Annotated in this window: 67 protein-coding genes and 1 riboswitch; of the genes, 28 read left to right on the top strand and 39 right to left on the bottom strand. The window is 29.8% G+C overall.

Annotated elements, in window-relative coordinates:
- Nucleotides 1-374: 374 nt before the first annotated feature.
- The 5 genes from L992_RS13440 to L992_RS13080 form a co-directional block, all read right to left on the bottom strand.
- Entirely contained in the window at nucleotides 375-605 is a 231-nt protein-coding gene (locus L992_RS13440) for a hypothetical protein (RefSeq protein WP_156110636.1), read from the bottom strand.
- On the bottom strand, nucleotides 568-705 hold the full coding sequence (locus L992_RS13435; protein ID WP_156110635.1) for a hypothetical protein: 138 nt from the start codon (nucleotides 703-705) through the stop codon (nucleotides 568-570). The genes L992_RS13440 and L992_RS13435 overlap by 38 nt, the downstream gene beginning before the upstream one ends.
- A 20-nt stretch (nucleotides 706-725) precedes the next feature.
- Complete coding sequence (locus L992_RS03065; protein ID WP_047394331.1) at nucleotides 726-1310, bottom strand: hypothetical protein; 585 nt, start codon at nucleotides 1308-1310, stop codon at nucleotides 726-728.
- Nucleotides 1310-1864 carry a dUTP diphosphatase gene (locus tag L992_RS03060; protein WP_047394328.1) on the bottom strand — a complete coding sequence of 185 codons (555 nt, stop codon included), beginning with the start codon at nucleotides 1862-1864 and terminating at the stop codon, nucleotides 1310-1312. Before L992_RS03060 ends, L992_RS03065 begins: the two co-directional genes overlap by 1 nt.
- A 267-nt stretch (nucleotides 1865-2131) precedes the next feature.
- A complete protein-coding gene (locus tag L992_RS13080; RefSeq protein ID WP_052193888.1) occupies nucleotides 2132-3148 on the bottom strand; it encodes a hypothetical protein in 1017 nt (338 codons plus the stop codon).
- Nucleotides 3149-3352: 204 nt separating this feature from the next.
- Here L992_RS13080 and L992_RS03045 point away from each other — a divergent pair, with 204 nt between their 5' ends.
- Nucleotides 3353-3961 (top strand): hypothetical protein, encoded by a 609-nt coding sequence (locus L992_RS03045; RefSeq protein ID WP_047394321.1) that lies wholly within the window; start codon nucleotides 3353-3355, stop codon nucleotides 3959-3961.
- A gap of 12 nt (nucleotides 3962-3973) precedes the next feature.
- Here L992_RS03045 and L992_RS03040 read toward each other — a convergent pair whose 3' ends face one another.
- A complete protein-coding gene (locus tag L992_RS03040) occupies nucleotides 3974-4252 on the bottom strand; it encodes a hypothetical protein (RefSeq protein WP_047394318.1) in 279 nt (92 codons plus the stop codon).
- Nucleotides 4253-4328: 76 nt separating this feature from the next.
- Nucleotides 4329-4769 carry a hypothetical protein gene (locus tag L992_RS03035; RefSeq protein ID WP_047394316.1) on the bottom strand — a complete coding sequence of 147 codons (441 nt, stop codon included), beginning with the start codon at nucleotides 4767-4769 and terminating at the stop codon, nucleotides 4329-4331.
- A 161-nt stretch (nucleotides 4770-4930) separates the two neighbouring features.
- Between L992_RS03035 and L992_RS03030 the strand changes: the two genes are divergently transcribed.
- Nucleotides 4931-5515, top strand: coding sequence for a hypothetical protein (locus L992_RS03030; RefSeq protein ID WP_047394314.1), 585 nt, complete (start codon nucleotides 4931-4933; stop codon nucleotides 5513-5515).
- A gap of 4 nt (nucleotides 5516-5519) precedes the next feature.
- Here L992_RS03030 and L992_RS03025 read toward each other — a convergent pair whose 3' ends face one another.
- The 6 genes from L992_RS03025 to L992_RS13075 form a co-directional block, all read right to left on the bottom strand.
- Nucleotides 5520-5816, bottom strand: a complete 297-nt coding sequence (locus L992_RS03025; RefSeq protein ID WP_047394313.1) for a hypothetical protein — start codon at nucleotides 5814-5816, stop codon at nucleotides 5520-5522.
- A 93-nt stretch (nucleotides 5817-5909) separates the two neighbouring features.
- Nucleotides 5910-6119 carry a winged helix-turn-helix transcriptional regulator gene (locus L992_RS03020; RefSeq protein WP_047394310.1) on the bottom strand — a complete coding sequence of 70 codons (210 nt, stop codon included), beginning with the start codon at nucleotides 6117-6119 and terminating at the stop codon, nucleotides 5910-5912.
- 135 nt (nucleotides 6120-6254) lie between these two features.
- Nucleotides 6255-6779 (bottom strand): hypothetical protein, encoded by a 525-nt coding sequence (locus tag L992_RS03015; RefSeq protein ID WP_047394308.1) that lies wholly within the window; start codon nucleotides 6777-6779, stop codon nucleotides 6255-6257.
- A complete protein-coding gene (locus L992_RS03010; RefSeq protein WP_047394307.1) occupies nucleotides 6763-7119 on the bottom strand; it encodes a hypothetical protein in 357 nt (118 codons plus the stop codon). Before L992_RS03010 ends, L992_RS03015 begins: the two co-directional genes overlap by 17 nt.
- Entirely contained in the window at nucleotides 7119-8321 is a 1203-nt protein-coding gene (locus L992_RS03005; protein ID WP_047394305.1) for a hypothetical protein, read from the bottom strand. The genes L992_RS03010 and L992_RS03005 overlap by 1 nt, the downstream gene beginning before the upstream one ends.
- A gap of 98 nt (nucleotides 8322-8419) precedes the next feature.
- Complete coding sequence (locus L992_RS13075) at nucleotides 8420-9154, bottom strand: LexA family transcriptional regulator (RefSeq protein WP_052193887.1); 735 nt, start codon at nucleotides 9152-9154, stop codon at nucleotides 8420-8422.
- A 211-nt stretch (nucleotides 9155-9365) separates the two neighbouring features.
- Between L992_RS13075 and L992_RS02995 the strand changes: the two genes are divergently transcribed.
- The 18 genes from L992_RS02995 (at nucleotide 9366) to L992_RS02925 (ending at nucleotide 22937) form a co-directional block, all read left to right on the top strand.
- Nucleotides 9366-9632 (top strand): hypothetical protein, encoded by a 267-nt coding sequence (locus L992_RS02995; protein WP_047394304.1) that lies wholly within the window; start codon nucleotides 9366-9368, stop codon nucleotides 9630-9632.
- On the top strand, nucleotides 9632-10018 hold the full coding sequence (locus L992_RS02990; protein ID WP_047394303.1) for a hypothetical protein: 387 nt from the start codon (nucleotides 9632-9634) through the stop codon (nucleotides 10016-10018). Before L992_RS02995 ends, L992_RS02990 begins: the two co-directional genes overlap by 1 nt.
- 108 nt (nucleotides 10019-10126) lie before the next feature.
- Nucleotides 10127-10252, top strand: a complete 126-nt coding sequence (locus L992_RS13805; RefSeq protein ID WP_255360696.1) for a hypothetical protein — start codon at nucleotides 10127-10129, stop codon at nucleotides 10250-10252.
- Entirely contained in the window at nucleotides 10243-10941 is a 699-nt protein-coding gene (locus L992_RS02985) for a ParA family protein (RefSeq protein WP_052193886.1), read from the top strand. The genes L992_RS13805 and L992_RS02985 overlap by 10 nt, the downstream gene beginning before the upstream one ends.
- A complete protein-coding gene (locus tag L992_RS13070; RefSeq protein ID WP_052193885.1) occupies nucleotides 10941-11660 on the top strand; it encodes a hypothetical protein in 720 nt (239 codons plus the stop codon). The genes L992_RS02985 and L992_RS13070 overlap by 1 nt, the downstream gene beginning before the upstream one ends.
- On the top strand, nucleotides 11644-12141 hold the full coding sequence (locus L992_RS02975; RefSeq protein WP_047394301.1) for a hypothetical protein: 498 nt from the start codon (nucleotides 11644-11646) through the stop codon (nucleotides 12139-12141). Before L992_RS13070 ends, L992_RS02975 begins: the two co-directional genes overlap by 17 nt.
- The gene (locus L992_RS02970) at nucleotides 12128-13000 is read left to right on the top strand and encodes a hypothetical protein (protein ID WP_047394299.1); all 873 of its coding nucleotides are present in this window, start codon (nucleotides 12128-12130) and stop codon (nucleotides 12998-13000) included. Before L992_RS02975 ends, L992_RS02970 begins: the two co-directional genes overlap by 14 nt.
- A complete protein-coding gene (locus L992_RS02965) occupies nucleotides 13001-14281 on the top strand; it encodes a hypothetical protein (RefSeq protein WP_047394297.1) in 1281 nt (426 codons plus the stop codon).
- A gap of 13 nt (nucleotides 14282-14294) precedes the next feature.
- On the top strand, nucleotides 14295-14465 hold the full coding sequence (locus L992_RS13430) for a hypothetical protein (RefSeq protein WP_156110634.1): 171 nt from the start codon (nucleotides 14295-14297) through the stop codon (nucleotides 14463-14465).
- A complete protein-coding gene (locus tag L992_RS13425) occupies nucleotides 14465-14608 on the top strand; it encodes a hypothetical protein (protein ID WP_156110633.1) in 144 nt (47 codons plus the stop codon). Before L992_RS13430 ends, L992_RS13425 begins: the two co-directional genes overlap by 1 nt.
- A 52-nt stretch (nucleotides 14609-14660) precedes the next feature.
- The gene (locus tag L992_RS02960) at nucleotides 14661-14852 is read left to right on the top strand and encodes a hypothetical protein (protein WP_047394295.1); all 192 of its coding nucleotides are present in this window, start codon (nucleotides 14661-14663) and stop codon (nucleotides 14850-14852) included.
- Nucleotides 14839-15885: a site-specific integrase gene (locus tag L992_RS02955; protein WP_047394292.1), complete on the top strand. Its 1047-nt coding sequence runs from the start codon at nucleotides 14839-14841 to the stop codon at nucleotides 15883-15885. Before L992_RS02960 ends, L992_RS02955 begins: the two co-directional genes overlap by 14 nt.
- A gap of 65 nt (nucleotides 15886-15950) precedes the next feature.
- A riboswitch (purine riboswitch) is annotated at nucleotides 15951-16048 on the top strand.
- A gap of 144 nt (nucleotides 16049-16192) precedes the next feature.
- Nucleotides 16193-17542, top strand: a complete 1350-nt coding sequence (locus L992_RS02950; RefSeq protein WP_047394289.1) for a uracil-xanthine permease family protein — start codon at nucleotides 16193-16195, stop codon at nucleotides 17540-17542.
- Between the two features lie 28 nt (nucleotides 17543-17570).
- The gene (locus tag L992_RS02945) at nucleotides 17571-18365 is read left to right on the top strand and encodes an FAD binding domain-containing protein (protein ID WP_047394287.1); all 795 of its coding nucleotides are present in this window, start codon (nucleotides 17571-17573) and stop codon (nucleotides 18363-18365) included.
- Nucleotides 18365-18829, top strand: coding sequence for a (2Fe-2S)-binding protein (locus tag L992_RS02940; RefSeq protein ID WP_047394285.1), 465 nt, complete (start codon nucleotides 18365-18367; stop codon nucleotides 18827-18829). The genes L992_RS02945 and L992_RS02940 overlap by 1 nt, the downstream gene beginning before the upstream one ends.
- Complete coding sequence (locus L992_RS02935; protein ID WP_047381988.1) at nucleotides 18816-21068, top strand: xanthine dehydrogenase family protein molybdopterin-binding subunit; 2253 nt, start codon at nucleotides 18816-18818, stop codon at nucleotides 21066-21068. Before L992_RS02940 ends, L992_RS02935 begins: the two co-directional genes overlap by 14 nt.
- A gap of 28 nt (nucleotides 21069-21096) precedes the next feature.
- Nucleotides 21097-22374 carry a selenium cofactor biosynthesis protein YqeC gene (yqeC, locus tag L992_RS02930; RefSeq protein WP_047394282.1) on the top strand — a complete coding sequence of 426 codons (1278 nt, stop codon included), beginning with the start codon at nucleotides 21097-21099 and terminating at the stop codon, nucleotides 22372-22374.
- Complete coding sequence (locus L992_RS02925) at nucleotides 22371-22937, top strand: xanthine phosphoribosyltransferase (protein WP_047381990.1); 567 nt, start codon at nucleotides 22371-22373, stop codon at nucleotides 22935-22937. Before yqeC ends, L992_RS02925 begins: the two co-directional genes overlap by 4 nt.
- Here the strand turns inward: L992_RS02925 and L992_RS02920 are convergent, their stop codons facing one another.
- Nucleotides 22938-23513 (bottom strand): hypothetical protein, encoded by a 576-nt coding sequence (locus L992_RS02920; RefSeq protein ID WP_052193884.1) that lies wholly within the window; start codon nucleotides 23511-23513, stop codon nucleotides 22938-22940. It lies immediately after the preceding gene.
- The gene (mnmH, locus tag L992_RS02915; RefSeq protein ID WP_047394280.1) at nucleotides 23476-24516 is read right to left on the bottom strand and encodes a tRNA 2-selenouridine(34) synthase MnmH; all 1041 of its coding nucleotides are present in this window, start codon (nucleotides 24514-24516) and stop codon (nucleotides 23476-23478) included. The genes L992_RS02920 and mnmH overlap by 38 nt, the downstream gene beginning before the upstream one ends.
- Nucleotides 24517-24650: 134 nt before the next feature.
- On the opposite strand from mnmH, the gene recQ reads away from it, so the two are divergent.
- From recQ to L992_RS02875, 8 genes are all read left to right on the top strand, one after another.
- Complete coding sequence (gene recQ, locus L992_RS02910) at nucleotides 24651-26570, top strand: DNA helicase RecQ (RefSeq protein WP_047381993.1); 1920 nt, start codon at nucleotides 24651-24653, stop codon at nucleotides 26568-26570.
- A gap of 16 nt (nucleotides 26571-26586) precedes the next feature.
- Complete coding sequence (locus L992_RS02905; protein ID WP_047394278.1) at nucleotides 26587-27753, top strand: ABC transporter permease; 1167 nt, start codon at nucleotides 26587-26589, stop codon at nucleotides 27751-27753.
- A complete protein-coding gene (locus L992_RS02900; RefSeq protein ID WP_047381997.1) occupies nucleotides 27746-28426 on the top strand; it encodes an ABC transporter ATP-binding protein in 681 nt (226 codons plus the stop codon). The genes L992_RS02905 and L992_RS02900 overlap by 8 nt, the downstream gene beginning before the upstream one ends.
- Before the next feature lie 52 nt (nucleotides 28427-28478).
- Nucleotides 28479-29039: a ribosome hibernation-promoting factor, HPF/YfiA family gene (gene hpf, locus L992_RS02895; protein WP_047381999.1), complete on the top strand. Its 561-nt coding sequence runs from the start codon at nucleotides 28479-28481 to the stop codon at nucleotides 29037-29039.
- Between the two features lie 130 nt (nucleotides 29040-29169).
- Nucleotides 29170-30288: an ABC transporter ATP-binding protein gene (locus L992_RS02890; RefSeq protein ID WP_047382001.1), complete on the top strand. Its 1119-nt coding sequence runs from the start codon at nucleotides 29170-29172 to the stop codon at nucleotides 30286-30288.
- Nucleotides 30289-31134 (top strand): ABC transporter permease, encoded by an 846-nt coding sequence (locus tag L992_RS02885; RefSeq protein WP_047382003.1) that lies wholly within the window; start codon nucleotides 30289-30291, stop codon nucleotides 31132-31134.
- Nucleotides 31127-31900 carry an ABC transporter permease gene (locus L992_RS02880; protein ID WP_047382005.1) on the top strand — a complete coding sequence of 258 codons (774 nt, stop codon included), beginning with the start codon at nucleotides 31127-31129 and terminating at the stop codon, nucleotides 31898-31900. Before L992_RS02885 ends, L992_RS02880 begins: the two co-directional genes overlap by 8 nt.
- Nucleotides 31901-31945: 45 nt before the next feature.
- The gene (locus L992_RS02875) at nucleotides 31946-32731 is read left to right on the top strand and encodes a peptidylprolyl isomerase (RefSeq protein WP_047382007.1); all 786 of its coding nucleotides are present in this window, start codon (nucleotides 31946-31948) and stop codon (nucleotides 32729-32731) included.
- Nucleotides 32732-32757: 26 nt separating this feature from the next.
- On the opposite strand, the gene L992_RS02870 is transcribed toward L992_RS02875, so the two are convergent.
- The 24 genes from L992_RS02870 to L992_RS02755 form a co-directional block, all read right to left on the bottom strand.
- Complete coding sequence (locus tag L992_RS02870) at nucleotides 32758-33975, bottom strand: U32 family peptidase (protein WP_047383516.1); 1218 nt, start codon at nucleotides 33973-33975, stop codon at nucleotides 32758-32760.
- Between the two features lie 19 nt (nucleotides 33976-33994).
- Nucleotides 33995-35335: a replicative DNA helicase gene (gene dnaB, locus L992_RS02865; RefSeq protein WP_047383518.1), complete on the bottom strand. Its 1341-nt coding sequence runs from the start codon at nucleotides 35333-35335 to the stop codon at nucleotides 33995-33997.
- 6 nt (nucleotides 35336-35341) lie between these two features.
- Nucleotides 35342-35788 carry a 50S ribosomal protein L9 gene (gene rplI / locus L992_RS02860; protein WP_047383519.1) on the bottom strand — a complete coding sequence of 149 codons (447 nt, stop codon included), beginning with the start codon at nucleotides 35786-35788 and terminating at the stop codon, nucleotides 35342-35344.
- Nucleotides 35789-35804: 16 nt separating this feature from the next.
- Nucleotides 35805-36608, bottom strand: a complete 804-nt coding sequence (locus tag L992_RS02855) for a hypothetical protein (RefSeq protein ID WP_047394275.1) — start codon at nucleotides 36606-36608, stop codon at nucleotides 35805-35807.
- Between the two features lie 56 nt (nucleotides 36609-36664).
- The gene (gene dnaX / locus L992_RS02850) at nucleotides 36665-38125 is read right to left on the bottom strand and encodes a DNA polymerase III subunit gamma/tau (RefSeq protein WP_047383524.1); all 1461 of its coding nucleotides are present in this window, start codon (nucleotides 38123-38125) and stop codon (nucleotides 36665-36667) included.
- A 22-nt stretch (nucleotides 38126-38147) separates the two neighbouring features.
- The gene (locus L992_RS02845) at nucleotides 38148-39539 is read right to left on the bottom strand and encodes a sigma-54 dependent transcriptional regulator (RefSeq protein ID WP_047383526.1); all 1392 of its coding nucleotides are present in this window, start codon (nucleotides 39537-39539) and stop codon (nucleotides 38148-38150) included.
- 29 nt (nucleotides 39540-39568) lie between these two features.
- Entirely contained in the window at nucleotides 39569-40483 is a 915-nt protein-coding gene (locus L992_RS02840) for an energy transducer TonB (protein WP_047383527.1), read from the bottom strand.
- 10 nt (nucleotides 40484-40493) lie between these two features.
- Nucleotides 40494-40934 (bottom strand): biopolymer transporter ExbD, encoded by a 441-nt coding sequence (locus L992_RS02835; RefSeq protein WP_047383529.1) that lies wholly within the window; start codon nucleotides 40932-40934, stop codon nucleotides 40494-40496.
- 12 nt (nucleotides 40935-40946) lie between these two features.
- Nucleotides 40947-41558 carry a MotA/TolQ/ExbB proton channel family protein gene (locus tag L992_RS02830; RefSeq protein ID WP_047383531.1) on the bottom strand — a complete coding sequence of 204 codons (612 nt, stop codon included), beginning with the start codon at nucleotides 41556-41558 and terminating at the stop codon, nucleotides 40947-40949.
- Between the two features lie 34 nt (nucleotides 41559-41592).
- Complete coding sequence (locus L992_RS02825; protein ID WP_047383533.1) at nucleotides 41593-41925, bottom strand: hypothetical protein; 333 nt, start codon at nucleotides 41923-41925, stop codon at nucleotides 41593-41595.
- Nucleotides 41922-44777 carry a hypothetical protein gene (locus L992_RS02820; protein WP_047394272.1) on the bottom strand — a complete coding sequence of 952 codons (2856 nt, stop codon included), beginning with the start codon at nucleotides 44775-44777 and terminating at the stop codon, nucleotides 41922-41924. The genes L992_RS02825 and L992_RS02820 overlap by 4 nt, the downstream gene beginning before the upstream one ends.
- Nucleotides 44774-45310 (bottom strand): DUF116 domain-containing protein, encoded by a 537-nt coding sequence (locus tag L992_RS02815; RefSeq protein WP_047394270.1) that lies wholly within the window; start codon nucleotides 45308-45310, stop codon nucleotides 44774-44776. The genes L992_RS02820 and L992_RS02815 overlap by 4 nt, the downstream gene beginning before the upstream one ends.
- Nucleotides 45311-45411: 101 nt before the next feature.
- Complete coding sequence (gene dnaN, locus L992_RS02810; protein WP_047383537.1) at nucleotides 45412-46533, bottom strand: DNA polymerase III subunit beta; 1122 nt, start codon at nucleotides 46531-46533, stop codon at nucleotides 45412-45414.
- 17 nt (nucleotides 46534-46550) lie between these two features.
- Entirely contained in the window at nucleotides 46551-47375 is an 825-nt protein-coding gene (locus L992_RS02805) for an RNA polymerase sigma factor RpoD/SigA (protein WP_047383539.1), read from the bottom strand.
- A 96-nt stretch (nucleotides 47376-47471) separates the two neighbouring features.
- Nucleotides 47472-48473 (bottom strand): NAD(P)H-dependent glycerol-3-phosphate dehydrogenase, encoded by a 1002-nt coding sequence (locus L992_RS02800; protein WP_047383541.1) that lies wholly within the window; start codon nucleotides 48471-48473, stop codon nucleotides 47472-47474.
- A 13-nt stretch (nucleotides 48474-48486) separates the two neighbouring features.
- The gene (gene plsY / locus L992_RS02795) at nucleotides 48487-49092 is read right to left on the bottom strand and encodes a glycerol-3-phosphate 1-O-acyltransferase PlsY (protein WP_047394267.1); all 606 of its coding nucleotides are present in this window, start codon (nucleotides 49090-49092) and stop codon (nucleotides 48487-48489) included.
- 9 nt (nucleotides 49093-49101) lie between these two features.
- Nucleotides 49102-50463 (bottom strand): 23S rRNA (uracil(1939)-C(5))-methyltransferase RlmD, encoded by a 1362-nt coding sequence (gene rlmD, locus L992_RS02790; protein WP_047394264.1) that lies wholly within the window; start codon nucleotides 50461-50463, stop codon nucleotides 49102-49104.
- 18 nt (nucleotides 50464-50481) lie between these two features.
- Nucleotides 50482-50754, bottom strand: coding sequence for a hypothetical protein (locus tag L992_RS02785; RefSeq protein WP_047383547.1), 273 nt, complete (start codon nucleotides 50752-50754; stop codon nucleotides 50482-50484).
- Between the two features lie 20 nt (nucleotides 50755-50774).
- Entirely contained in the window at nucleotides 50775-51713 is a 939-nt protein-coding gene (gene rsmH, locus L992_RS02780; protein ID WP_047383549.1) for a 16S rRNA (cytosine(1402)-N(4))-methyltransferase RsmH, read from the bottom strand.
- Between the two features lie 48 nt (nucleotides 51714-51761).
- On the bottom strand, nucleotides 51762-52016 hold the full coding sequence (locus tag L992_RS02775; protein WP_047383551.1) for a YggT family protein: 255 nt from the start codon (nucleotides 52014-52016) through the stop codon (nucleotides 51762-51764).
- A gap of 10 nt (nucleotides 52017-52026) precedes the next feature.
- A complete protein-coding gene (gene pgsA, locus L992_RS02770) occupies nucleotides 52027-52596 on the bottom strand; it encodes a CDP-diacylglycerol--glycerol-3-phosphate 3-phosphatidyltransferase (RefSeq protein WP_047394262.1) in 570 nt (189 codons plus the stop codon).
- Between the two features lie 23 nt (nucleotides 52597-52619).
- Nucleotides 52620-53960: a 30S ribosomal protein S12 methylthiotransferase RimO gene (gene rimO, locus L992_RS02765; protein ID WP_047394260.1), complete on the bottom strand. Its 1341-nt coding sequence runs from the start codon at nucleotides 53958-53960 to the stop codon at nucleotides 52620-52622.
- A 93-nt stretch (nucleotides 53961-54053) separates the two neighbouring features.
- Nucleotides 54054-56165, bottom strand: a complete 2112-nt coding sequence (pnp, locus tag L992_RS02760; RefSeq protein WP_047383556.1) for a polyribonucleotide nucleotidyltransferase — start codon at nucleotides 56163-56165, stop codon at nucleotides 54054-54056.
- 179 nt (nucleotides 56166-56344) lie between these two features.
- Nucleotides 56345-57671, bottom strand: a 1327-nt coding sequence (locus L992_RS02755; RefSeq protein WP_231549752.1) for an FtsW/RodA/SpoVE family cell cycle protein, incomplete at its 5' end; no start/stop codon positions are given.

Genomic DNA, 57671 nt, shown 5'->3' with positions numbered 1-57671 from the left:
TTGACTTTTTGGCAAAAGAATATTATAATCATTTTATCAGTTAAGATACTCAAATCAAGTAGGCCCTCCTAAATTCTGCAAAGGGGTCTACTTTTTTTTCTTATAAATAGAATATATCACTACTGCTCCCAGAATAAAAATCAAAATAGTTTTGATATTATTTAATATATTTTCCATAAGATACCTCCATTTTTTTACAAGATAGGAAGCTGGGAGTTTCCTCCCTGCGACTCTACTTCCTTAAATCTCTAATCAGTTTAAAGATTGTTAGGACTAAAACAACTATTTCTAGTATGCTTTTTAAGATACTCAAATCGAGTCACCTCCTATCTGCATACTTATAATAACATTTTTATCTATTTTTTTCTATTAATTTATCTTTTAATCATATGAACTTCTCCACATTTACAAGTTATTTTTATATCTATACCATTACTTGCAAATCTGCATTTTGTGTTGTAATGGATGTACCCATCATCCTTTTTTTCAGCTATAAACATCTTACACTTTTTACAAACATACGTATTTTTAATTTTACTATTAATTTTGAAGCACCCCTTTTTCCCACTAGCCAACTGTGAATCTAGCAATATATATCCCGCCATAATTATCTACATCCACATCTGCAACGTTGTATTCGCTATTTGTTTCCACTAACTTCTCTTCAAATTTTTTCAAATCATTATCACTTACAACTATAATCATTTTATCCCCTCGAAACCATTTTAAACTACCTCAAAAACTAACTCTCCTGTGTTCAAGTTACAAACTCTATATTTACCATTTTTTAAGAATCGTCTTCTCGTTTCTCTATCCGCTTTTGGAAGTAGATTCCAAAAATATAAATCCATTGCATTTGAATTATACGCTTTCATTAACTCGTCATATGCCATATCTAATATTGATAGTTCTTCTTCTTTTTCAAAAAAATTAGAGTATAACTTTTCATTTGTTTCAGCTATCTTTTTGTGAGAAATAGCGAGCGAATCAAACTCACGCCCAAGTCTTTCGTTTGACTCTACTAATTTTTTATAATCAGATTCAAGATTATCAAATCTCTTTTGAGTTTTTGATATTATATTTCTAAGATTATCTCTTGAGTTTCTTAGAGCTTTTATCTCTTTTTCACAATTGTCAATAGTTATTTCTCTGCTATTTAAAGACTTAAAAAACAAATCTCTTTCCTCGTACCGAACTTGTGACGACTCTTCATTTTGCTTTTCTGCACTTTTTAATCTTTTCCATAGTAAATAGTTTACGTACAGGCTCGCTCCTGCCAATAATACTAAACCGATTCTAATATTTTCCATTATTCTCCTCCCAATGTCCAATCTTTTTTATCTCTACCCATATTTATATTCCATTTTTCCCAATAAGCGTTATAAATATCTTTAGCACAATATCCTGCCGCAGCTCCAATCTCTAAATAAAAACGAGATAGTGTCACCATATCAAACTCATCTTCTAAGTTCGCTATCTGAATAGCATATTTAAACTCTGAGAGTGATTTTTTATCTAATTTTTTATCACTCGATTTTAAATCATCCATACTCAAACAGATTCTAATTTGCATATCTATCTTCCTAGAATGAAAATCATTTATAGCACCCAGTAGGAAAAATAAACAATCTACATACTCAATCAATTGCTTGTGAGGATCATGTTTTTTATCTTTCCAATATTTGAAATTTAATTCGTCTGGAAGCTCTTTCATGAATTCATTAAACTCATCATCAAGTGCCATAGATAAATCAAAAGCATCACGTTTTCTAGGTGTAAAGCCGCTTTCTCTCAATCCACTGGTTTTTTTATCCAATTCTTTTTGTAATTTCAATAACTCAAAAATGTTTTCCGGTGTTCTCATTTTCCCCTCCAATGATTATCTCACTTTTTTCTTTAAACGACTCGCAAGCTGGACGCTCGGTATAGTTCCTGTTTGTGTAAAGTCTTTTCTCATCCACATAGTGGAAACACACTTCGAAAAAGTTGCAATCCCCACAGCATCTAGAGGTATTCCTTTCTATAACTTTTTCAAAGTAATAAATCAACAACCTCAGACTAATCATTACTCCACTTAAGCTAGCAATTATTATTAAATCTTGTTTACCCATTAAACTCACTCCCGTTTTTTTTATAAATATTTTTTCAGCATGTTTTCATACATAAAATTATTTTTGATTTTCATTTTTTTTAGAAAAGTCTTTGCAATTCCCTCTGTTGCAACAACTTTTTCTATCAACACTTCCTCCAATTCTGGTGTTAATTCCACTTCTGGCAACTTCTGTTTTTCAACTTCTTGTTTCTCCAGTTCTCTTTTCTGGATAAACTCTTTTTCTTTGTCTAGTGATGATGCTATGATTATTTCATCTTGCCCTTTCTCCTCTGTAATCTTTTTTTCTTTCTTAGGCTTTACAGCTTTAGCTCTAAGGGCATTTCCTTTGCTGATGATAGTTGCTATCTCTGAAACTGTTCTACCAGTCTCAATTCCAGTTTTATACGTTTCTAGCAATATCTTTTCTACCGCAACTGAAGTTTCTGTTTTTAATAGATTCTTAATTGCTTTTTCTATAGCTGGAGTATAGTCTACTCCAATTAAATTTTTATTTAAGAACTTTTCCCATTCATCTTTCTGAGGATAACCTTTTGGATTTAGTCCAAGCATTATTTTCTTTTCAGGTTTTTTTAAATCAGAGCATGTTACATGTTTATTTTTTATATCTGTGTTTATATCTGTGTTTACATATGGTATAGGTTTTTCATTTTGCACAGATCTATTTTGCAAATTGACAAAACCATTTTTCATTTTGCAAAATGAGCAATTATCAGGTATTAGCTTATATTTCTCTAAAATTTCTTCGTTTATTATCGTATACCACGATGTTTGGTCATAAGCAGCTTTATTATGTTTTCCAATCTCTATAATTCCAATTTTTTCTAATTTTTTCAAAGTTCTATTTATCTTGCTTGGATTCATATAAGGGAAAAGTTCATTGAAAGCTCTCACTGAGTTAAATGTCCAATACTTATCCTCTATATAATGCTTGTTATTAACCATATTTTTTTTAATCCAGAAAGCGATATTTTCAATCATTATAGCTTCCTCTATCCCGTATTCTTTTGCTAAATCTATATCAAAACTATGATTCATTTTGTTCCTCCCCTAAGAGGTCAAGTGCCAGTTGACCATCTTTATTTTATTATTTATCTTATTACAACCCTCCATGCTTAGTTATAGTCAACTGGCTAAACATGAAGAGTTGAAATAAGATGCCTACCGTAGTAGGCTTGTATATAATCCTCCAAATAGTTATAATAGAGTTCCAACACAACAAAACAAATTTATGGAGGGATTATGTCATTTACTTTAAAAAATATTTTTATCATCTTACTTATAATTGGATTTTTCATTTCTCTAAAAGAACTTATTATTATTATTAACATCAAAAGAACAATAGCAAAATCTATAAATCATTTTAAAGAATTTAGAAATAAAATCGACTTAGGAATAGGTGACTTAGATGAACACTTACTATTTTTAAATCAAAATTGTAAACTTATAAATTCAACATCTTTAGGCGAATTAAAATCTGGATATTTACCATCACAGTCACTTTTAGAATATGTTCTTTTTAATTATCAATCTCTGTTAACTAGATATTTAAAGAATATCCTTAGTTATTCTTTAAACGCATTGTTTTCTAAAGCGATTCAAGTGGAAAGCGAAATAAAAATACAGAACTACGCTATCAATCTTATAAACCCTTTTTACTGGCTGAAAAAAGGAGTAAGATTTATAGTAACTAATTTTTTATCACTATTTCCATTCAAGATTCATTCTACTCTAAAAAAAACTATCGAAATTATAGTAGACACTATTATGGCTCTCACTATTCTTATTACTTTTTTAGAGAAAATTTCACCAGATCTTCTTAAAATTTTGATTAGTATGCTCAACTTATAAAAGTTGTGCATACTAAATTTCGTTTGAGACAAATACCGTAAAAAATGGATCTTCGTATTCTTTAATCACGTAAAAAGGAGTCACAATATTATTTAAAGCGTTATACTGCAAGATGGCTAACAAGCCATCATATCCATATTTTAATTTAAATAACTTAACACAAGTAAATGGATTTTTTGTATATTCTTCAAAAGCTTCATTTTTAACATTTGGTATAGCATCACTCATTCCCTTAAAAGAGTTTTCTCTATTCTTGTTCTTAAAGAGGATTTTTATTTTTTCAAGAATCACATCAATCACCTCCTTGCTCTTTAGATTTTGCAAAGAAAATTGCAGAAGCATTAGGTTATTAATTCATTAAGTGTGGCTAACTTTTTTTATAGTTAGCCTTCCATGTTTTTTCGATAGTTATTCTATCTGGTGTACAACTCAAATCATATCCAGCTTTTGTTAGTGTAGAGATGAAATCGGCTATGGCTCTTTCATCAATTGCACTTTTTAAGTTTCCTTTTAACATTTTTCCTAACAAATGATATAGTAACTCTGTTTTAGCTTCATAAGCTTCAGATATAAACTCATGCTTTTGTATATTCTCAGCTAAAACTTTTAAAATATTTCCTATCGAATCATCTTTTTTTAATCTGGCTCCAATATTCTCTTTAAAAGCGTTCATGTGTCTAATGTCCTTTGATTCTGGAAAAAGTTCATCCATTTGACTTTTGATGTATTCAAGTTTAGGTAACACTTCATTTTCAGTAAAATTAATTAAATCATAAATTTTTTCAGTTTTATCTTTCGTGTTAATCACCTCCTAATTGAAACCTACCACTATTTTCGGGGGGGAAATTAACTCTAGGGGAAGAGTTAAGTGATAAGCTTGAACTAAGAGCCTACTTTTCTGTAGGTTCTTTTTTATTTTTAATGCTATAATTTAATTGATATAACTGAGAATCTAATACTGGAGGTATTATGAGAAACTATTCAAAATTACGTTGTCCAAATTCTTTTCACCAAGAACTTAAACGTTTTGCAATAGGAACCCAACACTTTTTTTTAAAACGTGAAATAGAATTTAATATCCAACTAAAAAAAATTAATCTTAACGATTCTTTCGAAACTGTAAACAGATATTCAGAAGAATACGGAGGTAAAACAGTATATGGTATATCACTTCTAGAGTCTGATATTATTTTTGAAGCAGAATCTTTTGCTGTTTGGGAATCACCAAACAAAACTCTTCACCACATAACATCTAGATACAACGAAAATATACTATTTATTCCTAATGATAACCCTTACGAAATTCCTGTATCTGTTGGTAGCAGATTTAAGAATCTTTTTTATAAGGAAAATAAAAGCTGTATTTCAAATTTTATTTGGAATAAAATGAATTACCAATCTTTACTTAGAAAAATCAATCCTATTCTCACTAAGGATGAAAAAGAAATCGTTAATCACTATCGTGATTTATTTGGATTGGAATACAATACAAATAATGCTATTGAAGCCGATATTGATTTGAAAAATAAAATCTTAGAACAAATAAAAAAATAATTTATCACTTCTCAGTTATATCAGCCAAACTAATGCCCAAAGAGCAGATTTTTGTTTTATCTTTTAAAAAAGCATGTTTTTTAAATAACACTTCACCATCTTCTCCAATTTCTTTAACCATTATTGAATTCTTAGTTATAGTTATTTCTATATCCCCTTCTTTTGCAAATTCTAAAGACGGAAATTCAATAACTTGATTTTCTGTAGCCTCTTTATTGATAGCGGTTTTATCGTGATGTATTAAAATTTCTAAATTTCCATTTATGTTTTTGAGTTCATAAATATTATTTTTATCATTCACATCAATCACCTCCTAATTAAAACCTACCATCTGGTGATAAGTTTTAATTAAGAGCCTATTAAAAGCTCTAGTCAATTTAATTGGACAATATAATTAAAAAAATTTAATTATATCTACCCCTGCCAATTCTTCTATTTGCTGAATAAACCTTAAATTAACAATGCCGTTTTTTTTTATGTTCAGTATTCTATGTGAAACGGTCTGTTTGCTTACGCCTGTTTTTTCCGCTATTTTGGCAACTGTTAACCCTTTTTCTTGCTGTATATCTTTAATTTTTTTATACAATATTTCTTCTTTTCTCAAAACTATCACCTCACAGAATCAATATATATAATTATATCCAATAAAATTGGACAAGTCAAATTATTTTTGATAAAAATTCAAAATAAACAAACAAAAAAGAGATTGATTAACTATCAACCTCTTTTTTTGTGCTTTTTAACTATTTAAATGTATTATATTCTTTACCTCATACTCGTCTTTTTCATAATTAATAAGAACTGTTGTAAAAAATACCTGATACTCTTTTAGTTCTCCTTTTCTTACTTCCTCATTAGAAAATAGCTTATTTTCCAACGCTTCAATTATTTTATCTAGCTCATCAAATAAACTTTGGTCAAATGCCTTTAGAGGTAACATTTCATCTCTAATTTCATCTCTTTTCTGTTGATACATTCTTCTTGCAGATATTTTACTTTTTCTGTTGCTTTTATCTATAGAAAAATAAATATCTCTACTTTTTTTGAAAAACTTATCATAGATTTCCAACTTTTTTAACACAACTCTTTCAAACCAACTAGCTTTTGTTTTAAGTTTGAATAATCTAAGTTTCTCTTCCATATCCTCTTTGTTTGCTGTTCTATTTTTAACTCCATTAAAAATCAAAGTAAAACAAACAATTACCAAATTTATAATGTCCGTCCAAGATCCTATTTCTATAGCTGCCTTACTTGAGGATGTCATTTATATCCCTCTTATCTAAGATTTTTTTTATCATGTACTCGAAATCCTCAGTTACAAGTTCTTTTATTTCTAGGTCCTCTCCTGTAAATGTCAATTTTACTTTCTTTAGAATATCCTCTCTAGTTTGAAAAGGCTTTAATGATATACTAAGTAATCCCAAGAAAAAAGAGATATTTACTCCAATAATGCTATCAGAAATTAAAAGTTCTATACTGTTATCTTTGTTTAAATCAAACTCATCTAATTTTTCAATTCCTCTTGCACCTTCACCTTCAGGACGTCCAGATAAATAATCTCCGCCAGGAGTTAAAAATTTTTCTAATTCAATTTTTTTTATCATTATTCCACCCCCTTTTTTAAATATTCTCCACTTAAAGAAAATTGTATATATATAATCGTCCCTGGAAAGCTATGTTTCAAATTTTTAAGATACTTCGAAGAGGGACGAGTTTCTAAACTATTTTCTTCATTTAATGCTACTCTTTTATCTATATCATTATAACTTGAAATTTTTGAATTATCAAATAATATTTGAGTCTTACCAGATACTATTGTCATCAATTTTTCTTTATCACTTGAAAAATTTTTAAAGCCTTCTAACAATTTTATCGTCCCTGTTCCTCTCTCATTATTTATTTTTCTATCATACTTTCTACTTATTTTAGGTTGTAGTGCTGCCAATGTCCACAAATTTTCCTCTGTGAAAAGGTCATCAAAATAATGCAACTTTGACAATCTCGACAATTTTTCTTTTATATCTTTGGTTGAATCGTGTAACAAGCTTTCATATATAGTATTTCCAAAATTAAAAAATACTATACTGCCTTCTCCTTCTGTATTTTTATCTATTATATAATATCCAGTACAATAAAGCTGGCACATCTCTTCACCCAAATGCTCAAGTGAATTTGTTGCTAGTTCCCCTATCATTCCTTTAAAGTTCCGATTGCCTTTTAAATTCAGAATATACCCAACCGTCTCTAAACATTCATTTACAAATCTCACTACCTCTGTTCCAAACTTAGAGTTATCGCTTATGTACTTTGCAGTTTTGTTCTTTATAATCAACTCTCTTAAAAATTCGATGGTTGTTCCACCACCAGCTAATAGCGGTAATGTCTTTATATTTTTATCATCTATTTCTAGCTTTAATTTTTCAATATACTGCTTTGTTTTCTCTGGAAAATTTTCTAGTTTTAACAATGTTATAATCCCAACTTTATAGATTAATATATCTAAATTAGTTTTCCCTGTAAATGTAGTTTTAAACACAATATTTTTTTCTTTTGAGTTTGCTTCATCTCTGAGATGTAAAAGAAACGTATTCAAAATAGATAGAGCTGCAACATCCAATAATATACATTTCGAGAAGTTTATTGTAATTTGCTTTCTATTTGAAAATCTAAGGTCCAATACTCTTTTACAAAATTCTAAAACAACATTTGAATCTTCTAGCAGTGAAAATTGTACTGGAACAAATAATTCTATTTTATCCGTTGATAAATCAAAAGCATAAGCTAGTGAAAATTTCTTCTTATACAAAAAATTAAGGCAGTTATTATCGTATAGATGACTACAACTCTCCTTTATAGACTTTATACTTACAATTTGAGACTTTATTTTTATCCCCCCATTTTTATTTATTTTTTATCTAACAATCCGTTAATCATCATTTCTAAAATTTCCTGTTGCTTAGGATCTAGCATCTCTATTTTTTCAAGCAGCGGATTTACTCTTTTTTTCAAATCTTTTTTAACCACATTTATAACTTTACCACAACAACATATTTCATCTGATTTTATCTCTTTATCTTTAAACATGTGATTATCACTCTCTAGTACATAAACTCCATTTTTCTTTTTTAATCTTTTAACCCAAGACTCTCCAGAATGTTTATTTAAAAATACACCTACTTCCCCTAATCCGACCTCAATATCTTTTTTTATAACAACTATATCATTATTATAAAATGTAGGCTCCATGCTATCACCAGCCACCCTAATTCCGATACATTCTCCGCCAACTTCTGGAATACTTATAAAATCTATTGGTTCTGCATCAGGTATATAACCCATTCCAGCTGCAACACTAGAAAAAACAGGTATTACCATCATCTTTATGGGATCGCCTATATTCAAAACATTTATATCTGATGTATTTTTTTGTAAAAAAGCATTATCTAAATCATTTTTTTCTGCAATTGTCAATTCTAAAGCGTTAGCTATTTTATTCAATGTTTTTACTGTGGACCTAGTCTTGTCCCTTTCAATTTCTCCAATGATACCCTTACTAACTTTTGCTTTTTCTGCAAGTTGTTCCATAGAAAGTCCTTTTTTTTCTCTTAACATTTTAAGAGTTAGAGCTAAAGTCTTCATTAATCATCCTCCTTCGTTATTAATTTTATATTTTAAAAGATTTTTCATAATTTCGTCAAATTTTATTTGACATATCCAAGATTATTGGATATAATTAACTTGTAAAATGAGTTTTCAAAAAAATTTAAACACTTTGTCCAACTTTATTGGACAATTATAGCACGATTTTTAAAGTTTGAATTTTATAAATAAAAATATTTTAGGAGGAAAGATGAGAACAAGAGAACAAGAGCTTGAATTTCAAGTTAGAGATATATTCAATGAATTTTATAAAGAGAAAATGATAAATGAGGTAACTACATCTTTTATCTTAGATGAAGATGATCTGTCTGGAATGTTAAATGTTGAAATCAAAGAGAATGATAAAGGAAACTTTTTCCATGATGAATTAGAAGATAACATTTTTTATAAATTTATAAGGCGAAAAGAAAAAAATATTTTAATGTTTCTGAAATCAGAAAATGGAGGTTGTAGCTAATGAGAAAGCCAACAATGATTGATGAAGCTTTAAGCTTAACAATGGGAACTACAGGAGTTATCTTTGAAACTAAGTCCACTGTTGAAATAGACTATCAAATTGATGCCTTAGACGACGCGAGAAGAGATGAGTATATCAAAGTTTCTAGAGAAGCTCTTGAAAGATTAAAAAAGTTTGCAGAGCAGTTCCAGGATAAAACTTTCAGTAACTGGGTAAATAGATATTCAAACTTCATAAAAGCTGATTTAGAAAAGCAACTTCATTATGAAAAGCTTAGTGATGATTTAAGAGATAAACTTTATAGCAATCTATCTTATAGATCTGAGCAGTTAAAAAATGAAAATCAAAAATTTGAATTAAAATTCTTCGAATCAAAAGTTGGATAAAATGAAAAAGTTACAAAAAATAAAAAAAGAGATTCAACAAATGTTAAACCTCGACTGGTAATTGAAGTATAACATTTAATCTCTCAAAATGTCAAGGGAGGATTTAAAATGTCATTAAAATTTATTGGAGATAAAGTATTTACATCGGTAGTTATCAAAGGAGAAAGAAGAGTTTTCTCTGGATACAATATAGATGAACTTTTTGAGAAAATAGGGGTGGAATTATGCAAGTAATAGCAATTAAAAATAATAAAGGTGGAGTTGGAAAAAGCTGGATGACTCTGCAATTAGCACATGGATTACAGTATTTGAGTGGAGAAGATGTTTTGATAATAACATCTGATAACCAAAATAATATATTAGAGTACGCAGGAATGGAGAAGGTAGAAACATCAACTGGTTTAGAAAACTGGATTAAAACTGGTACTGGGGATGTCGTGAGACTTCGTGAGAAGCTATATTTCATACCTTTGAAAGCTTCACATATAAACAGTGCATCAAAAGAGAAACTAAGCCAATTTATAAACAATATGAGGTCTAAATACAAATATATATTAATAGACTCAACTCCAATGATTGGGATTGACCAAATATTTGTAGATTTAGCTGACAAAGTTGTTGTTCCTGGGTTCGCTGATAAGGTTACGATAAATAGTATTACAGCAATGTTAGAAAATATTGAGCTTTCAAAACTATCAGCTGTTGTAATAAATAAATGGACAAAAACAGCTAAGGAAAAAGAGTACTACAGAGGATTAGAGGAAGTTCTAAAAGGAAGCGATATACTTCTGACTGTTCCAATCTCTCAAAGTGCCATCATCGGAAAATTGATTGATGAAGGTAAAACAATATGGGAATGTAACTCTAAAAGAGTGGAAGCCACTCAGGAAGTATTTAAGGCTGTTCTGGAGGCGATTCTGTAATGAAAGCTTTACAAAGTTTAAAAAGCAAAATGCAAGAGGATTATAATAGCATATTTGACTTTGAAAAATATGCTATTGAAGATAATTTAAAAAAAGAGATTATTGAAAATGAAGCTATTATTTTTAGAAATTTCAGAAGTATGTCTGATTCTATGTTTAAAGTTTGTAAAGCTTTATATGAAAACTCACTAAAGCTGAAAGCTGATGGAAGCTTTATGGAGTGGTATGGAGGAATTGGGCTTAGTAAAGATAAAGTTAGTGAGCTTCTTAGAAGATATGAGCTTTATATGCACTTCGGAGACAAGAAAGAATGGGTTACATCGTTATCAGTAAGAGCTATAAAGATGCTCTCTAACAAAGAGATTGCTATAAACATAATCTATGATGCTGCTGAACTTCAGCTGACAACTACTGAGGAAATAAAAATATTTTTAGATGCTCGTATGAACGAAAATAAAACTATTGATATAGTTCCTATTGAAACTAATACTAACTTTTTACAAAAAGAAGTTAAATGTGTAAATTATAAAAACTTTGAAAAATTAGAGAAAAGTTTAAATAAAATGGACTCTAAGCAGCTCCATGCAGCTGAAAGAGAGTTGGAAGTTTTAGAAAAATATTTAAAAGAATTGAGAAAAAATATCTCTGAGAGAAATAAAGAGTTTGAAAATAAAGATAATCTGAAATTAGTTGGTGTTGCAGATGATACAGCTGAATAGAACTGAACTTGAAAAGATTATAAATGTAGCGGATAGGGTTTATTCTCATGAAAAAACTCTGTTCGTTATCACTAAAAAGAAAACATATATAGCTAGAGAGTTGCGTAAAGAGGATATTGAATACGCAATTGAGTGTTATCATGAGAAATTATCTAGGGATCTAAAGATATTATTAAATAGAAGCGATGAGTGTGACAAGTTCGTTAGAAAGCATTATAGTACATCATCAATACAACACATTTCAAACATGCTAGGAGTATCAATACACAAGGTTCAGTCTACTGTGGATAGATTACTAGCAACTGGACAAATCTGTAAGAAAAAAAGGAAAAATACAAAATGGGGTGCTTTCATAAAAGAAAACTATAAAACTATGACCAAACAAGATTTAATTAAAATTACTGGAATGACAAAAGCTGGAATAGCAAGAGCTATAAAAAGAATACAAATTGATGAGGAGGAGCAAAGTGAGTTTAGGTAAAAAATTAAAAGAGATATATGGTGAAAGAAATATAGCTGTTCTAATGAGATTTACAGAGAGTGGTGAGGGCTACATCAACGAGCAGTCGAAAAGTTTATTCTTGGATATGAAAAAAGTTGAATCTATTAAAGATAGAAATCAAAAGTTAAGGTATCAAACTCAAGTTAAAGCAAATATCAAGTTATTTCTAAAAGAGGTGTTTGATAACATAATCCCTTCTCCAAATCTAGTAGCTTTTTATACAGCAGTAGAGCTAGATATACTAATATCTAAATTTATAGGCACTGAAATAGCTTTTGAAAAAGAGGTTCAAGTAGATGATAAATTGAAGAACGATTATAAAACGATGACTTCACAGCTTAGAGAATCCGTTACAATAGAGTTACCTGAAAAGGTTGAGTTCTCTAAAGAGGTTATAGACTCTTGGAACTCCTCTACAAAGTATCTTGGAAGAATGATTATGAGAATGTTTAAATATAACGAATTTATGTACAACCAAGATAGCTTAGTAGAGCTTCTAGAAAATACAAATGAGGTTTTTTCTAAAAAACATAGTTTAGAGTTCAGTAACTCAGACTTTGCTGCTGAAAAGAATGTTTGTAAAGAGATTTATTATAGATTTTTCATTATTCAAGAATTAATTGAAGGATATAGAGAAAAACTAAAAGAGCTGCTTCCAGATGATTTTGATAAAGATCTTAAATATCTGAAAACTACAATTACTAAATTGAAAAAATCATTAGAGCTTACTAAAGTTGAAATAGAGAATAAAGTTCCTGTTCAACCTAAGAAAGAGAGCAAATATGCAAAATATGTTGGAATGAATTTAAAACATTGGAAGAATATGGAGGCTAGATAAATGTTAACAATGCACGAGTTTGATGAATATCTAGGAAGTTGTATATTATGTGATGGCTCTCTTACTAAAGAGGAATATATAGAAAATAATGCTTGCGATGATGAAGAAGCAAAAGAACTCGCAAGCGATTGGGATTTTGTTTGTGAAGAATATCAGCAGTATTTGAATAGCTATGAGAAAAAAATAGGATCTAATCTTGATTATAATTCTGAAGAAGCTGTTTGCAGATTTTGTGGACATGAGAATGAATTAGATGATAGCGATATATACTATGAAAATGATGGGACTTTTGAATGTAGGAACTGTTACAAAGAAAACGAGTATGAAATACATATGGAACATGAATATGCTGATAGTTATGAAATAAAAACTATAAGACCAAATTGTAAAAACAAAAGTGATCATCTGTGGATTAAGCAAGAAAAAGATGACTATACTTTAAGAGGTAGTCTTAGAGAAAATAAATTCCCTCATATTGATGCCGTAGAATACATTTGTATCCATTGTGGAGAAAGTAAATACATTCCAATTGATGAAAATAATAAAGAATTTTCAAACAACTCAATAAAAAAATTGAAAAGAAAATATAAAACAGGATTTAGAAAACATAAAAACAAAATGATTATTCATTATGATGTAAATGATAGCTATATCCAAATAACCAATAAAGATTTTGAGTTGATAGAAGATAGAATTGGAACTATTATGAGAAACTTTAGAAAGTCATTGAAAACAAAATATATCTACAATTCAAGACAAAAAGAGTTTATATTTGATATTCCTAACTCTGATAAAAAAATAAGAATATTGGATAAATATTACAGAACATTAATTTACTATAACGATTTAGTTACACGTCATGAACAACTATTTTTTAGAACTATAATTTTAAAACTTAAAAAATGTATGGCTAAATATGGAGTTGAATTTATTGAATGTGAAAAATCAGAAAGAACTCGTACAGCAGACCATGAATTTTTAAATAAAGAAGTCTTAGTTAGAGATTATCGAAGAGGAAAAATAATATTTAGAGGTATAGTTACCCAATTTGATGATTGGTACACTTTAAAAATAAAAGGGAAGTATCAAGATACTATCATAGAAGCTAATGAAAAAAGAGTTGAGTTATATAACCCTAATATTATTAAATGCACTTTAGATAAAGATGAAAGAATAGGTAGAGCTTTAAATAAACTAAGAGAACATTCTGAAAATTGGGAGTTTTTAAAAGCTCAAAATATAAAAGTTTATTTAGATAGAATAGGTTATAAAAGAAAGTAATTTGGAGGTATAAATGAAAGCTACGTGTATAGATAATAATGGAACTATAAAACTTAAATTAAATAAAAAATATGAAACTAACAGAGTTTATGAATGGCTGGATGATGAATGGATAGATATAATCGACGAAAGTGGAGATTATGGAAGTTATCTAGCTAGTAGATTTGAAATCAAGGAGGATTAATGAGTACCTGCATATATTGTGGCAAAAATTTAACGGAAGAAGAAATTAAATATTATCATAATACTTGTGAAAATTGTGAGATTGAAATACATGAAAAATTAATAAACGAATTGAGAATGGAGAATAGTAATAAAAATTATTGAAATCCATATAGGTTAATGATTTCGAACGCGTTCGAAATGAAGGGAGAAATAGATGAATGAACTATTGAGAGTAGATGAGGTAGTAGAGATATGTAAGGTAAAGAAATGTACTGCATATAAAATAATGAAAACTGTAAATGAAGAGATGGCGAAGGAGGGATATATGACTATTCGCGGCAGAGTGAATAGAGAGTTTCTCTTTAAAAAACTAGGAATAAAAGGAGAAAAATATGCCAGCAACTAAAGATAAAAACGGGACTTGGATATCCCGTTTTTATTATATAACCCATACAGGAGAAAGAAAACAAAGTTTTAAAAGAGGTTTTAAAACTAAAAAAGAAGCTTTAGAATATGAAAGAGAATTTTTAACAAGTCCTGATGCTAATATAACATCTACATTTGAAGAGATGTGTAAGCTATATTTAGATGATATTAGCTGTAGAGTAAAAGCCAGTACAGCAAATTTAAGAAAAGTAGTTTTAACTCAAAGAATCATTCCATATTTCAATAGCCACAAACTTAGCGAAATCACTCCAGCCGATATAAGAACTTTCCAAAATTTATTAATGAAAGAAACTGAATATAGTCAAACATATCTAAGATTGATAAATTCAACCCTTACTGCTGTATTTAACTATGCCGTAAAATTTCATGATTTGAGCTACAATCCAGTTACAAAAGCTGGAACAATTGGAAAGCTAGGTACAGAAATAAACATCTGGACAATAGATGATTTTAAAAGAGTTAGTGCAGAAGCTGAGGAAAGAATTGATATTTACACTATATTGAATCTATTATTCTATACTGGAATGAGGATAGGTGAACTTCTTGCACTGGAGTATGGAGATATAAACTTTAAGAAAAAAACTATAAAAATAAATAAAACACTTTCAAGAATAAATGGCGAGGATCTAGTAACTCCTCCAAAAACTGAAAGCAGCAATAGAGAGATTATGATAACTGATTCATTATTAGAAATATTGAAGATTTACACTAGAAAGATATACGCTTTAAAAATGGAAACTAGACTTTTTAGATTACATCAAACTAACATACGAAAACAGATAAAAAAGTTTGCTGAAAGAGTGGGAGTTAAAGAGATAAGAATTCACGACCTCAGACACTCTCACGCGTCACTTTTAATTCACTTGGGTGTTAATCCCTTAGCTATATCAAAGAGATTGGGACATGAGAAAGTTGACACCACTTTAAATGTATACTCTCATCTATACCCTGATTCTAGTGAAAAAATTATTGCAATGTTGGAAGAGTTGTGATACTATAATCTTAATTATTTTAAGTGCATTTTAAGTGCAACCAATAACATTCCCTTAATATTTTCAAGGGAAATTAAAGAATTACTCATATATATCCGTAATACGGTCGGAAGTTTCTACGGCTAACCTTAAATTAGCCACTATGGGTGAATTAAATAGATTTCTTATCTAACTATTTTAGATTATCTATTTTTCACTTGTAGAAGATGAAAAAAGATAATCTTTTTTTATTTTCTATAAATATAGTTTAATCCAACTATATATTGAGTAAAATTCACAAAAAAGAATTTTAGGAGGATTATCAAAAATGAAAAAAAACAGATCACCTTATCACTTAGATGGAGTACCTGAACTAAAAACGGCTTTACCTTTAGGATTACAGCACATACTTGCTATGTTCGTTAGTAATATTACACCTATCATTATAGTTGCTGGAGTTCTTGGACTTTCATCTGAACAAAAAACACTTCTTATTCAGGCTTCTATGTTTGTTGCCGGTTTAAACACTTTAATTCAAGCTTACACTCTTGGACCTATTGGTGCTAGATTACCAATCGTTGTTGGAACAAGCTTTGCTTTCGTCCCTGTTGCAATATCTATCGGAACTAAATATGGTTTTGAAGGAGTTCTTGGAGCCGCTTTAATTGGTGGATTATTTGAAGGACTTTTAGGTTTAATTATTAAAAGAGTCAGAAAATTCTTCCCACCTATCGTTACTGGTGTTGTTGTTCTTTCGATAGGATTATCTCTTTTACCAGTTGGAGTAAAAAGTTTTGCTGGTGGTGTAGGTGCCCCTGATTTCGGATCTTTAGAAAATCTATTAATTGGAACTATCGTTCTTATCACTGTTGTATTCTTCAAACAATTTACAAAAGGAATTTTAAGTACTGGATCTATTTTTATTGGAACTATTGTTGGATTTATCGTTGCTTTACTTCTTGGAAAAGTGGATTTACAACCTCTTGTTCAAGCTGATTATTTAACAGTACCTAGACCTTTAATGTTTGGATTTGCATTCCATCTTGATGCAATATTAGCTATGATTTTAATGTTTATTGTTTCTGCTGTTGAAACTGTTGGAGATATGTCTGGAGTTACTATGGGTGGAGCTGGAAGAGAAACTACTGATAAAGAATTATCTGGTGGAATTCTTGCAGATGGACTTGGAAGTGCTTTAGCTGCTGTATTCTCAGTTTTACCTACGACTTCTTTCAGTCAAAATACAGGTATCATTGCAATGACTGGTATCATGAGTAGATTCGTAGTTGCAACTGGTGCGATGTTCTTAGTTGTTGGGGCTTTCATTCCAAAAATTGGAGCTTTATTTACTATAATCCCAGCTAGTGTTATCGGTGGAAGCTTAGTTATGGTATTTGCTATGATATCTATCAGTGGAATAAACTTAATCACAAAAGAACCATTAAAAAATAGAAATTCTGTTATCTTAGCTGTTTCTTTAGGTCTTGGATATGGACTTGGAAATGTTCCTGAAGCTCTTACTATTTTCCCTGAAAGTATTAAACTTATATTTGGAGGATCTGGAATTGTTGTTTCTGGTACAATAGCTGTTTTATTAAATATTATCCTACCTCTTGAAAGTGAAGAAACTGAAAAGAGTACAGTTGAGAATATTTCAGTTGCAAAAAAAGCTGTATAAATAAATTAGATTAATTGGAGGTTTTAAATTGTTTTCTTTTTCAAAATTTTTCCTAGCATCTTCCATTGAAGAAGCATATTCAGAACTTGTAAAAAATAAAAAAAATATTATTCTTGGTGGAACTTCATATTTAAGAATGGGAAATACTGCTTGGAATGTTGCTATTGATTTATCTAATCTAAATTTAAACTATATTTTAGAAGATGAAGAAACTATATCTATAGGAGCTATGACAACTTTTAGAAACCTTGAGACTAACTCACTTTTAAAAGAATATTTTGGTGATATCTTTTTAACTGCTTTAAAAGATATTATTGGTGTTCAATTTAGAAGTAACGTAACTGTTGGAGCAACAGTTTTTAGTAAATATGGTTTCTCTGATTTAATACCTGTGTTACTATCTTTAAATGCTAAAATAAAACTATTCAATGGTGGAGTTTTATCTTTAGAGAATTTTTTAAACGAGAAAGAGATTAGAAAAGATATTTTAGTTGAAATTATTATTCCTAAAAAAATCTCTAAAACATCTTTCCAATGTGTTAGAAAAAGTAAAACAGATTATTCTGTTGTTAACTTAGCTATCTCTTACTCAGAGAATAAAATAACTATTGCAGTTGGTTCAAGACCTGGTAAAGCTATGTTAGCTCAAAAAACTATGGATATTTTAAACAATAGTGAAAATATTGAAAAAGACATCATTAATGCTATTAAATATATTGGAGATGAAATTCCTTTAGATTCAAATATGAGAGGTTCTAAGACATATAGAGAACTTCTCTTAACAGCATTACTTAAAAAAGGAATTCAGGAGGTTTTAAATTAATGTTATTGACAACTACTATAAATGGTAGAAGAAAAGAGATTCTTATTAAAGATGACGACTACCTACTTGATGTTTTAAGAAAAGAGGGATACCTAAGTGTTAAAAGAGGGTGTGACACTGGAGCTTGTGGACTTTGTACAGTTCTTTTAAATGGATCGCCTATACTTTCTTGTAGCACTCTTGCTGCTAGAGCTGCGGGGAAACAGATTTCTACAATAGAACATTTCCCTGTAGAAGCTAAAAAATTTGCCTCTTTCATGACAACTGAGGGTGCTGAGCAATGTGGTTTTTGTTCTCCTGGATTTACTTTAACAGTACTTGCTATGACTAAAGAGTTAACTAATCCAACTGATGACGAAATTATGCACTATTTAAATGGAAACCTTTGTAGATGTAGTGGATATGTGTCTCAACTTAGAGCTATCAAAAACTTTATGAAGGAGATGAATAATGAAAATTGTTAATACATCTGTTAGAAAAGTAGATGGAATGGGTGTTGTTACAGGAAATCCTGCTTATACAGAAGATCTAATCCTAAATAACAATGTTCTGACTATAAAGCTACTTAGATCTCCTCATGCTTTTGCAAAAATTAAAGCTATTGATGTTTCGATAGCTTTAAAAGTTCCTGGTGTTGAAGCTATTTACACTCATGAAGATACACCTAAAACTAGATTTACTTTAGCTGGACAAAGCTTCCCTGAACCATCTCCATACGATAGAAGAATTCTTGATGAGTATGTTAGATATGTAGGCGACCCTGTTGCTATAATAGCTGCTGAAGATGAAAGAGCTGCTGAAAAAGCTATGAAATTAATTAAAGTTCAATATGAGGTTTTAGAACCAATTTTAGATTTTGAAAAAGCTATCGATTCTCATATCTTAGTTCACCCTGAAGAGGTTCACACTAACTTTGAAATTGGATATGAAAGAGAAAGAAATATAGCTGCTAAAGCTTACGCTGAAAAGCCTGGAGTAGATGATGGATTTTTACAAAGTGATATCATCCTTGAAAGAACCTACTACACTCAGCCTCAGATGCATGCTATGATGGAAACTTATAGATCATACAGCTACTTCGATGTAAATGGAAGACTTACAACAGTAAGTTCTACACAAATTCCATTCCATGTAAGAAGACATCTTGCTAGAGCACTAGAGATGCCTTCAAGCAAATTAAGAGTTATCAAACCTAGAATAGGTGGTGGATTTGGTGGAAAACAAACAGCTGTTTGTGAAATTTACTCAGCTTTTGTTACTTTAAAAACTGGTAAACCATCTAAGATTATATATAATAGAAAAGAAACTCATACTTGTACAACTACAAGACACGGTATGAGATTGGATGTAAAAATTGGTGCAGACTTAGAAGGAAATATCAAGGCTATTGATATCAAAGCTCTTTCTAATGCTGGTGCTTACGGAGAACATGCTCCTACGGTTACATCTCTTGTATCATATAAAACTTTCCCACTTTATGATACTGTTCCAATGAGATTTAATGCTAATATAGTTTACTCTAACACTATGAATGCTGGTGCTTTTAGAGGATACGGAGCTACTCAAGGAACATTTGCTGTTGAATCTATTATCAATGAGTTAGCTCATGAGCTTAACATAGATCCTACAGTTATTAGAATGAAGAATTTAGTTGAACCTGCTGAAGGGAAATATATTACAAGTGGAGATATTAAAAAATGTATCGAAATTGGTAAAGAAAACTTTAATTGGGAAGAGAGAGTTATTCCTAGAGAAGTAGCACCTAATAAAGTTAGAGCTGCTGGAATGGCTGTTACTATGCAAGGATCTGGAATTGCTGGAGTAGATACTGCTGCTGCAACTATTAAACTTGGAGATAGAGGAGATTTCAATCTGATGATTGGAGTTACTGATATGGGACAAGGATGTGATACGGTTCTTACACAAATGGCTGCTGAAATTTTAGATGTTCCTATGGATAGAGTTGCAATTCATTCAGCTGATACAGATTTATCTCCATATGATCCAGGAGCATATGCTTCAAGTGGAACTTATGTTACAGGAAATGCTGTTATTATAGCTGCTAATAAAATGAAAGAAGAGATTCTTAAAGGCGCTGCAAAAATGTTCAATACCGACATAAATGAAATTGAGTACCTTGGAACTGATTTAAAAGTTGGAGACAAGATTATCTCTTTAGAAGAGTTTGCACAGCGTTCAATCTCGTTTGAAGGAATGAATCAAATTACAACTACTGGAACTTGGGGAGGAGAAACTTCGCCACCGCCTTTCATCGCTGGTTTTGCCGAGGTTGAAGTGGATACTCTAACTGGAGAAGTTGAAGTTATTGATTACCTTTCTGTTGTTGATTGTGGAACTCCTATAAATCCTAACTTAGTTAAAGTTCAAGTTGAAGGAGGGGCATCTCAAGGAATTGGACTTGCTCTTTTCGAAGATATAAAGTATGATAAAAAAGGAAGAGTTATTTCTGACTCTCTGATGCAATATAAAATACCATCAAGACTTGATTGTAAAAGTATAAGAGTAGAAATTTCAAGCTCTTATGAAAAAACAGGACCTTTCGGAGCAAAATCTGTTGGTGAGGTTGTTGTTAATACTCCTGCTCCTGCTATTGCAGATGCTGTTTATAACGCAACTAAAGTTAGAGTAAGATCTTTACCTGTAACATCTGAAAAAGTTCTTATGGGAATATTTAACTTATAACTTCAAAAATTAAAATGGGAGGAGCTCTATGACAGAACTATTCAATATCAAAAAAGGTGATATAGTATCAATTACTGGAGCTGGTGGAAAAACATCTCTCATGTTTCATCTAGCTAATACACTTAAAAAAAATGGAACTGTCTTAATCGCTACAACCACAAAAATATTTAAACCAGAAATTACAGAAAATAATAGTTTTATTTTCATATATCCTGAGGAGATTTCAACTTTATCTCCTCAGGATAATTTTATACACATCTTTTGTCCAGAAATTATAAATAATAAAATTATGAGTGCTCAATTTGAAGATTTAAATGTGTTGAGAAAATATTTCGATTATATCTTGATAGAAGCTGATGGAAGTGCTAATAAAGCTTTAAAAGGTTGGAGAGATGATGAACCTAATATATATCCAAAATCTACTAAAACCATTGCTATAATAGATATTACAGCTCTACATAAAGATAAAAACGAAACAACTATCCATAGATTTGAACTTTTTCAAAAACAATACTTTAATTTTAATAAAACTATTGAAAAAAATGATTATATAGGTTATATTAATTCAAATATATTTTTTAATAATTCTTTAGGAGAAAAAATACTTTTTTTTAATAAAATAGAATCTTTAGATTCTTTTGGAAGTTTTTTAGATATTGTTAGCAAAATCGAGAATTTTGAAAATATTTACTTTGGTTCTATTTTTAGTAATAATTTTTTCAAATTTAAAAATGTAACTCCCATAGTTTTAGCTTCTGGTTTCTCAAAAAGATTTTTTGGTGACAAACTAAGCTATAAACTTAAAAATGGTAAAACAATTTTAGAAATGACTTTAACAAATATAAATAAAATAGATTTTAAAGAAAAAATTTTGGTTGGAAAAAATAATTTCCACTACGATCTATCTAAAAAATTTGGATTTAAATTTATTGAAAATAAAAATCCAGAACTTGGCCAAAGTCGTTCTGTTGTTTTGGGAACATCTGAAGCAACACTTCAAGGATTTATATTTATTCCTGGAGATATGCCCTTCTTAACAAGAGAATCTCTCCTAAAAATTATTTTTGAATTTCAAAAATATAATAAAATTATAGTTCCATTTATTAATGGAGAAAAAAGTGCCCCTATTTTATTTCCGAAAATCTACTTTAAAGATTTAACATCTTTAAAAGGAGATAGTGGCGGCCGAGAAATTTTAAAAAAAGAGGAATTTATAAAATGCAATTTTAAAAACTCGTTCGAGTTTTTTGATATAGATACACAAAATGATTTAAAAATATTAGAAACACTGGAGGAACAAATATGAAATTATTAGAGGAATACATCGAAAAATACGGGTCTGTGACTGATAGCTCAATCTTAAAGGTTGATAGCTTTATCAATCACCAAATTGATCCCGTTTTAATGATAGAGATAGGTGAAGAGTTTAAAAAACGTTTTGAAGGAAAAAATATCAATAAAATACTTACTATTGAAGCTTCTGGAATTGCTATTGGTATAGCTGCAGCTTATGCTTTTAAAGTTCCTATGGTATTTGCTAAAAAGAAAAAACCATCAACTATGGGTGATTCTTATAATGCAAACGTACACTCTTTCACTAAAAAAACTGATTATAACATCACAGTTTCAAAAGAATTCTTGTCTCCTGAAGACAATATTCTTGTTGTTGATGATTTCTTAGCTATGGGTAATGCTATTATTGGTTTAAAAAGCATCATTGAACAAGCTGGAGCTAATCTTGCTGGTGTTGGAATAGTTATTGAAAAAGGATTCCAACCAGGTGGTACAATATTAAAAGAGCAAGGAATCCACTTAGAATCCCTTGCTGTTATCGAATCATTAGAAAATAATATTATCACTTTAAGATAATCAATTAATTAGAGCCGGGAAAAATCCTAAAATTGTAAATACAATTACAATTAATAAGATTTTTCTTCGCTCTTTTTTTAATACTTCATTTTTATTCTCAATATCTTTTCCCTTATATTTCTCTTTCCAATAAACATACCCTATTACAGTTGCTAAAATATATCCTACTATATAACATATTACATCTGCTAAATCGAAAGTTCCTACAAAAGTTCCATGTCCTCCATAAATACCTTGAAAAATCTCTACTCCAACTATAGAAATAAATATTAAATTAAATATATACTGTGCTTGCTTATAATAATATCTATTATGTAGTATTGAAACTCCCATCGAAAACAACCACAATCCATCTGGAAGTGAATATATTACCCAATTTGGTATATGTTTTCTATAAACCCACACAATTTTTCTAATGGCTCTTACATATGGGTCTAAATATATCATCTCAATAAATTGATAATAAAACAATTTTCTACTTCTAAATAATAGATATATTAAAACTCCTAATGCGAATGATGACAATACAATAACTATTTTATTCAGTGATCTCTTTTCCAAAAATACCTTTTTCATTTAGATATCTCACCACTTTCTCCACACCTTCATCTAAAGTTTCATAAAATATCTCTGCATCATAACTATATTTTTCTATACTTTTTTGATAAAGTGGATCATAATATTCAACCATTAAAATCTCTGACAATTCTTTTATTTTATTTTCGGATAACATCTCTGAGTACTCTTTATACTTAGCTTTTGGTATATATCTCCCAACTTTATCTAAACACTCTTGCAACTCCTCTAATGTTGCCCCGGCATAGTCCTCATCTATTATTTGTAATCTATGTTCAATAGAAGTATCTAAAGCTATATGAATTCCTTCTGCTAAAGAATCAAATATATCATCTTGCACGTATACATTTCCTATTCTTTTACTTTCACTTTCAGCTAAAACATATTCTGGCTTTTTTGTATATAAAAAATCGAATACTGATGAATCAAATCTTTTTTGGCTCTGCTCTCTCTCCTCACAAACTCCTCCAAAAAATGATCCTTTATGATCCGCCATTTTTTCTAAATCTAAAACAGAGTACCCTCTTTCTTCTAAAGCTTTCAATATCTTTGTTTTTCCAATTCCTGTCTTTCCATGCAACACAAAATATTTTACACCTTTATTATATTCTCCAATATTTTTTAATATATATTGTCTATATGCTCTGTATCCACCCTCTAATTTCCAAGTTGTGTACCCTAGTGCTGCGAATAAAGCAGACATCGATCCACTTCTCATTCCTCCACGGGCACAATAAAACACAACTCTTCCTTTTGCATGTTTTTGTACTTCTTTAAATATTTCTGGCAATCTTTTAGAAATAGCCTCTATTCCTAACTCTTTTGCTTTTTCAGGAGAGACTTGTTTATATGCTGTCCCAACCTCAACTCTTTCCTCATCTAAAAGTAAAGGAATATTTATAGCTCCTGGAATCCCTTCCTCTTCAAATTCTTTTGGGGTTCTTACATCTATTAGAGTGTAGTTTCTCTCTTTTAATAAATCTTCGTATTTTACTATAACCATCTCTTCCTCCATTTTTTATCCTTATAGTATATTCTACTATGATTTTTAATAAAATTGAATATTATTTATATAAAAAAAAACTTTAATATGATAAAATTTATTATAAAAAAGGCTTTTTTTATAGAAAGGACGTTATGAAAACAAAAGCAAAAGAACTATTAAAAACTATTTATGGATATGATAATTTTAGAAAAGGACAAGAGATAATAATCAACAATGCTCTTTCAAAAAGAGATTCTTTAGGTGTTATGTCTACAGGAGGAGGTAAATCAATATGTTATCAAATACCTGCACTACTTTATCCTCATCTGACTATTGTAATCTCACCACTTATTTCTCTGATGAAAGATCAAGTTGATTCTTTAAAATATCTAGGTGTTAGAGCTGGTTTTTTAAACTCAACACTAACAAAAGAAGAGTATGTAAAGCTTATTTTAGGTATTAGAAATAAAAGTATTAAGCTATTGTATATTGCACCAGAAAGACTAATGAGTGATAAGTTTATAAATTTTATTAAAGATTTTCCAATTTCAATGATTGCAGTTGATGAAGCTCATTGTATATCTCAATGGGGACACGACTTTAGAAAAAGTTACCTGGAAATTCCTAAATTTTTAGATAAAATTAATCAACGTCCACAAATATTAGCTTTAACAGCAACCGCTACAAGTAAAGTTAGAAAAGATATTATTGAAAGACTAGCGTTACAAGCTCCAAAAATCTATGTTGATGGATTTGATAGAGACAATCTAACTTTTAAAGTTGAAAAAGGTGTTGTTCCAGAAGCATTTATATCTGAATACATTAAAAGAAACTCTAAAAAATCTGGTATAATATATGCGGCAACAAGAAAAGAAGTTGATAATTTATACAGTTATTTACTCCTTAAAGGATTTAATGTTGGAAAATATCATGCTGGATTAGATGAAAAAGAAAGAACTAATTTTCAAGATAAGTTTTTAAAAGATGATATCAAAATTATGATTGCCACAAATGCTTTTGGTATGGGGATAGATAAATCCAATGTAAGATATGTTATTCATCGAAATATTCCAAAAGATTTGGAGAGTTATTATCAAGAAGCTGGAAGAGCGGGAAGAGATGGTGCTCCATCGGAAGCTATTTTGCTATTCTTTGAAGAGGATGTTTCGACTCAGGAATTTTTAATTGAACAAAATGAAGAAAGTTCTAAAGAATTAAAAAGAACAAAACGAAAAAAACTGGATGCTATGATTGATTACGCCTATCTAGAAAGTTGCTATCGTGAATATATCTTAAAATACTTTGGTGACAAAAGAATAAAAAATTATTGTGGTAATTGTGGCAATTGTAAAAATTTTAAGGATATTCAATCTTTCACTTTAGATGCACAGAAAATTTTTTCATGTATCGGACGTACAAAAGAAAGTATTGGCATATCTACATTAACAAATATTTTAATGGGTAAAGTTGATAGTAAAATTGAGAGAAAAGAGTATTTTAAACTTTCTACATTCGGTATTATGTCGTCATATAATCGAATCAATTTAGAGGAATTTATTTACTATTTAATATCAGAAAATTACCTAGAACAAAGTGCTGGAAGCTTCCCTACTTTAAAATTAACAACTAAATCTTTTGAAGTTTTGAAAAATATTAAGGCTGTTTTTAGAAAATCTAACGAATCTGTTACATTCGATTATTTTGAAGATCCACTTTTCGAGACTTTAAACTCATTAAGAAAAGAGATTTCTGAAAAAGAAGGCGTTCCACCATATATCATTTTCTCAGATTTGACTCTTATGGAACTGGCTGAAAAAAAGCCTAGAAATCGTTGGGAGATGCTTAAAGTTCGTGGTATTGGTAATCAAAAATTTAAAAATTATGGAAACCTATTCTTAAAAACAATCAATCAACTTTCCCCACAAGAGATTGATATGTTGCATGTTGATAATATTATTGATGAAAAATATCTAGGTGAAAATCAACTTATAAATTTACGTAACTCCTTAAATATAAATATTACTACTGATGAATTGAAAGAGATTCTTATAAAAACTCTCTTTACAAACTAATTATGAGGTGAACTACATGTTATTTGAATTTTTTATAGCAAAAAAACATATCTTAGAACATAAAAAACAAAGTTTTATTGGTATTATTGGGATTGCTATAGGTATTATGGTTTTAACCGTCTCTATAGGTATATCTAACGGATTAAATAAAAATATGATCGATAGCATACTCTCTTTATCTAGTCATGTTACTATTATTGGGAATGAAAATATCAAAAACTATGATACTCTAGAAGATACTTTTAAAACATATTCTGAAGTCAAAGGAGTGATTCCTAAAGTTGCAACTCAAGGTATTGTTAAGTATAACGGAATTTTAGGTACATATGTATCTGGAGTTAAATTGGATGGTTTAGATTTAGGAAAAGCTATTCCTGCACTTAATTTAGAAAGTAAAATCAAAAGAGGAGATATTGATCTTTCAAATATGAAGGGTGTTATTATTGGTGACGAGCTTTTAAATAGAATTGCTGGATCAATCGGTGATTCTATAACTATTATTTCAGCTAATAATAAGGAGTTAGAACTTGAAATAATGGCAACTTTTCAAAGTGGTTACTATGATTATGATCTTTCTATGATTCTTTTACCACTTCGAACTGCTCAATATATGACTGAAAGAGATGAGACTGTAAGCTCTATTGACTTAATTTTAAATAATCCATATGATGCTGAGAAAGTTTCAAATAAAATTTATAGCGATACTGGTCTTTTTAACAGAACTTGGGGTAGCCTTAACCAAAACTTATTAAGAGCCCTTTCACTTGAAAAAACTGTTATGATAATAGGCTTTTCTTTAATTGTTATTATAGCTGGATTCGTTGTTTGGGTTATTTTAAATACTATGGTTAGAGAAAAAATAAGATATATTGGGATTATGAGATCTATGGGAATATCTCATAGCTCTGTTATTAAAATATTTTTAATCCAAGGTATTATTCTTGGAGCAACAGGAATCATCATTGGTGTCATTGTTTCCCTATTTTTACTTTGGTATATAAAAACATATTCTTTGCCAGGAATATCGTCGATATACTATCTAACTAAAGTTCCTATTGAATTATCTTTAAAAGAACTACTTACAATTATAGGAACTAATACAACTTTAATATTCTTATCAAGTATATTTCCTGCTTATAGAGCCGGAAAATTAAAAATTGTGGAGGCTTTAAGACATGACTAAAAATATCGTTCTAGAACTTAAAAATATTTGTAAAAATTATTCTACTAAAAACGAAACTTTAGAAATTATAAAAGACCTAAATCTTAAAATTGAAGAAGGGGATTTTATATCTATTCTTGGTCAATCTGGTTCTGGAAAAACAACACTTTTAAATCTGATTGGACTTTTAGATTCACCAACCTCTGGTGATATATATATTAATAATGAAAAAATCTCAATAAATAGCTCCACTATTGATTCTATTAGAAATAAAACTATTGGATTTGTTTTTCAATTTCATTATCTTTTACCTGAATTTACAGCTCTTGAAAATGTTATGATTCCTGCACTAACTCAAGATTTTTCCAAAAAAGAGGAAATTGAAAAAAGAGCTCTTCAACTATTAAAAGAGGTTGGCGTTGAACATAGAGCTAGTCATAAACCTACAGAGCTATCTGGTGGAGAAAAACAAAGAGTTGCTATAGCTAGAGCTCTTATTAATAATCCTAAAATTCTTCTACTTGATGAGCCTACTGGAAACTTAGATAATGAAACAAGTGAAAAAATTTTTAATATTTTCAAACAAATTAATGACAAAAAACGTCAAACAATTATAACAGTAACACATTCGAGAGAGCTTGCTGAAATATCTAATAAAAAATTATTCTTAAAAAAAGGAATTCTTTCAGAATAGCTGTATAGATAAACTAAGAAAGCTACATAAATATCCATAAGGGGTGGTTTGTATGAGAATAAACTATAATACTAACGGAGATCTTGTTATTACTGATGCCATCAAAAATCATTGTGAAAAGAACTTTTTTAAATTAAAAAAATTCTTTGATAACATTTTAACAGTTAACGTTACATTATCAGCTACAAAATCTAAATCAGGTCCTCTACAAAGAGTTGATGCGAGAGTCCATGTAAATGGAAATGTTATTAAGGGTGTTTATACAGATGATGATCTTTATAATGCGATAGATCGTGTAACTGAAATTTTAGCTAAACAAATCAAGAAACATAAAGAAAAATTAAGAGATAATAACCATGTTTCTCCTAATCTGAATATTGGTAAGAAAATTACCTTCGAACCTGGAGACAACTCAATAACTGTTCAATCTATAAAGAAAATAGAAAGTGTTACAGTTAATCCTAGACCTATGGATGTTGAAGAAGCAATATTACAATTAGAAGCTTTAAATAAAGATTTTTATGTATTCACTAATTCAGAATCAGGTGATATGAATATTGTTTATAAAAAAAGAAATGGAGATTACGGTCACGTAGAACCAGCTCACTTTTAAATATTTATGAGAATCCTAGTCCTACTAGGATTCTTTTTTATTTATAACAAATAAACTGGTTTATTTTATTCGTTAAATGTGGTAAAATATTATTATTGTAAACAAATTTATTATATATTAGGAGGTAAAATTGAAAAAAACAGATATTAAAATTGTCGATATCAAAAAAAGTTTCGACGGAGTTGATGTTTTGAAAAATATTAACTTAGAGATTAAAGATGGAGAGTTTTTTTCTATTTTGGGTCCATCTGGATGTGGTAAAACTACTCTTTTAAGAATGATTGCAGGATTTATAACTCCAGATAGTGGTGCAATCTATCTAGGAGATGAGAATATAGTTGATTTAGCCCCAAATAAGAGGAACGTTAATACAATCTTTCAAAAATATGCTCTATTTCCTCATTTAACAGTTTATGAAAATGTTGCTTTCCCATTAAGACTGAAAAAAATTGATGAAAAAACAATCGATGAAGAGGTTAAAAAATTTATTGAACTTGTAGATTTGAAGGAACATATCTACAAAAAACCAAATCAACTTTCTGGAGGTCAACAACAAAGAGTTTCTATAGCAAGAGCTCTTATAAATAAACCTGGAGTTTTATTATTAGATGAACCTTTATCAGCATTAGATGCAAAACTTAGACAAAATCTTTTGATTGAACTAGATAATATTCATGATGAAGTAGGAATTACATTTATCTTTATTACTCATGATCAGCAAGAAGCGTTATCTATCTCTGATAGAATAGCTGTTATGAATAAAGGAGAAGTATTACAAGTAGGAACTCCTGCTGAGGTTTATGAAGCTCCTGCTGATACTTTTGTAGCTGATTTTATCGGTGAAAATAACTTCTTTGATGGCATTGTTACAGAAATTTTTGATGAAACTTATGGTAAGATTCAAACGGAACATTTAGGAGAACTTATTTTTGAACTTGATAAAATAGTTAAAGTTGGAGATAAAATTAGAGTTTCTATCAGACCTGAAAAAATTAGGGTTTCTAAACAAATACCTACAGGGTTATCAGAAAAACACAATACTTTAAAAGTTTATGTTGATGAACTTATTTACTCTGGATTCCAAAGTAAATACTTTGTTTGGGTAAACGGAGATAAAAATCTATTATTTAAAGCTTTTAAACAGCATGCTGTTTACTTTGATGAAGATGATAATGATACAATACACTGGGATGAAGATGCTTATATTTCTTGGCATGCTGATGATAGTTTCTTAGTAGAGGTGATATAATTGAAAAAAATCTCTTCTGGAAGTTTATATAGTATTCCACTAACTTTATGGATGTCTGTATTTTTTGTTATTCCTATGCTAATCGTTTTAAGCTATGCTTTTTTAACTAAAGGTACTTATGGTGGAGTTCAAATGATCTTTACCTTAAAGAACTTCAATGTATTTTTTGAACCTGTATTTCTAAAAATACTTCTTAGAACTACTTATATCTCAGCTATTGTAACTATTTTAACTGTTACTTTAGCTATTCCAACGGCTTATTTTATAGCTAGGTCAAAATTCAAACAAGAACTTCTTATTCTTGTTATTATTCCGTTTTGGACTAACTTTTTAATAAGAATCTATGCTTGGATATCTATTTTAGGTTCTAATGGTTTTTTAAATACTTTTTTAATGAAATTAGGAATCATTGACGCTCCTTTAAAGCTTCTTTATAATACAAGCTCTGTAATTTTAATCACGGTATATACTAGTTTACCGTTTGCAATATTACCACTATATGCTATTATTGAGAAATTTGATTTCGCTTTAGTTGAAGCAGCTAGAGATTTGGGAGCAACTAATGCTCAAGCTTTTAGAAAGGTATTTTTACCAAATATAAAATCTGGTATTATTACAGCAGTCTTATTTACATTTATTCCATCTATGGGATCTTACGCTATTCCAAAACTAGTAGGAGGTACAAAGGCAACTATGCTTGGTACTGTTATCGCTCAACATCTTACTGTGACTAGAAACTGGCCTTTAGCTTCAGCTATTTCGGCTATGCTTATTTTAATTACATCAATCGCTCTCTTAATTTTTATGAGAGTTGAAAAAAAGTCTAAGGAGGTTGACGATGAATAAGAGAAGAACATCACTATTTTTCTTCATTTTATCTATGATATTCTTTTATTTGCCTCTGTTAATTCTTGTAATCTACTCTTTCAATGAGGGAAGATCAAGTACTTGGCAAGGATTTTCTTTAAAATGGTACGAAGAGTTATTCCTTTATTCTGATAACATTTGGAAAGCATTTAAATATAGTTTATTCATTGGAATTATTTCGAGCACTACTTCTACATTAATTGGAACTCTTGGGGCTATTGGATTACACTGGTATAACTTTAAACATAAAAACTATTTAAAAGTTATAACATTCCTTCCTTTAGTTATTCCAGATATTATCTTAGGGGTTTCACTTCTGATTATGTTTGCAACAGTTAAACTACAATTAGGATTAACAAGTATTTTCATAGCTCATACAACATTTAATATTCCATTTGTTTTGTTTATAGTTTTATCAAGACTTGGAGAATTTGATTACTCTATTGTTGAAGCTGCTTATGATTTAGGCGCAAATGAGATGCAAACATTAAAAAAAGTAATTCTTCCAATGCTTACACCTGCTATTGTTTCAGGATTTTTAATGTCATTAACTTTATCACTAGATGATTTCGTTACTACATTCTTCGTTGCTGGACCAGGTTCTTCTACTCTACCTTTAAGAATTTACTCAATGATTAGATTAGGGGTTTCGCCAGTTGTCAACGCATTATCAGTTTTACTTATTGTTTTATCTATAGCACTTACTCTTTCAACAAAAAGTTTACAAAAGTACTTTGTAAAATAGGTTCTTATATAGTATAATACTAGCAGTAAATACAGGAGGGTACATATGAAAAAAATCATTAAATTACTATCTCTAGTGATGTTATTAGTTGTTGTAACAGCTTGTTCATCTACTAGTAAGACTCAAGCGGTAAAATATAACAATATTAGAGCTACATTTGTTACAACTCAAGGAGATATTAGTTTCTATTTATATCCTGAAGCTTCACCAATAACTGTAGCTAATTTTATAAATCTTGCTAAAAGAGGATTCTATGACAATACAAAAATACATAGAGCCGTTGAAAACTTTGTAGTTCAAGGTGGAGACCCTACTGGTAGAGGAGATGGAGGTCCTGGTTACTCTATTCCTGATGAATTTTCTAAATGGTTAGACTTCTACCAACCTGGAATGTTAGCTATGGCTAATACTGGTCCTGAAACTGGAGGTTCTCAGTTCTTCTTCACTCTTTATCCTGCTGACTGGTTAAACAATAAACACACTATATTTGGAGAGTTTATTGATGAAAAAGACTTTAACAACATTAAAAAGCTTGAAGTTGGAGATGTTATTAAAGAGATTAGATTCTCAGGAGATATTGACTTGTTCTTATCACTACATAAATCACAAGTTGAAGAATGGAATGCTATTTTAGATAAAGAGTTTCCAAACTTAAAAAAATATCCAATAAAAGATAGATCTGAATTCAGTGGAGATGTTCAAGCTTATTATGATGAATTAAAAGTAATCTATGCTAAAAAAGATACTAAAACTGAAGAAGAGAAAGAATGGCTTATACCTAGATTTATTAGAGCAACTGAAAAGAAGATAAAAGAAACTAAAAATAATTAAAATAAAAAAGAGGCAATGCCTCTTTTTTATTTAACTCTTCTAATCATATCCATGGCTTCAAATCCACCATCTAAAGTTACTCTTACAACTGAATTTGGATTAGCTGCTGCTACTTCCTCTTCTCCAGATTTAGTTATTAATGTCATTTTTGGCATAGTTATAACTCTTGGTTTTCCTGAAGTTGTTATAACCTCTAAAGACTCACCTTCTAAAACTCTATTTCTAATACCTAATACGTATTCATTATCTCCAATCTTCTCCTCAATTTTTGCAACTAATTGATGAGTTTGACTATATGAATTTCTGTCGTTGTAGTTATTAGCTTCTTCTCCTGGTTGCCCATGGTAGAATCCTTGAGTATATGATCTATTTGAAGTTGATTGAATCTCTTCCATCCAAGTCGGATCGTATTCATACTCTCCAGAATAGTATTTATTTAATGCGTCTTTATATACTTTTACAGCATTTGAAACATAATAAATACCCTTCATTCTTCCCTCTATTTTAAGTGAATCCACACCTAAATCTAGAATCTTATCTATTATTTCTATTGTACATAAATCTTTCGAGTTGAATATATAAGTTCCTCTCTCATCTTCATAAACAGGCATATATTCATTCGGTCTAGTTTCTTCAACTAAGTTATACTTCCATCTGCATGATTGAGCACAATCTCCTCTATTAGCATCTCTACCAGTCATATAGTTACTTAATAGACATCTTCCTGAAATAGACATACACATAGCTCCATGCACAAATACTTCTAGCTCAATATCAGGTACTTTAGCTCTAATTTCAGCTATATTATCTAATGAAATCTCTCTTGCTAAAACTACTCTTTTAGCTCCTAAATCTTTCCACATTTTTACTGAACGCCAGTTTGTATTACTTGCTTGAGTACTTACACTTATGTTTAAGTTTGTATGTTCTTTTACAACTTGGAATACTCCTAAGTCTGCAACTATAACTCCATCTACTCCAATTTTCTCTAGATACATTACATAATCTGGTAATAAATCTAGTTCATCGTTATGAGGTATTATATTTAATGCCACATACACCCTTTTCTCCATAGAGTGTGCATAATCTACTGCCTCTTTTAACTCCTCGTCATTAAAGTTATGACTTCCAGCTCTTAAGTTAAACATCTTTCCACCTAAGAATACTGCATCTGCTCCATAGTGGAAAGCCATTTTTAACTTTTCCATATTTCCTGCTGGAGCTAATAATTCTGCTCTTTTCATTCTTTTCTCTCACCTTTCTCTATTCAACCTTAGTTGTGTAATCTCCAAACTTTGTAATTTCATGGAAGAACTTCAAGTTCACAGTACCAACCGGTCCATTTCTTTGCTTCCCTATAATAACTTCAGTTATACCTCTTTGCTCTGATTCATCATTATAGTAATCATCTCTATATAAAAATACAACCATATCCGCATCTTGCTCAATTGCTCCTGATTCTCTTAAATCCGATAGCATTGGTCTTCTATCAGCTCTTTGTTCTGGAGCACGAGATAGCTGTGATAAAGCTACTATTGGGATATCTAATTCTCTTGCTATACCTTTTAGAGATCTCGAAATATCTGAAATCTCTTGCTGTCTATTATCTGATTTTCCACTTGTTCCTTTTATAAGTTGTAGATAATCTATTAAGATCATATCTAATCTTCCTGCAGCTTTTAATCTTCTAGCAATCGATCTAATCTCTAAAACATTTACATTCGGAACATCTGCTATATTGATTTCAGCATTCGCTAATTTTCCACTAGCTATTCCTAATTTTCCCCAATCATCTTCACCTAAGAAACCATTTCTTATTTTTTGTAATCCTATTCCAGCTTCTATTGCTAGAAGTCTTTGTAATAATTGTGAGCTAGACATCTCTAGACTGAATACTAAAACGCCTTTACCAGCCTTCATTGCTGCATTTAAAGCTAAGTTAAGTGCAAAGGCTGTCTTACCCATTGATGGTCTTGCTGCAAGAATTACTAAGTCTGATGGATGGAATCCACTAGTCATTTCATCAAAATGTTTAAATCCACTTGATATTCCTGTTGTTACACCTTTATTTTGAAGAAGTTGTTCTAATCTTTCAAACTCATTAGTTACCACTTCTTTTAAGCTTATTATATCTTTTGATTCTTTGCTTTCGGCAACTTTAAATATCATTCCCTCAGCTTTATCTAAAATAGTATCCACATCTTCGTAACCTTCATAAGTCATCTCTACTATCTTAGTTCCTATATCTCCAAGTTTTCTTAAAGTAGCTTTCTCTTTTATAATCTTTGCATAAGTTAAAATATTTGCAGCCGTTGGGACTTCTTCTATTATCTCATAGAATATAGCCTCTCCACCAATATCATCAAACTTATCTTTTCTTTTTAATCTATCCATTACTATAATTGGATCGATTGATTCTCCAGAATTATAAACCTCTTGCATCACTTCAAAAATTATTTTATGAGCCATTTTATAAAAATCTGCTGAATGAATTACCTCTATTACTTCACTAAATATATCTGGTTTTAAAAATATTCCTCCTAAAACAGATCTTTCAGCTTCTAAACTACTTGGAATTTTTCTAAGTTTTTCTATATCTTCCATATTTCACTATCCTTTTATTACCACTAAAACCTCAGCCTTTACATCTGTATGTAATTTTACAACTACTTTGTGTTCTCCTAAGCTTTTAATAGTGCACTCTATTTTTTTTCTATCAATATCTAATCCAAACTCTTTTTTTAGTTCTGCTGAAATCTCTTTATTAGTTATTGCACCAAATAGCTTTCCGTTATCTCCAATTTTTGCAGTTACTGCTAGTTTCTTGCTTTCTAATAGAGCTTTTATCTCTATTGATTTTTTCTTTTCTTCTTCTGCTTTTTTCGCATCTTTTAATTTTTTATTCTCTATCTTTTTTAACTCTTCTGGAGTTGCTACTATACCTTTATTATTTTTTAATAGGAAGTTTTTTGCATAACCTTCAGAAACACTTACAATTTCTCCTTTTCTTCCTTGTCCTGCCACATCTGCTGTTAAAATTACTTGTATCTTTGACATAAAAATTCCTCCTAAATTATCTTCTTGTTTTTACTATTTTTATTTTTATTCCACTTGCTAATCCACCAAAAATAAATGCAAATTCCGGAGAGATTATCGCTAAGAAAACTCCTACTGTGAAACATAAAGATTGTTTTTTTACTTTTTCATTCAATGTTCCCGCAACTATTTTTATAAAATACATTATATAAATAATCTTTAAAACTTCTACTGTATTTTCTATAACTATTCCTTTAAATTGAGTGTATTCTTTTATAAAGAACAATACTACATACGGTATTAGCCACATATATGATGCTTCCCAATTCATAAAATTTTCTTTATTTAAAAAATAATTTGTTAAAAATACTGTCATTCCCATATATGCAAAAATTAAATATATAAAATTCTCTTTCATAAATTTAAAAGCCATATCAACTTCATATTGAGTAAACGTTGTCTTTTGTACATACATATTTTTTAGATTTTCAAACCCTATATTAAATCCGACTCTATTAAAATATATATATGCACAAACTAAAGAACCCACTATCAAACTCGTAATAAAAATTTTATCAAACTCACCTAATTTTTCACCATATTTTTTAAATAAATAATACAATAATTCTATTAGACAAAAAACTCCTATATAAGTAATAAGATAGTTTACATCTACCCAAGCTATAGCAGCTAAAGCTATAATGTTTGCTATAATTTTTGTTTTCATATCTGCATTTTCTAATTTTTTTATTTTGTAAAAAGGTAATACCCAACTTAGAAAAGGCATCAGTGTTGAAACTAAAAATAAGGCTGCTATTATTACTCCTGTTATCAAAAACATTGTTCCTCCTAAATACATTCAGGATAATTATACCATAAAGGTAGAGTTTTGTTAAGCTATATTATTTCTCCTCCAAAAAAATCTATTATTTTTTTAGAGAAATCCTCTCCCTCTACTTTCTCTTTACTTCTATTAACCTCTTGTAATTCATATTTTATCATAATTTTTGTTTTTAAAACTTTTCTAACTACATCTAAGAATAATGATCTATAAGGTTCTGATTCCATCATATTTTTAGCAAAACTTTGATCATTTGAAAAACCTACAATTAAAGTGTTGTTTGTAAAATCTTTAAAATATGCTTTAACTAAAAATGCTCCAAATGTTATTTTAGTTTTTTTCGCTTCATCAACTATTTTATTCCACGAACCTTTTACCTCTTCATATGACAATTTTGTAATAGTTTGTGACTCTTCAATTTTATCTGTTAAAGAATTTTCAAATATCTCTACTGGTTCTTGAACTTTTTCGATTATTTTCTCTACTATAATCTCTTTTTCTTTCTTCTCTGTAAGTCTATTCAGAATTACATACCCTACAAGCCTTTTATCCTCTTCATGACGGAATTTAGATAGTATATCGTATATTGTATCTATTATTTCTAATCCTTTTTGAATATCTAAGTCACCTTTTATCATTCTATCTTTTGATCTTTTTGCTAAATCTTTAAAAAATAATTCTATATCAATAGAGTTCTTCCAAATATCTTCTAATAGCTCAATCCCCTCAGAATAATTTGATTTTTCTATAACTGAAATAAATTGATCTATTATTTTTATAGGTGTTATTCCTAAAACATCTTCCGTCTTTTCAATTTCAATAGTTTTGTCTTCTGTATTTATCATCAATCTCTCTAATATTGAGATTGAATCTCTCATACTTCCACCAGAAGCTTCATATATAGCTACTAAGCTTGCTTCATCTATTACATAGCCTTCACTATTGACAATATATAAAAGTTTTTCTCTCATATCTTTATAATTTACACTTTTAAAGTCATATCTTTGACATCTAGAAATAATTGTTGGCAATATTTTATCGGGTTCTGTAGTTGCTAAAATAAATAGGACATGTTCTGGCGGTTCTTCTAAAGTTTTTAATAGGGCGTTGAATGCTTCTTTTGTTAGCATATGAACTTCATCTATTATATAAACTTTCTTCCTACCTTTTGTAGGACTATAGTTTATTTTTTCTTTTAGCTGTCTTATTTCATCTATTCCTCTATTTGATGCTGCATCAATCTCTATTAAATCTAAAAAGTTTCCTGATGAAATCTCCTTACAATTTTCACAGATATTACAAGGTGTATCCGTTATTCCATTCGTCAAACAATTCAAACCCTTTGCCATCAATCTAGCTATAGATGTTTTTCCAACACCACGAGGTCCTGTAAATAAATAAGCGTGTGCTAATCTGTTTGATTTTAAAGAGTTTTTTAGAGTTTGAACAATTTCATGTTCTCCAGCTATCTCTTCAAAACCTTTAGGTCTATATTTTCTATATAATGTTACGTGCATTTTTCCTCCTAAGGCTTAGATTTTACTCTAAGCCATAGTTATTCATCTTAGTTCTTAATGTATTTCTCGTTATTCCAAGTAATTCAGCAGTTTCAACTTTTTTACCACTTGTAATCTCTAAAACTTGACGTATTAACTCTTTTTCTACTTTTGATATGATTATCCCATAATAGTTATTCTGTTTATTGTTTTTTAATCCTAAAAGTTCTCCCTCTATCCAATCTGTCAATACCCAACTTTGGTTATCTCCTTTTCTTTTAGAGATTTTATTTCCCGTTACATTTCCTGGTAACTCCTCTATTAATATAGAACTTCCTCTGCAAAGAGCAACTGCTGATTTTATCGCATTTTTTAATTCATTTACATTCCCTGGCCAGTCATATCTCATTATCTTCTTCATCGCAGGTTTACTAACACCCTTAACTGATTTATGTAGCTCCCCGTTGCAGCTAGCTAGATAATGATCGATAATAAATGGAATATCATCTTTTCTATCTCTTAAAGGAGGAATGTTAATTTCTAATATTTTTAACTTATTATATAGCTCATCAATAAACATTTTCTTATTTATTAATTCCTCTAAATTCTCACTTGTTGTTGCAACAATTCTTATATCCATCTCTATCGGTTCTGATCCTCCCATTCTGAAGAACTCACCCTCTTGTAAAAGATATAAAATTTTAGATTGCATATCTAAACTTAATGATTCAATATTTCCTAAATGTAACGTTCCGCCATTGGCTTTCTCTAAATCTCCTACTTGTAAGAAAGCTGCCCCCTCAAAGGCACCTTTCTCATATCCAAATAGTTTTCTCTCCAATAAGTTATTTTGGAAAGAAGTACAGTTAACTGTTAAAAATGGTTTTGAACTCCAATCACTAAATTGATGAATTGCAGTTGCCACACTACTTTTTCCTGTTCCTTTCTCTCCCACAACAAGAACAGGTATTCTACTATTAGAAACTCTACCAATCATTTTGTAAACTTCAACAATCTCTTTCGTTTGTCCTATCAGTTTATCACCAGTATTCTTGTTTCTATCCACTCTTTCAGCTAAAAGTTTATGATCTTTAACTGCTTTTTCTAAGATTTTATTAACATCTTTCGGACTAATTGGTTTTAAAATATAGTCATATGCTCCAGCTTTTATAACTCCCGCAACTAATTTTAAATTAGATGTTTCTCCCATTATTATAATTACTGATCTTTTATGTGTTTCCGTAATTTTCTTTACAAGGTTTACTAAAGCATCTTGTTGTAAGTTTGTTTCATCTATCACAACTGCTTCATATTTTCTCTCTTTTAATAATTCCATAAAAGAGCTTATATTTTCTGCAAACCTCAATTCATTTTCAAAATTACTTTCTAACTCGTCTTTTAATTCATTTTCTAATCTAAATCCTAAAAGAGTCAAATCTCTTCACCATCCTCTAATTTTTACTTCTAATTAGAAGCCCCCAATAATTTAAAGCTATATTCTAATGTTACATTCCCTTTTATATTTAATCCATTTTTTGTTAAATATATTCTCCAAGTTCTTGCAATCTCTTCAATAGCCATGTTTATCTCTGGAACTCCACTACCCTTTTCTATAAATACTGATGTCACTTTTCCAGCTTCATCTATTTGTATTTTTAATAATACTCTACCCTGCATTCCTCTCAATTGAGCCGCTTCCGGATATCTTGGTTCTCTATTATTTTGATCCCATCTAGCTACAACGTCACCATCTTCAACTCCAAGCCTATAACCACTTGGTAAGCCATCAGCTCCATTTTTTTCAACCATTGTCTTAAATCCTAACTCTTCTTCTCCCTCACCTTCGAAGGCTAATTCCCTAGAACTATTATCTAATTGATACTCCATTGTTTTTTCTAAAACATTTTCATCTTTAGATATTCTTATATCTTTTGTTGGATCAACTGTTGGTCTTTTTTGAATCTCTTCTAAACTTTTTTTGTCTAAGAGTTCATTTTTTAAATCACTATTTATCTCTCTTGCTGAAGGTGTATCTATTGCTAAAAACTCTGTTTCTCTTTTTGTTATATTTTTAGCTAAATCATCTAACGATAACTTTTTAACTTCTTTTACTTCTGGTTTTGCTTCTATTGGTTTTGGTTCCTCTTTAGGAACAACCTTTTTTTCTTCTTTTTTCTCCTCTTTTACAGGAGTAACCTTCTTTTTAGGTTCCGGTTTTGTTGTCGTTTTTTTTGTTGTCGTTTCAAGTGTTACTAATCCTACTTTTAACTTCTTATCAACTATTTCATCTATCTTAATTCCCGGGATTAAAAACAAAATAAGAAGGTTTATTACTATTGATAATATAAGTATTTTTAAATCACTATTTTGTCTCTTCATAGATGTGCACCTACTTTCCAGGCGAAGCTGTATCTATATCTAAAGAGATAGCTCCCGCCTCTTTGGCTGCTGTCATAGCTTCTACAATTATACCATGGTTTACACTCTTATCTGCACTTATAATGACATTTTTATCATCTGATTCTGCTAACTTCTGAGCTAAAGCATTTTTCATATCTCTAGCATTTATTTTATCTCTCTTACTTGTTCCCTTATCTTTATAACTTATAAAATACTCTCTATCTTTAGTTATAATAAGCTGTAATTCATTAACTGGTTTAGCACTTTTTACAGTAGATGTAGGTAAATCTATTTTTATACTACTATTTACATCTTCAAATGTTGTTGCAACTAAGAAGAAGATTAATAGTAAAAATACTACGTCTATTAAGGGAGTTAATTCAAGGATTAAAGAATTACCTGATCTTCTTTTAATTCTGTTAAGTTTCATGCTCCCCCTCCTCTATTTTCTGAAGTAGTTTATTAGTTCCGCACTACCTTTTTCCATATCATTTATTTGGTCATCAATTTTTTTATTGAAGTAGTTATATAAAATGATTGATGGAATCGCTACAAATAATCCACCTGCTGTTGTTAATAGAGCTTGAGATATTCCACTTGCTAACACTGAAGCATCTCCTGTTCCGTGTACCGATACAGCTTGGAACGCTTTTATCATCCCTGTAACTGTTCCTAACAGTCCAATCAACGGTGTCGTATGAGCAACTACTGATAGTAACCACATATTTTTTTCTAACTTTGGAATTTGTGCTAAAGCGATTTCTCTTGCCTTTTCCTCTAAAGTTTCAACGTTTGTACTTCTTGTTTTATACCAATAGATTAAAACTTCTTTGATTACTTTTGCAGTTGAACTTTTTTGATTTCCTAAAGCTGTGATAGCTCCTTTAATATCATTTTTTTCAATTGCATTACGTAATATAGGTCTTATTCTTGACATATCTATATTTTCATTCATTTTAAAATAAATCGCTCTTTCAATAATTGCATAAACACCTAATATTGACATAAAAATTATAAAATACATAAGTATTCCACCATTTACTAACCAGTACATTCTAGAACCTCCTAATTTTTCTCTCGCAATTTTATTATAATGCTATTCCTAATGTTACTAAAGCTACAACCCCTATTATATACTTCCATATTGGAGTTTTAGTTTCTGTTTCTGTTAAGCTTTTATTTAAAGAGTCATTATTTTCATTTAATTGAATAACTTGTTTTTGATCTTTAAATTTATCTGCATTTATATTTGTATCCTCTATTTTTATAACTTTCTTTTCAAGTTGAACATTACTTTCTTTTGGATAGTTTTCTAATTGCTCCTTATTAACTCCTGTTACCTGTTTGTCAATAATAACATCCTCATTAGCAAAAACTCCTAAAGATAAAATCATTAATCCTGTAATAACTAATTTTTTCATATGTTCTCTCCTCCGTTAAAAAAATCTTTGTATTTTTCAGAAAGACTTGCATTCTCTCTTTTTAACTGCTCATAGTACTTCTTTGCGTTATCTTTTTTCTCAATTTTTAAATTTAAGAAAATTAATTTCTCTAAGAAATAATCTTTATTTTTGCTCTCTGTTTTTAAAAGTTCATCATACTGTGCTATTGCATCTGTAAAACTATTCAACCCTTCGTATGCTTCAGCAGATCTTATTTTTGATTCTAATGCAAACTCACTTGTTGGATATAAAAGATATAGTTTAGTATAATTTCTTACAGCTTCATTTAATAATCCTGTTTCTTTTTCTATATTTGCTACTTGGAATAAAGCTTTATCCTTGTATGCACTACTTTCTAGTAAAATAACCGAATCATAATATGGCTTTGCGTTACTATAATCTTTCTTTGTAAAGTAATAATCTCCTAAACCTATTGCAGCATAATCTTTATACGACGAACTAGATGTTAACTTTTCAAATTCGACTTTAGCTTCCTCTATTTTTTTCTCCCTTTGTAAATGGTTAGCCATATAATAACTTTTTTTATCATCATTCGTTATCTTATTTATCCATTCTAACTCTTTTTGAAGATTTTTAGTACTTTGAGATAACTCTATAACTTTCATAAGTGATTTCTCTTTCAATGTTTCATCTTTTGTCTCACTATAAAGTTTTTCATAAGTTTTTAAACTGTTTGAACTATTTCCAGAAATACCGTATAACTCTCCCTCCATTAAAAGTATATTATCTTTTAATCTTGAGTTAGGATATAAACTTATGAATTCTTTACTTTTTATTTCAAACTCTTTATTGTCCTTTAATAAATATAATGAAGATATTTGCCAATAAAGACCTTTTTCTTTGTATTCAGGATTTTTTGATTCCTGGGCACTTATCTTATAAGCATCTATAGCTTCTTTATATTTTTTCTCTGTATAATAAGTTTCTCCTATTTGGAATTGAGCATAATCTCCCATACTTGAAACTAACTTTAATTTTTCAAAATATTCTCTAGCTTTTTCTGGATTATCTAATCTAAAATAACTTATTGCCACTTTATCAACTACATCTTCTAAAGCAAAAAGATTATCTCCAGCTATATAACTTTCACCCGATGAAATAGCGTCCTCATATTTTTCCCAAAGGAAATAATTTTTTATTACATTATAATTAGCTTTTTCATATAGTGCTTTGTCTGCTGATTGAGTATTATTTACAATCTGCTTAAAATACATATCCGCTTCTTCATATCGTCCCATACCCATGGTAGCAATTCCTTTCTGGTATGTATTTTCTAAAGAAGCATCTTGCATATTTAAATATTGCATAACTTCATTATACTTTTTCTGAGCAATCATAACTTCAATCAAATTCGAAACTATATCAGAATCCCTATTTGTTGCTAAGTAATCTTTATATAAATTTACTGCCGCTTCACCTTTACCTTCAGCTAAAAGATTATCTGAAGTTATTATTGTTATGTTTTTCTTATATTCTTGATCTCCTGGGTATTTAGAATTAAACTCTGATATTGATGTGTTTAAAGCTCCTCTATCTTTTGTTTTGCTCAATGTTACAATTAATCTATATAAAGATTCTTTTGTTGGAGCAATAGTATTGTTTTTTCTATAGTAATCTTCAGCTATTTTAAATTCGCCTTCTTCAAAAGCAGATGCTGCAACTAAATTGTTGATTGCAATCTCTTCCTCTCTTTTCAAGTTTAATCCTGTAAGTAAATTTCTATTTCCTAAAACCCATTTATAGTTTTTATTTAAATATTCAATTGAAAGTTGATAGTATATACTCTCGTTTTTATATTTTGTTGTGTATAATCGTCTAAAGTTCTCTAATGAACTTCTATAATCTTTCATTCTATATTGTGAAAGAGCTATTCCATATATTACATCGATATCTTTATTTGTAATTTTATTATAGTATTCTAAAGCTTTATCATTTGAACCTCTAACTATGTAAAAGTCACCAAAACTTTTTAGAGCTGTATTATACAATTTTGGATCAGAAGCCAATGTTGACAATATACTCTCTGCTTCTTTTGAATTTCCTTGCTTTAAATAAATTTCTATCATCGTTAAAATTGATAGTGTTTTGTATTCTGAATTACTTTTACTATCTTTCACTTTTCTAAAATGATTTAGAGCTTTTGTTGATTCATTCGTTTTGTAATATGAAGATCCGTATAAGTAATCAACTAATTCCTGATTTATTCCGACTTTTCCACCTCTATAATACTCATCTAAATAAACAATTGTTTTTATATATTGAGAATTATTATATGCAGCTAAAGCAAGATTTAAAACAACATCCTCATAATTTTTTCCCTGTAAACTAAGCGCACTTGTGAGTTCTCTTTGTGCTCTAATATAATCCTTATTATCCATATAGCCTTTTCCAACAGCTAAAAGAGCTTCTTCATAATCATTTTTACCTTCTACAGTAGTTTTATTTATTAAGTTTGCAGCCTTAGTTGCTGTCTCAAAATCTTTCAATCCAATATATGATTTAGTTAAATATAGATAAATATTATTTGTTTCATTTTGAGTTAATTTTAACTCTTTTAAACATCCATTTAAAGTATTTATAGACTCTTGGTATCTTCCTTCTACATAATACACTTGCCCCATTCTTATTCTGATATTTTTGATATACTTTGAACGAGGATATTTTGTTATAAAATTATTTGACTCTTGAAGTGCCATAGAATATTTTTTTTGAAGAAATAATTCGTCTAAGAATTTAATATCTTCTTTTTCAGAAGCTAACAATCCTGAACATATTAGAACTCCAGCTATAAATAGTTTAAGTTTTCTCACCTTGTCCCCACCTCTCTTAATACCTTTCTTATTTCACTCACAGCTACCCTTGTATTCTTACATGGTCCTTCCACTATTCTATTAAATAAGCCATATACTGGCATTGGAAATGAATCTCGAATTCCCGAAGTTAAATCTCTTTTACAAGCTATAGCTATAACTAGATTTGGTCTATACTCTTTTAAATACATTCGTGCCAATGTTCCTCCAGTGGCTACTTTCACATTAATATTACTAAACTCATCTTGAATCTTTACAATTTCAGAAATGTCACAAAGTCCACACTTTTTACAATTCTCTACATTATTTGTTATTTTTAAATTACAATCATATTTTTGAATGCAATGAGGTAATAATATTGCAATTTTATTTATTTGAGTTTTTTTTATATAATTCAATACTTTTTTGTTATTAAATTTGATAAATTTTTTTGCACTATTATTGTCAGTGTGATTTTTAAATAGTAACTCTTCCAGTAAACACCTGAAATAGTGAAGTTCATAAATGATTTTTAAGATATAAAATTTGCTCATTATTTCTCCTTAAATGAAAAAATATTATCCAAATTATACCATAAAGCATTTCTCTTTGCAAAATAAAAAACTAGCTCACCCTGTAAGCTAGTTTTTATTATCTAGTCTTTCAAAGCTAAAGGCATCACTATGTAAGTATAATTATCTTCTTGTATATTTCTTGTTCTTACAGCACTATTTGATGTTGTAAACTCTAATGTTATAACATCTCTATCACTTGATTGAATAAACTCTAATAAGAACTTTACATTTAAAGAGATTTTTAAACTATCTCCCTCATAATTTACTTTTGCAATTTCTTTTGCTTTTGCTATCTCTCCGATTCCTTCAATATCAATTGTTCCATTAGAAAGTGTAAATATAGCTCCAAATTTAGATTCTGAATTATTTTTTACAAATATTTGAATTCTTTTAAGCATTTTTTCAAATTCAACTCTATCTATTTGCAATTTTTTATTATATCCACTAGCTTCTAATATTGTTTTATAATTCGGAAAAGGTAAATCGATTACTCTACTTACTATAGAGATATTCCCTAGCTTAAAGTATAATTGTTTATTTTTTTGAGTAAATGCAATTTCATCTTCATTTCCATTTCTTAATAATTTAGACATTGCATCTATTGTATTTATAGGAATACTCACTTTAAATATTCCAGCGTTGTCTAAATACTCGTGCTCCAAATATGTTAAACGGTAAGTATCTGTCGATATAAATTTAATTTTATTCTCTTCTATCTCTAATCTGATGCAATTTATTGATAGGTTATCACTTGACATCGATGCCGAGAATTTTACTTTATCAAAATAGTCCGCTAATGCTACCTTTTTTAATTTAAACTCAAACTCCTCATCTTTTAACTCTGGCTCTTGAATTTTTGGAAACTCTTCTGCATTCATTAATATAAACTCCGAAGCTGAATCTGACGTTTCAATTGTCAAAACATCCTCTTCTATATTTAATGTTATAATCTCATCTTTAATCTCTTTAAGATATTCTTCAACCAAATGATGCTGAAATACAGCTTTTCCCTCTTTTAATATTTCGCACTCCATATGAGTTGAAATTGTCAATTCTAAGTTTGTACCACAAAACCAAAGTTTATTCTCTCTTGTCTCAATGTAAACATAAGATATGATAGGCCTTATCTTATTTTCATTTATAGCTTTTTCTACAATTTTTATTTTTTTTAAAAATTCTAGTCTATTAACTTTTAAAATCAATTTAAACCTCCTTGCTTTTAATAGTAATAGTTTCCTTTCAGTAAGTCACTATAACGTATTCTTAATTTTTCCAATGTTTTTTGTTCGATTTGTCTTACTCGCTCTCTCGTTATACTAAAACTTTGACCGATATCTTCTAATGTATGAATTTGATTTCCATCAAATCCAAATCTAAGTTTTAAAATTTGTTTTTCACGTTCATTAAGTTTATTTAAAATCTCATTTATCTGCTCTGCACTTATATCTCTTATAATAGTATCCTCTAAGTCACTATGTGTTTCACTAGCTATTGTATCCTCTAAATAAATATCTTCACCTATCGGCGAACTTAAAGATACCGTCTCTTGGAATTCAACCATTAAATCCTGAACTTTTTCTAAATTTATACCTAATCCATCTGAAATGTCATATATACTTGGGTAATCCCCCTTTAGCATAACAGCATCCATTATAAATTTATTTATCTTATTTAATAAATCGTGTTTATAAGATGGTATTCTTATCTCTCGTCCTTTACTTATAATAGCTTTGCTGATAGCTTGTTTTATCCACCAAACAGCATATGTTGAAAATCTATAGCCCTTTTCTACATCAAATTTTTCAATAGCATGTATTAAGCCAAAATTTCCTTCACTTATTAGATCGATAAACCCCATTCCTTTATTTCCATATTTTTTAGCAACATTTACTACTAATCTCAAATTACATAAAATCAATCTTTCTCTAGCCTCAATATCCCCATTTTTAGCTCTTTTTAATAGAGAGACCTCTTCATCTTTGTCTAACACTTCATACTCTTTTATATCATCTAGATAAAACGAAACTAAATCTTTTTCTGTCATATACACCCCATACCTCATTAGTTATCTTTTTCTATTTTGAATTTCCGTGTTGCTTTTTCTGATCTTTGCTCATGTAACTACTCAAATACAATTCTTTTAATAAAACTCCTCTTTTAATTCCCTTGTCATTAACTCTTTAACCTTCTCTTTTGTATCTGCCCCTTCATAAATAATACCATAAATTGCTTCGACAATAGGCATGCTTATTCCTAGTTGAAGCTTTTTTGCGTATACAGCTTTAACTGTTGGAACACCTTCTGCTACCATAACCATACTCTTTAAAATATCATCTATATGTTCTCCTTTTCCAAGTCTCTCTCCAACATATCTATTTCTACTATGCTGACTAGCACAAGTTACAACTAGGTCCCCAATCCCAGTTAAACCTGAAAATGTTCGCTCATCTGCTCCCATAACCTTTCCAAATCTGATCATCTCTGCTATTCCTCTTGTTATAAGTGCTGCCTTTGCATTGTCACCATAGCCTAATCCATCTGCTATTCCAGCTCCAATTGCTAAACAGTTTTTAACAGCTCCTCCAAGTTCAACTCCAGCTATATCTTCACTTACATAAACTCTGAAGTTCTCAGTATTGAATAACTCTTGAACTTTTTTTGCATTCTCTAGTTCTCCTGCTGCAACTATTGTTGTTGGTAACTCTTGTGCAACCTCTTCAGCATGAGTTGGTCCCGATAAAATAACTATATTTTTATGATATTTACCTTTTATCTCATCCTTCATTACGTGCGACAGTGTTTCTCCACTAGAAACCTCTATCCCTTTCGCCGTATTTATTAAAATCATTCCCTCTTCAATTTGTGGAGATATTTTTGCCATAACTCCTCTTAAAACTTGTGAAGGAACAGAAAAAATAATGTATTTAACACCAGTTAAAAGTCCATCAATTTCTGAAGTTACCTTTAATTTTTCTGGAAACTTAACTCCTGGAAGCAACCTTTTATTCTCTTTTTCTAAAGATAATTTTTCGGCAATCTCTTTGTTGTGCTCCCACATTGTAACTTCATATTCCTTTTTTGCCAAAATCATTCCTAAAGCTGTTCCCCAGCTTCCTGCTCCAATTACAACTACTTTTTCCATTTAATTTATCTCCTTACTTTAAATTAAATTTATTTTCTTTTCCATCCATAAGTCTTTGAATATTAGCTTTGTGCTTATATATCACAAATATTCCTACTACTAATGATATTATTACTAGTGGCATTCTTGTAGACGCATCTCTAACCGGGAAAAAATATGCTAGTACTGGTAGCAACCCTGCACATACAACCGATCCCAAAGAGATATATTTACTAATTCCAACTATTAATATGAATATCAATACAAGTATTCCAACTACTTTTGGCATTAAGAAAAGAAAAACTCCTAAACTTGTAGCAACACCTTTTCCACCTTTAAAATGTAAAAAGAACGAAAACGTATGTCCTAATATTGCTACTAACCCTAATAATATTATATGGATTCCATCTACACCGAAGCTACTAGCTAAGTATAATGGAAGATAACCTTTTAAAGCATCTAATATTAGAACCATTATACCATACTTTGGACCTAAAATTCTATATGCATTTGTTGCCCCAGAGTTTTTACTTCCGTGCTCTCTTATATCAATATTCTTTGTAGCTTTTCCAAGCCAAACCCCACAAGGTAATGAACCAAATACATATGCAACTACTGCAAATATTAAAAACTTCTCCATAAAACCCTCCTATTTTTTAACTAATCTTCCCACTACTTCTATATGACTTGTTTGAGGGAACATATCTACAGGTTTGACTCTAACCAACTGATATCCCTCTCTTTCTAAAATTTCTACATCTCTTGCAAAAGTTGATGGGTTACAAGATATGTATATAATCTCCTTTATGCCAACTTTAGCTATATTTAAAAGACTTTCTTCATCAATTCCTTTTCTAGGAGGGTCTAATATTATTGAATCTACAGCTTCAACTTTTATTAGTTTTCCTAGTTCTTTATTTACATCCCCACATATAAATTCAACATTACTTATATTATTTTCTTTAGCAGTTTTTATTCCATCTTTTACTGCCGACTCGATAATTTCAATTGAATAAACTTGTTTTGCTTTTTTAGATAGAATCATTCCTATCGTTCCTGTTCCAGCATAAGCATCTACTATTCTTTTATTTTCAATATTTTCAAACATACTAATTGCCAACTCGTACAATCTTCTTGTTTGTTCTAAGTTTATTTGGAAGAAAGAAGTTGGTGATATATTAAAATGAATTCCTGATATATCCTCTTTTATTGTTTTCTCTCCATATACAAGAATATTTTTATTTCCTATAGCTACATTTGTTTTTCTGTCATTTAAAGATACATAAACCGATGCTATTTCAGATATTTTACCCATTAACTCTTTCAAAATGTTTTTTATAGTTTCAGTTACTTTAGTATCATTCACAACAAGAACGACCATCGCCTCATTAAAAGAGTTAGTTCTCACCATTATATGTCTTAATACTCCACTGTGTTTTTTCTCGTCATAAACACTTACTTTTGAATTATTCAATATTGTTTTTAATTCAGTAATTATTTTATTTCCTAAAACAGAGTTTAGCATATTATCTTCAACTTGGAATACATCATGGCTTTTTCTTTTAAAAAATCCTGTTATAATCTCTTTGCCGTTCAAAGAGAATGGTTCTACAACTTTATTTCTATAGTTTTTTTCAATAGGTGATTCCAATGTTTCTTCAACTGTAATATCATTGTTTTTACCTATTCTTCTAACTACATCCTCAACCATGTCTTTTTTATATTTTACTTGAGCTGAGTAATTTAACATTCCAAAATCACAACCTTGAAAATCTTCAAATGTTATACAATTCAAATTTTGAATTCTTTCAGCTCCTGCAGTTATAATCTCAACTATTAAAGCTCTCCCATAACTCTTCTTTAAAGATATTATTTCTGCTTTAACAACATCTCCAGGTACAGACATAGGAACAAACATAGCAAATTCACCATTATAATATCCTAATCCTTCTCCACCATAAACAATTTTTTCTATTTTTATTTCAATTATTTGACCTTTTTCTAATTTCATATATACTCTCCTATTTTTTTAAAAAGAGCCATCTTCTATTTTAAAGAAATTTATTTTTTCCGATATAACCATATTTTTTTGCTTATTCATCTCTTGCTCTATTTTTCTTAAGTCCATAAGTAAATCATACTCATATATTCTTTTACTTCTCTCTTTTTCAAGCTCTCTTAACTCTCTTTCAAGCTTAAGATTGTTTTTTTCTAAATATGAGATTGTTCTTATAAGATACCCATAAAATGACCAGATTAAAATTATACCAACTGTTGTCAATAAAACTTTTTTTCTCTTCATTAGGTTTCTCCTTTAAAATTTTATAGTTTTTCTATAACTCTTAATTTTGCCGAGTGTGCTCTATTGTTAAACTGTAACTCATCTTTTCCTGAAGTTATCGGTTTTCTATTCACCAATTTTCCTTTTGGTTTTTCGTTACAAACACAAATTGGTAATTCAATTGGGCACTTACATCCAGTGCACAAATCTCTAAACATATTTTTTACTATTCTATCCTCTAATGAATGGAAAGTTATTATTGCTAAACGCCCACCTTTTTCTAAATTATCAAATGATTTAGTTATTGCATTTTTTAAAACTTCTAACTCCCTGTTTACCTCTATTCTTATAGCTTGGAATACTTTTTTAGCTGGATGCTTCTCACTTCTTGGAGGATAAGCTTTTCTTATTATTTCTACAAGCTCTCCAGTTGTTTCAATAGCTTTTTCTTGTCTTCTCTCGCATATAAGTCTAGCAACTTTTCTAGCAAATCTGTCCTCTCCATATTCAAAGAAGATTCTTGTAAGTTCTGATTCTTCATATTCATTTACAACTTCATAAGCTGATAAGGCATCACTTCTGTTCATTCTCATATCTAATCTTGTATCATATCTATAAGAGAATCCTCTTTCTGGATCATCTAATTGTGTTGATGAAACACCTATATCCATAAGTACTCCAGTAACTTTATCAGCCCCAGCCATATAAAGTACTTTCTCTATGTTTTCAAAATTACTTTTAAATACAGACCATTTCTTTCCATATTTTTCAAGTCTTTTTTTAGCGAACTCTATCGCCTGATCATCTTGATCTATTGAGATAAGTCTTCCTTTATCACTAATCTCTTTTAATATACCTTCAGAGTGTCCTCCTCCTCCTAAAGTACAGTCAACATATACTCCATCTTTATTTGTTATTAATGTTTCTAACGTCTCGTAATACAATACCGGTATGTGGTATTCACTTTCTATTTCGTGCATTTTGTTCCTCCTACAAAAAATAGAGAAGCCAACGGCTTCTCTATTCTATTATAATAAATAAAAAATAATATATCTTAGAATCTTCAAAGCAAAATAAGCCAATAATGGTGATAAATCTACTCTAACATTTCCCATTGGTATTAAAGTTCTAAAAGGTTTTAAGATTGGCTCAGTCAAAGCATAAACAAGATTTGTAAAATCATTTCTTGAGTATGGTGCTAGCCAAGAGATTACTATTCTTATTAATATAAGTATATTCATAATTTCAAAAGCTAAGTTTATTAACCTATAAATTAACCCCATATTTTTCTCCTTATTCCTCTCCTAAAAAATAATGCTTTGCTTTCACTGAATATTCCCATCCAGACCAGATTGTTAAAATAACTGGAACTAGTGTCGCGTAGAAATATATCACTTTATACAATTGTGTTTTTTCAGGAGTATTTCCTAAACCAAAGAATAACATTACTATGATAACAATCATTTGAGTTGTTGTTTTATATTTTCCTAAAATTCCAGCAGGAATCACTTCTCCTTTTGCTGCAGCTATAGTTCTTATTCCACTTATTAAAAACTCTCTAGCTATTACAACAATAGACATCCAAGAAGGAATATAATCCAACTTAACAAAAATAACTAATGCTGAAATAACAAGTATCTTATCTGCCAGTGGATCCATTATTTTTCCTAAATCAGTTATTAAATTATATTTTCTAGCTATATATCCATCTAACCAGTCTGTTAATGATGCAAATATGAATATTCCAAATGCTATCAATCTGTATAAATTACTCTGTGAAACATTGGCCGATTCTTGTAAAAAGTATATAAAAGGTATTGCTAATATTAATCTAATTGCTGTAAGTTTATTTGGCAAATTCAAGACTGACCCCTCCTTATTTTAGACTACTTAACTTCGTTTTCTACAATTGCCCCTATATAGTCATATTCAAAATTTTGTTCTATTTTTACTTTTACGATTTCTCCTTGCTTAGCTGTTCCATCGTTTGTTAAAACTTTTCCATCAATATCTAAAGCTTGACCTCTTGTTCTTCCCTCTAACATGAATTCACTCTCTGTAGATACTCCATCAATCATAACTTCAACAACTTTCCCTATCATTGATCTATTTTTGATTTCAGCTATTTCTGCTTGTAAGTTTGTTAACTCTGCCCATCTTCTTTCTTTGATCTCTTCTGGTACTTGATCTGCTAAATCATGAGCAACAGTTCCCTCTTCTCTAGAATATTTAAATACTCCAACATAATCAAATTGGAACTCTCTTACGAAATCTTTTAACTCTTCGAAGTTTTCTTCTGTTTCTCCAGGGAATCCAACTATTACTGTTGTTCTGATTGTTGCTTCAGGAATCTCTGTTCTAATTTTATTTAAAATCGACTTTATATGATCTCCTGACTTAGCTCTAGCCATATTTTGTAAAATATTTCCAGATATATGTTGAATTGGTATGTCAAAGTATTTACATACTTTTGGTTCATTTTTTATAACTTCTACTAATTCATCTGTTAAAGAGTTAGGGAACATGTAATATGATCTTACCCATTCGATTCCTTCAACTTTTACTAACTCTTTTATTAAATCTGGAAGAGCTTTCTTTTTATATAAATCAATTCCGTATTCTGTCGTTTCTTGAGCTAATAAGTTTATCTCTCTTACACCATTTGCTGCTAATGCTTTAGCCTCTTCCACTATATCCTCAATCGTTCTACTTCTTAAGTTTCCTCTCAATTGTGGAATTATACAGTAAGTACATCTTCTGTTACATCCTTCAGCTATTTTTAAATAAGCTGTATGCGGATTTGTAGTCAATATTCTTTCAGTTCCTGCGTTTGCTAAGAAATCAAAAGTTTCACATCTGATTATTTTTTCATCTGCTAATATTGTATCTACAATCTCTTCAATTTTATGAATTTCACCAGTTCCTACAACTGCATCTATCTCAGGAATTTCAGCTATTAATTCGTCTGCATATCTTTGTGCTAAACATCCCGCAACAATTATTTTTTTTACATTTCCTGTAGCTTTTTTCTCAGCAACTTCTAATATAGCTTGAATTGATTCTTCCTTAGCATCTCCTATAAATCCACACGTATTTACAAGCACAACATCTGCTAACTCTAAATCATTTGTTATTTCAAATCCTTTTCTAGCTACCATAAGCCCAATTAAGTGCTCACTGTCAACTAAGTTTTTACTACAACCTAAACTTATTAAACCTAATTTCATCTTTTACCATCCTTCAATTTACATTACTCTATACTCTACGGAAAAATAACACAGAGGTTGAAGTCCTCTGTGTTATCCCCCTTAATTTAAAAATTATTCAGCTGCCATTTCCTGTAATAATTTCTTTCTACTTAAACTTATTTTTCCGTTTTCAGTAGAAATCACTTTTACCTCAAATGTGTCTCCAACTTTTAATACATCTTCAACATTAGCTACTCTTTCTAAAGAGATTTCCGATACATGTAATAATCCCTCTTTTCCAGGTAATATCTCCATGAATGCTCCGAACTTAGCTATGTTTACAACTTTACCAGTATAAACCTCTCCAACTTCAACATCTTTTACATATCCGTTTACTAGTGTTATTGTTCTTTCTAGAACGTCTAATCCTTGACAGAATATTGCTACTCTTCCATCGTCTTCTATATCTATAGTTGCTCCAGTAGCTTCTATAATTCCTTTAATGTTCTTTCCTCCAGGACCGATTAATACAGCTATCTTATCCTTTGGAATTACCATTTGGTGAATTCTTGGAACTGTTGGTGCTAACTCATTTGTATTTTGAATAGTTGAGTTCATTAAAGTTAAGATTTGTAATCTTGCATCTAATGCTTGCTTTAAAGCAATTCTCATGATATCTTCAGAGATTCCAGCTATTTTCATATCCATTTGTAAAGCTGTTATTCCAGTTTTTGTTCCTGCAACTTTAAAGTCCATATCTCCTAGATGATCCTCTAGACCCATGATATCTGTTAATACAACATAGTCGTCACCTTTTTTGATAAGACCCATAGCTATTCCTGCTACGTGCTCTTTAATAGGTACTCCTGCGTGCATTAAAGCTAATGATCCTCCACAGATAGAAGCTTGAGATGATGATCCATTAGATTCAGTTATTTCAGAAACTAATCTTACTGTATATGGGAAATCTTCAATCGAAGGTAATACATAGCTTAAAGCTCTTTCAGCTAGTGATCCATGTCCTAACTCTCTTCTTCCTGGAGCTCCCATTCTTCCTGTTTCTCCAACTGAGTATGGAGGGAAGTTATAGTGTAAGTAGAACTTTTTGTAGTACTCTTCATCTAATCCATCAATTAGTTGCTCATCCTCTTTAGTTCCTAAAGTTGCAACAACTAAAGCTTGTGTTTCTCCTCTTGTAAATAAAGCTGATCCGTGAACGATTGGTAAAACTTCTACTTCAGCAGCTAAATCTCTTATTTCTGTAGTTGCTCTTCCGTCAACTCTATGCTTGTTATAAAGAATAGCATCTCTTACTTGCTCTTTCATTAAATCATGGTAGTACTTTGCGAACTCTGCTACTACATCAGCTGGCACTTCCTCTTCTCCGAAGTTTTCTGCTACGAAAGCTTCAAATAAAGTTTCTTCTAATCCGTCAACAGCTTCTTCTCTAGCTTTCTTTCCAGTTGTTAAAACTGCTTCTTTTAATTGAGCTGCTCCATTTGTATCAATGAAGTTTTTAACTAATGGCATTACTTCAGGTGCTGTAAATTCAATTTTCTCTTTTCCTACAAGAGCTGCGAACTCTAATTGGAATTGACATAATTTTTTAATATTATCATGAGCAAACATTATAGCTTTTAACATTGTTTCCTCATCTACTTCTCTCGCTCCAGCCTCAACCATGTTTATTGCATCCATGCTTCCTGCTACTGTTAAATCTAAATCACTCACTTTTAATTGCTCAGGAGTTGGATTTAAAACAAACTCTCCGTCAATCATTCCTACAACTACTCCAGCTACTGGTCCTAAGAAAGGAATATCAGATACTGTTAAAGCTACTGAAGATCCAACTATTCCCATGAAATCTGGTGTTGAAACACCATCGTATGATAATGTTGTATTTACAACATGTACATCATACTTGAATCCTTCTGGGAACATTGGTCTTATTGGTCTATCTATTAATCTTGCTATTAATGTTGCGTTTGTTGATGGTCTTGATTCTCTTTTATTAAATCCTCCAGGGAATTTTCCTGCAGCATAGTATTTCTCTACATAATCAACTGTTAAAGGGAAAAAGTCTATTCCTTCTCTTGCACTTTTACTTCTATTAACTGTACTTAATAATATTGTGTCTCCATACTGAAGCATAACAGCACCATTCGATTGTCTTGCTACTTTTCCAGTTTTTAACGTTAACTGTCTTCCACCTATTTCTAAGCTTAAACTTACTTCATTAAACATTAAGTTTCCTCCTTTTAAATTGGTAGAGGATAAATATAGCAAATAATAAGGAACTAAAACTAAAAAATTTAGCTTTAATCTCTTACTACTTACCTTATATTTATCCTCTATATTCTTACATTAAAGTATATCATTTTTACATTTAAAAAGCAATTTCTTATTAATAAATAAGTAATCTATTAAATATCTACATCAATATTTATACTATGAATTAAACTAAGAGCAATCCCCATAGTTACCATCGCACTTCCTCCGTAACTAAAGAATGGCATTGGCAATCCAAACACAGGAAATAACCCCACAGCCACAAATATATTTATTATTACTTGTGTTATTATTTGTGCTCCAATTCCCATAGCTAAATATTTTCCAAAATAATTTTTACTCTCTCTTCCTGTAATTATTATTAAATGGTATAGTGCGAAAAATAACCCTATTACAACAAACATTCCAATAATTCCAAATTCTTCTCCAAAAGTTGCCATTATGAAATCTGTGTGTATCTCCGGAAGATAACTGTATTTTTGAACACCATTCGCATATCCTTTTCCAAAGAAGCCACCACTCCCAAAGGCATATACGGATTGTTTCACTTGATACCCATAGTCATCTGAATAATTACCAAAGAAAAGTCCATCTATATAACTTTTTATTCTCATTATCTTGTACGATGCTCCCTCTTCTGAGGCAAACTTATATACTGCAGCAAGACCAGTTATTCCTAAAGTAATCCCCGCAGTTCCAACCCTTAAAATCCATTTATCTTTTAATTTACTCATAAAAATCATAAATACCCAAATTGAAAAATAATGTATCACTGTTCCCATATCTTTTTGAGCTAAGATTAGAACTCCGTATACTGATAGATATATCAACGAATTTATGATTGTAACACTTTCAGATAAATCATTATCCTCTGCTCTAGCTAAGCAATTTGCCATATTTATTACAAAAGCACATTTTAGTATCTCTGCTGGTTGAATTGATACTGGTCCCAAATTTATCCATCCATAAGCTCCATTTATTTTTGGAATAAATGACAACCCCATCTTTCCACCTATATACATTCCTAATAAAATGACTATACTTGTTAAAAAAACTATTCCATTTACTTTTCTTTCACTTAAAATTTTATATGTCAAATTATATTTTTTTATCTTACCTATGTTTCCAAGAAATAAATAGATTATAAAAAATATTAAAATATACAAAAAATGTTTTTTTATATTTTCTGGCTTCATATAAAATGCTGCACTAACCATATTTATTGAACTTAGTACCATTAATATAATCGCTATTAGAAAAATTGAAAACCTTCTTTGTTTTAATCTATTAATTTTTTGTCTTTTCTTTTCTTTTGCTTTTTCTAAATTTTCTTGAAAAAATTGCCCTGTAGTATTTCCCATAGAATTCTCTCCTTCAATTTTATCTTTTACAAAAAATAAAAAAATGGCGCTTCTTGCTGGGCTCGAACCAGCGACAACACGATTAACAGTCGTGCGCTCT

Source organism: Cetobacterium sp. ZOR0034 (assembly GCF_000799075.1).
Taxonomy (GTDB): Bacteria; Fusobacteriota; Fusobacteriia; order Fusobacteriales; family Fusobacteriaceae; genus Cetobacterium_A.
Note: the sequence above shows the minus strand (reverse complement) of the source record. Positions and strands in the feature narration are given on the sequence as shown.

Excerpts from the sequence above, each read along its gene's own strand:
- L992_RS02815 (WP_047394270.1), bottom strand. The coding sequence starts at position 45,310 with ATGAGCAAATTTTATATCTTAAAAATCATTTATGAACTTCACTATTTC.
- L992_RS02940 (WP_047394285.1), top strand. The coding sequence starts at position 18,365 with ATGTTATTGACAACTACTATAAATGGTAGAAGAAAAGAGATTCTTATT.
- L992_RS13435 (WP_156110635.1), bottom strand. The coding sequence starts at position 705 with ATGATTATAGTTGTAAGTGATAATGATTTGAAAAAATTTGAAGAGAAG.
- rimO (WP_047394260.1), bottom strand. The coding sequence starts at position 53,960 with ATGAAATTAGGTTTAATAAGTTTAGGTTGTAGTAAAAACTTAGTTGAC.
- L992_RS02925 (WP_047381990.1), top strand. The coding sequence starts at position 22,371 with ATGAAATTATTAGAGGAATACATCGAAAAATACGGGTCTGTGACTGAT.
- L992_RS13440 (WP_156110636.1), bottom strand. The coding sequence starts at position 605 with ATGGCGGGATATATATTGCTAGATTCACAGTTGGCTAGTGGGAAAAAG.
- dnaB (WP_047383518.1), bottom strand. The coding sequence starts at position 35,335 with ATGGAAGATATAGAAAAACTTAGAAAAATTCCAAGTAGTTTAGAAGCT.
- L992_RS02960 (WP_047394295.1), top strand. The coding sequence starts at position 14,661 with ATGAATGAACTATTGAGAGTAGATGAGGTAGTAGAGATATGTAAGGTA.
- rlmD (WP_047394264.1), bottom strand. The coding sequence starts at position 50,463 with ATGAAATTAGAAAAAGGTCAAATAATTGAAATAAAAATAGAAAAAATT.
- L992_RS02870 (WP_047383516.1), bottom strand. The coding sequence starts at position 33,975 with ATGAAAAGAGCAGAATTATTAGCTCCAGCAGGAAATATGGAAAAGTTA.
- L992_RS02830 (WP_047383531.1), bottom strand. The coding sequence starts at position 41,558 with ATGTACTGGTTAGTAAATGGTGGAATACTTATGTATTTTATAATTTTT.
- L992_RS02880 (WP_047382005.1), top strand. The coding sequence starts at position 31,127 with ATGAATAAGAGAAGAACATCACTATTTTTCTTCATTTTATCTATGATA.
- L992_RS02905 (WP_047394278.1), top strand. The coding sequence starts at position 26,587 with ATGTTATTTGAATTTTTTATAGCAAAAAAACATATCTTAGAACATAAA.
- L992_RS02965 (WP_047394297.1), top strand. The coding sequence starts at position 13,001 with ATGTTAACAATGCACGAGTTTGATGAATATCTAGGAAGTTGTATATTA.
- rplI (WP_047383519.1), bottom strand. The coding sequence starts at position 35,788 with ATGTCAAAGATACAAGTAATTTTAACAGCAGATGTGGCAGGACAAGGA.
- L992_RS02835 (WP_047383529.1), bottom strand. The coding sequence starts at position 40,934 with ATGAAACTTAACAGAATTAAAAGAAGATCAGGTAATTCTTTAATCCTT.
- L992_RS03060 (WP_047394328.1), bottom strand. The coding sequence starts at position 1,864 with ATGAGAACACCGGAAAACATTTTTGAGTTATTGAAATTACAAAAAGAA.
- L992_RS02975 (WP_047394301.1), top strand. The coding sequence starts at position 11,644 with ATGATACAGCTGAATAGAACTGAACTTGAAAAGATTATAAATGTAGCG.
- L992_RS03045 (WP_047394321.1), top strand. The coding sequence starts at position 3,353 with ATGTCATTTACTTTAAAAAATATTTTTATCATCTTACTTATAATTGGA.
- recQ (WP_047381993.1), top strand. The coding sequence starts at position 24,651 with ATGAAAACAAAAGCAAAAGAACTATTAAAAACTATTTATGGATATGAT.
- L992_RS13425 (WP_156110633.1), top strand. The coding sequence starts at position 14,465 with ATGAGTACCTGCATATATTGTGGCAAAAATTTAACGGAAGAAGAAATT.
- pnp (WP_047383556.1), bottom strand. The coding sequence starts at position 56,165 with ATGTTTAATGAAGTAAGTTTAAGCTTAGAAATAGGTGGAAGACAGTTA.
- rsmH (WP_047383549.1), bottom strand. The coding sequence starts at position 51,713 with ATGCACGAAATAGAAAGTGAATACCACATACCGGTATTGTATTACGAG.
- L992_RS13075 (WP_052193887.1), bottom strand. The coding sequence starts at position 9,154 with ATGAAGACTTTAGCTCTAACTCTTAAAATGTTAAGAGAAAAAAAAGGA.
- L992_RS02785 (WP_047383547.1), bottom strand. The coding sequence starts at position 50,754 with ATGAAGAGAAAAAAAGTTTTATTGACAACAGTTGGTATAATTTTAATC.
- L992_RS13070 (WP_052193885.1), top strand. The coding sequence starts at position 10,941 with ATGAAAGCTTTACAAAGTTTAAAAAGCAAAATGCAAGAGGATTATAAT.
- L992_RS03015 (WP_047394308.1), bottom strand. The coding sequence starts at position 6,779 with ATGACATCCTCAAGTAAGGCAGCTATAGAAATAGGATCTTGGACGGAC.
- L992_RS02985 (WP_052193886.1), top strand. The coding sequence starts at position 10,243 with ATGCAAGTAATAGCAATTAAAAATAATAAAGGTGGAGTTGGAAAAAGC.
- L992_RS02900 (WP_047381997.1), top strand. The coding sequence starts at position 27,746 with ATGACTAAAAATATCGTTCTAGAACTTAAAAATATTTGTAAAAATTAT.
- hpf (WP_047381999.1), top strand. The coding sequence starts at position 28,479 with ATGAGAATAAACTATAATACTAACGGAGATCTTGTTATTACTGATGCC.
- L992_RS03030 (WP_047394314.1), top strand. The coding sequence starts at position 4,931 with ATGAGAAACTATTCAAAATTACGTTGTCCAAATTCTTTTCACCAAGAA.
- L992_RS02855 (WP_047394275.1), bottom strand. The coding sequence starts at position 36,608 with ATGTTTTTGATAACAGGAGTAATAATAGCAGCCTTATTTTTAGTTTCA.
- yqeC (WP_047394282.1), top strand. The coding sequence starts at position 21,097 with ATGACAGAACTATTCAATATCAAAAAAGGTGATATAGTATCAATTACT.
- mnmH (WP_047394280.1), bottom strand. The coding sequence starts at position 24,516 with ATGGTTATAGTAAAATACGAAGATTTATTAAAAGAGAGAAACTACACT.
- L992_RS02825 (WP_047383533.1), bottom strand. The coding sequence starts at position 41,925 with ATGAAAAAATTAGTTATTACAGGATTAATGATTTTATCTTTAGGAGTT.
- L992_RS13805 (WP_255360696.1), top strand. The coding sequence starts at position 10,127 with ATGTCATTAAAATTTATTGGAGATAAAGTATTTACATCGGTAGTTATC.
- L992_RS02995 (WP_047394304.1), top strand. The coding sequence starts at position 9,366 with ATGAGAACAAGAGAACAAGAGCTTGAATTTCAAGTTAGAGATATATTC.
- L992_RS02800 (WP_047383541.1), bottom strand. The coding sequence starts at position 48,473 with ATGGAAAAAGTAGTTGTAATTGGAGCAGGAAGCTGGGGAACAGCTTTA.
- L992_RS02955 (WP_047394292.1), top strand. The coding sequence starts at position 14,839 with ATGCCAGCAACTAAAGATAAAAACGGGACTTGGATATCCCGTTTTTAT.
- plsY (WP_047394267.1), bottom strand. The coding sequence starts at position 49,092 with ATGGAGAAGTTTTTAATATTTGCAGTAGTTGCATATGTATTTGGTTCA.
- L992_RS02805 (WP_047383539.1), bottom strand. The coding sequence starts at position 47,375 with ATGACAGAAAAAGATTTAGTTTCGTTTTATCTAGATGATATAAAAGAG.
- L992_RS02990 (WP_047394303.1), top strand. The coding sequence starts at position 9,632 with ATGAGAAAGCCAACAATGATTGATGAAGCTTTAAGCTTAACAATGGGA.
- L992_RS02840 (WP_047383527.1), bottom strand. The coding sequence starts at position 40,483 with ATGAAGAGACAAAATAGTGATTTAAAAATACTTATATTATCAATAGTA.
- L992_RS02950 (WP_047394289.1), top strand. The coding sequence starts at position 16,193 with ATGAAAAAAAACAGATCACCTTATCACTTAGATGGAGTACCTGAACTA.
- L992_RS02775 (WP_047383551.1), bottom strand. The coding sequence starts at position 52,016 with ATGGGGTTAATTTATAGGTTAATAAACTTAGCTTTTGAAATTATGAAT.
- L992_RS02920 (WP_052193884.1), bottom strand. The coding sequence starts at position 23,513 with ATGAAAAAGGTATTTTTGGAAAAGAGATCACTGAATAAAATAGTTATT.
- L992_RS03065 (WP_047394331.1), bottom strand. The coding sequence starts at position 1,310 with ATGGAAAATATTAGAATCGGTTTAGTATTATTGGCAGGAGCGAGCCTG.
- L992_RS02935 (WP_047381988.1), top strand. The coding sequence starts at position 18,816 with ATGAAAATTGTTAATACATCTGTTAGAAAAGTAGATGGAATGGGTGTT.
- L992_RS13080 (WP_052193888.1), bottom strand. The coding sequence starts at position 3,148 with ATGAATCATAGTTTTGATATAGATTTAGCAAAAGAATACGGGATAGAG.
- dnaX (WP_047383524.1), bottom strand. The coding sequence starts at position 38,125 with ATGCACGTAACATTATATAGAAAATATAGACCTAAAGGTTTTGAAGAG.
- L992_RS02875 (WP_047382007.1), top strand. The coding sequence starts at position 31,946 with ATGAAAAAAATCATTAAATTACTATCTCTAGTGATGTTATTAGTTGTT.
- L992_RS13430 (WP_156110634.1), top strand. The coding sequence starts at position 14,295 with ATGAAAGCTACGTGTATAGATAATAATGGAACTATAAAACTTAAATTA.
- L992_RS03010 (WP_047394307.1), bottom strand. The coding sequence starts at position 7,119 with ATGATAAAAAAAATTGAATTAGAAAAATTTTTAACTCCTGGCGGAGAT.